At 45.6% G+C, this 57,671-nt stretch carries 42 protein-coding genes (2 of these 42 only partly in view); 15 read left to right on the plus strand and 27 right to left on the minus strand.

Translation table 11 applies throughout. The annotated features are described in order from the left end of the window. Positions 1-291, minus strand: partial view of a transketolase family protein gene (locus WAE59_RS17225; protein ID WP_337857202.1) — the start only. Its footprint begins 669 nt before the window's first position; 291 of the gene's 960 nt are visible here — the first part of the coding sequence; the start codon lies at positions 289-291; its stop codon lies beyond the left edge, outside the window. A gap of 53 nt (positions 292-344) precedes the next feature. Next, positions 345-1,190: a transketolase gene (locus WAE59_RS17230; RefSeq protein ID WP_337857203.1), complete on the minus strand. Its 846-nt coding sequence runs from the start codon at positions 1,188-1,190 to the stop codon at positions 345-347. A 356-nt stretch (positions 1,191-1,546) separates the two neighbouring features. Here WAE59_RS17230 and WAE59_RS17235 point away from each other — a divergent pair, with 356 nt between their 5' ends. The 5 genes from WAE59_RS17235 to WAE59_RS17255 are packed head-to-tail and all read left to right on the plus strand — an operon-like array spanning position 1,547 to position 9,823. After that, entirely contained in the window at positions 1,547-4,753 is a 3,207-nt protein-coding gene (locus tag WAE59_RS17235) for a SusC/RagA family TonB-linked outer membrane protein (protein WP_337857204.1), read from the plus strand. A 17-nt stretch (positions 4,754-4,770) separates the two neighbouring features. Next, positions 4,771-6,381 carry a RagB/SusD family nutrient uptake outer membrane protein gene (locus WAE59_RS17240; protein ID WP_337857205.1) on the plus strand — a complete coding sequence of 537 codons (1,611 nt, stop codon included), beginning with the start codon at positions 4,771-4,773 and terminating at the stop codon, positions 6,379-6,381. A gap of 41 nt (positions 6,382-6,422) precedes the next feature. Continuing rightward, complete coding sequence (locus tag WAE59_RS17245; RefSeq protein ID WP_337857206.1) at positions 6,423-7,613, plus strand: cell shape determination protein CcmA; 1,191 nt, start codon at positions 6,423-6,425, stop codon at positions 7,611-7,613. An 11-nt stretch (positions 7,614-7,624) separates the two neighbouring features. Next, entirely contained in the window at positions 7,625-8,839 is a 1,215-nt protein-coding gene (locus WAE59_RS17250) for a glycoside hydrolase family 26 protein (protein ID WP_337857207.1), read from the plus strand. Then, the gene (locus WAE59_RS17255) at positions 8,840-9,823 is read left to right on the plus strand and encodes a glycoside hydrolase family 5 protein (RefSeq protein WP_337857208.1); all 984 of its coding nucleotides are present in this window, start codon (positions 8,840-8,842) and stop codon (positions 9,821-9,823) included. Here WAE59_RS17255 and WAE59_RS17260 read toward each other — a convergent pair. Then, positions 9,816-10,691, minus strand: coding sequence for an AraC family transcriptional regulator (locus WAE59_RS17260; RefSeq protein ID WP_337857209.1), 876 nt, complete (start codon positions 10,689-10,691; stop codon positions 9,816-9,818). The two genes, WAE59_RS17255 and WAE59_RS17260, sit on opposite strands and share 8 nt — an antisense overlap. A gap of 215 nt (positions 10,692-10,906) precedes the next feature. Here WAE59_RS17260 and WAE59_RS17265 point away from each other — a divergent pair, with 215 nt between their 5' ends. From WAE59_RS17265 to WAE59_RS17285, 5 genes are all read left to right on the plus strand, one after another. Then, on the plus strand, positions 10,907-12,043 hold the full coding sequence (locus WAE59_RS17265; RefSeq protein WP_337857210.1) for a glycoside hydrolase family 26 protein: 1,137 nt from the start codon (positions 10,907-10,909) through the stop codon (positions 12,041-12,043). 14 nt (positions 12,044-12,057) lie between these two features. Beyond that, on the plus strand, positions 12,058-13,902 hold the full coding sequence (locus tag WAE59_RS17270) for a sodium:solute symporter family protein (RefSeq protein WP_337857211.1): 1,845 nt from the start codon (positions 12,058-12,060) through the stop codon (positions 13,900-13,902). A gap of 18 nt (positions 13,903-13,920) precedes the next feature. Further along, positions 13,921-15,099, plus strand: a complete 1,179-nt coding sequence (locus WAE59_RS17275) for a glycoside hydrolase family 130 protein (protein ID WP_337857212.1) — start codon at positions 13,921-13,923, stop codon at positions 15,097-15,099. A 3-nt stretch (positions 15,100-15,102) separates the two neighbouring features. Next, positions 15,103-16,308 (plus strand): AGE family epimerase/isomerase, encoded by a 1,206-nt coding sequence (locus WAE59_RS17280; protein WP_337857213.1) that lies wholly within the window; start codon positions 15,103-15,105, stop codon positions 16,306-16,308. Between the two features lie 67 nt (positions 16,309-16,375). After that, positions 16,376-18,256: a heparinase II/III domain-containing protein gene (locus tag WAE59_RS17285; RefSeq protein ID WP_337857214.1), complete on the plus strand. Its 1,881-nt coding sequence runs from the start codon at positions 16,376-16,378 to the stop codon at positions 18,254-18,256. A 16-nt stretch (positions 18,257-18,272) separates the two neighbouring features. Here the strand turns inward: WAE59_RS17285 and WAE59_RS17290 are convergent, their stop codons facing one another. From WAE59_RS17290 to WAE59_RS17310, 5 genes are all read right to left on the minus strand, one after another. Next, positions 18,273-18,635 carry a response regulator transcription factor gene (locus tag WAE59_RS17290; RefSeq protein WP_337857215.1) on the minus strand — a complete coding sequence of 121 codons (363 nt, stop codon included), beginning with the start codon at positions 18,633-18,635 and terminating at the stop codon, positions 18,273-18,275. A 93-nt stretch (positions 18,636-18,728) separates the two neighbouring features. Further along, complete coding sequence (locus WAE59_RS17295) at positions 18,729-19,364, minus strand: MgtC/SapB family protein (RefSeq protein ID WP_337857216.1); 636 nt, start codon at positions 19,362-19,364, stop codon at positions 18,729-18,731. Positions 19,365-19,443: 79 nt separating this feature from the next. Then, positions 19,444-20,421, minus strand: a complete 978-nt coding sequence (locus tag WAE59_RS17300; protein WP_337857217.1) for a transglutaminase family protein — start codon at positions 20,419-20,421, stop codon at positions 19,444-19,446. Between the two features lie 11 nt (positions 20,422-20,432). After that, positions 20,433-21,365 (minus strand): alpha-E domain-containing protein, encoded by a 933-nt coding sequence (locus tag WAE59_RS17305; protein WP_337857218.1) that lies wholly within the window; start codon positions 21,363-21,365, stop codon positions 20,433-20,435. A 33-nt stretch (positions 21,366-21,398) separates the two neighbouring features. Further along, the gene (locus WAE59_RS17310) at positions 21,399-22,850 is read right to left on the minus strand and encodes a circularly permuted type 2 ATP-grasp protein (protein WP_337857219.1); all 1,452 of its coding nucleotides are present in this window, start codon (positions 22,848-22,850) and stop codon (positions 21,399-21,401) included. A 248-nt stretch (positions 22,851-23,098) separates the two neighbouring features. On the opposite strand from WAE59_RS17310, the gene WAE59_RS17315 reads away from it, so the two are divergent. Together WAE59_RS17315 and WAE59_RS17320 are read left to right on the plus strand one after the other, a co-directional pair. After that, the gene (locus WAE59_RS17315; protein ID WP_337857220.1) at positions 23,099-24,382 is read left to right on the plus strand and encodes a sugar MFS transporter; all 1,284 of its coding nucleotides are present in this window, start codon (positions 23,099-23,101) and stop codon (positions 24,380-24,382) included. Positions 24,383-24,543: 161 nt separating this feature from the next. Then, entirely contained in the window at positions 24,544-26,073 is a 1,530-nt protein-coding gene (locus WAE59_RS17320) for a response regulator (RefSeq protein WP_337857221.1), read from the plus strand. On the opposite strand, the gene bcp is transcribed toward WAE59_RS17320, so the two are convergent. From bcp to WAE59_RS17340, 4 genes are read right to left on the minus strand one after another with little or no spacing between them, the layout of a single operon-like run. Beyond that, positions 26,039-26,503, minus strand: a complete 465-nt coding sequence (bcp, locus tag WAE59_RS17325; protein WP_337857222.1) for a thioredoxin-dependent thiol peroxidase — start codon at positions 26,501-26,503, stop codon at positions 26,039-26,041. The two genes, WAE59_RS17320 and bcp, sit on opposite strands and share 35 nt — an antisense overlap. Before the next feature lie 5 nt (positions 26,504-26,508). Further along, a complete protein-coding gene (locus WAE59_RS17330) occupies positions 26,509-28,233 on the minus strand; it encodes a M23 family metallopeptidase (protein ID WP_337857223.1) in 1,725 nt (574 codons plus the stop codon). Positions 28,234-28,238: 5 nt separating this feature from the next. After that, positions 28,239-28,850: a fumarylacetoacetate hydrolase family protein gene (locus WAE59_RS17335; protein ID WP_337857224.1), complete on the minus strand. Its 612-nt coding sequence runs from the start codon at positions 28,848-28,850 to the stop codon at positions 28,239-28,241. Between the two features lie 36 nt (positions 28,851-28,886). Beyond that, complete coding sequence (locus tag WAE59_RS17340) at positions 28,887-29,408, minus strand: T9SS type A sorting domain-containing protein (RefSeq protein WP_337857225.1); 522 nt, start codon at positions 29,406-29,408, stop codon at positions 28,887-28,889. Positions 29,409-29,550: 142 nt separating this feature from the next. Here WAE59_RS17340 and WAE59_RS17345 point away from each other — a divergent pair, with 142 nt between their 5' ends. Continuing rightward, positions 29,551-31,503 carry a KUP/HAK/KT family potassium transporter gene (locus WAE59_RS17345; RefSeq protein WP_337857226.1) on the plus strand — a complete coding sequence of 651 codons (1,953 nt, stop codon included), beginning with the start codon at positions 29,551-29,553 and terminating at the stop codon, positions 31,501-31,503. Positions 31,504-31,577: 74 nt separating this feature from the next. On the opposite strand, the gene WAE59_RS17350 is transcribed toward WAE59_RS17345, so the two are convergent. From WAE59_RS17350 to hutH, 7 genes are all read right to left on the minus strand, one after another. Further along, entirely contained in the window at positions 31,578-33,392 is a 1,815-nt protein-coding gene (locus WAE59_RS17350) for a RagB/SusD family nutrient uptake outer membrane protein (protein WP_337857227.1), read from the minus strand. A gap of 4 nt (positions 33,393-33,396) precedes the next feature. Beyond that, positions 33,397-36,711: a TonB-dependent receptor gene (locus WAE59_RS17355; protein ID WP_337857228.1), complete on the minus strand. Its 3,315-nt coding sequence runs from the start codon at positions 36,709-36,711 to the stop codon at positions 33,397-33,399. A gap of 277 nt (positions 36,712-36,988) precedes the next feature. Continuing rightward, positions 36,989-38,098, minus strand: coding sequence for a FecR family protein (locus WAE59_RS17360; protein ID WP_337857229.1), 1,110 nt, complete (start codon positions 38,096-38,098; stop codon positions 36,989-36,991). 80 nt (positions 38,099-38,178) lie between these two features. Further along, positions 38,179-38,757 (minus strand): RNA polymerase sigma factor, encoded by a 579-nt coding sequence (locus WAE59_RS17365; protein WP_337857230.1) that lies wholly within the window; start codon positions 38,755-38,757, stop codon positions 38,179-38,181. Between the two features lie 119 nt (positions 38,758-38,876). Then, on the minus strand, positions 38,877-40,883 hold the full coding sequence (locus WAE59_RS17370; RefSeq protein ID WP_337857231.1) for a urocanate hydratase: 2,007 nt from the start codon (positions 40,881-40,883) through the stop codon (positions 38,877-38,879). 9 nt (positions 40,884-40,892) lie between these two features. Continuing rightward, positions 40,893-42,146 carry an imidazolonepropionase gene (gene hutI / locus WAE59_RS17375; RefSeq protein WP_337857232.1) on the minus strand — a complete coding sequence of 418 codons (1,254 nt, stop codon included), beginning with the start codon at positions 42,144-42,146 and terminating at the stop codon, positions 40,893-40,895. 3 nt (positions 42,147-42,149) lie between these two features. Then, positions 42,150-43,688: a histidine ammonia-lyase gene (gene hutH, locus WAE59_RS17380; RefSeq protein WP_337857233.1), complete on the minus strand. Its 1,539-nt coding sequence runs from the start codon at positions 43,686-43,688 to the stop codon at positions 42,150-42,152. Positions 43,689-43,764: 76 nt separating this feature from the next. On the opposite strand from hutH, the gene WAE59_RS17385 reads away from it, so the two are divergent. Further along, positions 43,765-44,649: a LysR family transcriptional regulator gene (locus tag WAE59_RS17385; RefSeq protein ID WP_337857234.1), complete on the plus strand. Its 885-nt coding sequence runs from the start codon at positions 43,765-43,767 to the stop codon at positions 44,647-44,649. On the opposite strand, the gene WAE59_RS17390 is transcribed toward WAE59_RS17385, so the two are convergent. The 8 genes from WAE59_RS17390 to yihA form a co-directional block, all read right to left on the minus strand. Continuing rightward, entirely contained in the window at positions 44,646-45,017 is a 372-nt protein-coding gene (locus WAE59_RS17390; protein ID WP_337857235.1) for an STAS/SEC14 domain-containing protein, read from the minus strand. The two genes, WAE59_RS17385 and WAE59_RS17390, sit on opposite strands and share 4 nt — an antisense overlap. Positions 45,018-45,101: 84 nt before the next feature. Then, complete coding sequence (locus tag WAE59_RS17395; protein ID WP_337857236.1) at positions 45,102-47,501, minus strand: PAS domain S-box protein; 2,400 nt, start codon at positions 47,499-47,501, stop codon at positions 45,102-45,104. A 343-nt stretch (positions 47,502-47,844) separates the two neighbouring features. Beyond that, on the minus strand, positions 47,845-49,800 hold the full coding sequence (locus WAE59_RS17400; protein ID WP_337857237.1) for a glycoside hydrolase family 97 protein: 1,956 nt from the start codon (positions 49,798-49,800) through the stop codon (positions 47,845-47,847). A gap of 170 nt (positions 49,801-49,970) precedes the next feature. Further along, complete coding sequence (locus tag WAE59_RS17405) at positions 49,971-51,575, minus strand: DUF6377 domain-containing protein (protein WP_337857238.1); 1,605 nt, start codon at positions 51,573-51,575, stop codon at positions 49,971-49,973. Positions 51,576-52,113: 538 nt separating this feature from the next. Further along, positions 52,114-54,063, minus strand: a complete 1,950-nt coding sequence (locus WAE59_RS17410) for an amino acid permease (RefSeq protein ID WP_337857239.1) — start codon at positions 54,061-54,063, stop codon at positions 52,114-52,116. Positions 54,064-54,112: 49 nt separating this feature from the next. Continuing rightward, on the minus strand, positions 54,113-55,828 hold the full coding sequence (locus tag WAE59_RS17415; protein WP_337857240.1) for a M3 family oligoendopeptidase: 1,716 nt from the start codon (positions 55,826-55,828) through the stop codon (positions 54,113-54,115). 5 nt (positions 55,829-55,833) lie between these two features. Further along, positions 55,834-56,700: a UbiA-like polyprenyltransferase gene (locus WAE59_RS17420; protein ID WP_337857241.1), complete on the minus strand. Its 867-nt coding sequence runs from the start codon at positions 56,698-56,700 to the stop codon at positions 55,834-55,836. A 3-nt stretch (positions 56,701-56,703) separates the two neighbouring features. Continuing rightward, entirely contained in the window at positions 56,704-57,339 is a 636-nt protein-coding gene (gene yihA, locus WAE59_RS17425; RefSeq protein ID WP_337857242.1) for a ribosome biogenesis GTP-binding protein YihA/YsxC, read from the minus strand. A 52-nt stretch (positions 57,340-57,391) separates the two neighbouring features. Between yihA and ubiE the strand changes: the two genes are divergently transcribed. Continuing rightward, positions 57,392-57,671 carry the beginning of a bifunctional demethylmenaquinone methyltransferase/2-methoxy-6-polyprenyl-1,4-benzoquinol methylase UbiE gene (gene ubiE / locus WAE59_RS17430; protein WP_337857243.1) on the plus strand. The gene runs 452 nt beyond the window's last position, so only the first 280 of its 732 coding nucleotides appear in the window; it begins with the start codon at positions 57,392-57,394; its stop codon lies off the right edge, out of view.

Here is a 57,671-nt window from a genome sequence, read left to right on the forward strand (position 1 = left end):
CTGACGGATTTGGTCGTAAACACGTCCAGTAGAGAAATTGGCGAAAGTTCCGGTAAAAGGAATCTTTCCTCCAATGGTTAGTCCCGCTGCGATACCGATCATGTTTGCTTCTGCAATGCCGATCTGGAAAAAACGCTCAGGGAATTCCTTAATAAAGGCCTCCATTTTCAGGGAACCTACTAAATCGGCACATAGCGCCACCACTTCCGGGTTTTTCTTTCCGGCTTCCAATAGCCCGGCTCCGAAACCGGAACGGGTATCTTTCTTTTCTGTGTATGTATATTTCTTCATTTAGTCTTCATTGTTAATAGCGGGATTCAGGCTTGCTCCGCAGGTTTTCATTTTTAATAGTCTTTTAGGGTAGTGTTCAATTGCGCAAGTGCAGTAGCCAGTTGCTCGTCATTTGGAGCCACGCCATGCCATTTGTGCGAGCCCATCATGAAATCTACACCGGCACCCATTTGGGTACTCATCAAGTTCAGGATAGGTTTGCCTTTTCCAGTTAGGGTTTTAGCATAGTGCAAAGCTTTAACGATGCTGTCCATGTCATTCCCGTCGGAGTTGATCACATGCCATCCAAAAGCTTCGAATTTAGCCTGAAGATTTTCCAGTGAAAGTACTTTTTCAGTAGGGCCATCGATCTGCTGACCATTATAATCTACCGTCGAGATCAAGTTGTCTACTTTGTTAAAAGGCGCATACATAATGGCTTCCCAGTTCTGTCCTTCCTGTAGTTCGCCATCTCCATGTAATGAAAATACAATAGAATGATCTTTGTTCAGTTTCTTGGCTTGTGCAGCACCGATCGCTACCGACATGCCCTGACCCAATGAACCAGATGCAATCCTGATACCAGGTAGTCCTTCATGCGTCGTAGGGTGTCCTTGCAACCTCGAGTTTAGTTTTCTGAAAGTAGCTAGTTCGCTCACTTCAAAATAACCTGACCTGGCCAATACACTATAAAAAACAGGAGAAATGTGCCCGTTTGACAGGAAAAACAAGTCTTCACCTTTACCATCCATGGTAAAATCAGCAGAGTGGTTCATCACCTCAAAATAGAGTGCGGTAAAAAAGTCAGCACAGCCTAATGATCCACCAGGGTGGCCGGATTGGCAGGCGTGTACCATTCTAACGATATCTCTTCTCACCTGAGCAGCAATATCTTCTAGTTCATTGATTGTATGTTTCATTAATTGGGGTTATTGATTATAATAAGACAAACTTAATATAAACTGCGCAAGCATTCACTAATAGGCGGGTAAAAAAATCAAATATGTTAATATTTGGTTACAAATGGAGTCCGGAAATGCAGTTCCTGCTGTTTGATGTCTGTTTGAAGATTCAAAATCAACCAATTTGAGGTAAAAAAGTATAGGTCTGCCTACTGCTTAAGTTTACTCTTAAATCGGTTGATTATGATGTGTTTATCAATAATTAACTTGTATCTATGTTTATTTTGGATTACCTTAAGCTAAAATAATATTATACTTAATGGTGCATCTGCCATTAAATTTGATTTAATAAAGCACAACTAAATATAAACAATATGAGCACAATTTTACGAACAGTTTTACTGTTTGTGGTGTGCGTCGGGTTCATCTCAAATACCCATGCGCAAAACACCTCATCCAAAGTAATTTCCGGAACCGTATACGATGAGAAGGGAACTACACTTCCGGGCGTAGGGATCAAAGTAAAAGGTACTGATGCTGGGGCAAGTACAGATGTGAATGGCAAATATGCTATCGGTATTCCGAAAGGAGGGACGACATTGATCTTTAGTTTTATCGGTTCTGCAACACAAGAGGTAGTTATCGGAACTAAAACAGTTGTTGATGTCACTTTAAAATCTACGTCGATTGCATTGACTGATGTGGTTGTCATCGGTTACGGTACACAAAAACGTCAGGATGTAAATGGTTCTGTGTCTTCTGTTCTGGCAAAGGATATTGCAAATGTTCCCCAGCCAAGTTTGGATCAGCTGATCCAGGGTAAGGCTGCTGGTGTAACGATCACGCAGAATTCAGGAGGTCCGGGCAGTGCGACATCGGTGCGTATCCGGGGCATTACTTCTTTTGGCGGGTCAGAGCCCTTATACGTAATTGATGGCGTTCCTATTTTTGGAGACGCTACGAATAAAAGTACAAACGGTAAATCGCCACAGTTGACACGTACGGGTGGAGGGCAGGAAGAAACCGGTGTAAGTCCCTTGTCCAGGATCAATCCAAATGATATCGAAACTATAGATATTCTAAAGGATGCGTCTGCTACAGCTATCTATGGTAGTCGTGGCGCAAATGGAGTTGTAATTGTGACCACCAAAAGAGGGAAAAATGGAAATGCCCGTATCAGTTACGATGGTTATTATGGCTTTCAGGAACAGGGTCGCTTTTTAGATATGATGGATTTAAAGCAATTTGCAAACTTACAGAATGCACTGGCAGATAAATTCGGACAACAAAGGAGAGTAGAGTTTGCCGACCCGAGTATTTTAGGGAGAGGTACCGATTGGCAGAACGCTATTTTCCGTTCTGCCGCCCAGCAGAATCACCAGCTCGCTTTCTCAGGAGGTAAAGATGGTGTGGACTATTATGTTTCTGGAGGATACCTGAAACAGGATGGTACTATTCTAGGTAGCGATTTCAAACGTTATTCCTTCCGTACTAATGTAAACGGACAAGTAAAAGACTGGTTTAAGGTTGGAAGTACTATTGGAGCAGCAAGAACGAATCAGAATATTGGATTAGGCAGTAACACGGGTATTGTTTATAATGCGCTTTCCAGTGCTCCTGATAATCCTATATATGAAGCTGATGGCTCATTTGCCGGACCTTCTCTGGATGCAGGTGGTTTGGCACAGGGTACGGTCAATCCAGTGGCGCAGGCACTTAGCCTCAGCAACACCTTGCTCAGTAACAATATCAATGGAAGCGCATATGCCGACCTCAGGTTCTTTAAAGACCTCACACTGCGGTCTGAATTGAATGGTGATTTTAACTGGTCTGAAGCACAGACTTTTAAGCCGACCTACAAATGGGGTGCTTTTTCTAATCAGACGGCTCGCCTCGACCAATATAACTCGAATAGCACATATTGGGGTTGGAAAGAATATTTCAACTACGCGCATACTTTCGGTACAAAACATAATGTAACCGGCTTAGCTGGCTATGAGGTATGGCAGGCAACATGGGGAGGTACTTCTACTAAAATAGAAAACTTCGCATCCGGCAATACGATACAGACATTGGGTTTTGGTGATCAGACTACAACTCTTGTTGATCAAAATAAAGGTAGTCAGGTTATGGAGTCTTTCCTGGCAAGGGGTATCTATACTTACAATAACAAGTATAGTGTAACCGCCAGCATTCGCTCTGATAGGTCTTCTAAATTTGCAGAGGGACATCAAGTGGGCTACTTCCCTGCTGCGGCAGTATCCTGGAGGTTGTCAGAAGAGTCGTTCATGGCACCGCTGAAATCGGTGATCGATAACATCAAAATTCGTCTGAACTACGGAGAGACTGGAAATCAAAACATTCCAAATTACCTTTATGGCTCTTCTATTAAAGCTGTTGCGACAGGTCTGGGGACCGGATTTGTTACCAACAATGTGGCTAACCTGGCACTTACCTGGGAAACAGCAATCCAAAAGGGTGCAGGGGTGGATTTCAGCATGTTCGGGGGACGTATAGATGCTACTTTTGACTATTACATAAAAAATTCTAAAAACTTCCTGTTCCAAAAGCCGCTCCCTGCTTTCCTGCTGGGAGGTGTTGCAGAGTATTCTGATGTGGCGGCCATCAAATCCCCTTATTATAATGCCGGTCAAATTGAGAACAGGGGATTCGAGTTCAGTATCAATTCCAAAAACATCGTAAATGATCATTTTAAATGGAATTCTACACTGATTTTTTCTAAATACAATAATAAAGTGGTCTCCTTAAATGGTTCTCCGGCCCTGATCGGTAGCATCAACAGTAGTTTTATCAGTTTGCCGGTTACGAAAACCACGGAGGGTGGTCCGGTAGGACAGTTCTTCGGTTATAAAGTTAAAGGAGTTATAAAAAACGCATCTGATTTGCAATATGTTGCCTCCCATCCGCAAAATGTAATCGGGGGAACATCTCCTGCAATTATCACTAACGACCCGGCCATTGCAAACTCCATTTATCTGGGCGATCTAATGTATCAAGATACCAACGGTGATGGTAAGGTAGATGCGGACGATCAGGTTGCTCTTGGCAATCCTAACCCTTCCTTTACTTATAGTATTACCAATAACTTCAATTATAAGAATTTCGAACTTTCCATCTTTCTAAACGGATCCTATGGTGGAAAAATACTAAATGCACTGAATTACCAGATCGCTGGTCTTTCCGGTCTATATACCAATCAATTGGCATCTTCCAGTAATTTTTGGAGTCCTGGCAATCCAGACTCAAATATTCCTGCACCTAAAGGCGGTATTGCAAACAATAACCTCGTGATGTCAGACCGCTTCCTGGAGAGTGCATCTTTCCTCAGGGTTCAGAATGTAAGATTGGGGTATACAGTTCCTGAAAAATGGACTAAGTATGTCAAAATGAGCCGGCTGAGTGTGTTTGCGAGCGGACAGAACCTGTATGTTTTTACAAAATATAGTGGCCTTGATCCGGAAATAGGTGCTCTGAATCAGAATCCAATCTATGCTAATATTGATATGGGGCGGTATCCAATCCCTCGCACCATCACATTCGGAATCAATGCACAGTTTTAATTATTAATAAGAGCGACATGAAACTACATATCAAACAGATCATCATAATAGGAGTCCTGGCGGGGATTTCAGTAACTGGCTGCAAGAAAGATTTTTTTAACCGCCCCCCCGAAGATCAATACACGGTAGGTGGGTACTACACCACGGCCGAGCAGGTGAAGTCAAGTACCAATGCCCTGTATGCGGCACCTTGGTTTGGTTGGAATACAAAAGTGAGCTGGGCAATAACTGAAATGGCCAGTGGCAATGGGCGAAGCGGTTCAGATGATGTAAAAGCATTTGGTAACTTCTCGGTGTCTAATGGTAATTTCGAGTTAAGTGCGGCCTGGAACTCTTTGTTTACAGTAGTTGCACAAGCCAATGCAGTGATCAATAACCTTCCCACTGTTCCGGCAACTGTTCCTGATGCGGTTAAAAATAACGCCATTGGTGAAGCAAGGGTGCTGAGAGCACTGGCATATTTTCATTTGGTCAGGGTTTTTGGTAATGTCCCAATCATCGAAAATCCGCTTGATTTTGTCGGTAGCCCCTCTACCATTCGCAGCAACCCGGTTACAGATGTCTACACCTTTATGATAAATGACCTGAAATTTGGCGAGGCCAACTGTACACCAAATGTAGCAGGTACGGGTCATGTGTCCAGTGGATCTGCAACTGCCTTAATGGCTAAAGTATACCTATACATGCAGGATTATGCGAATGCCAGGATTCAGGCGGAAAAGGTGATCAATAGCAACGAATTTGGGCTGTTCGGGGTGGATGTGGCAGGTCGCAGCTACGCAGATTTATTCAAGATCGCAAACAACAATAATAAGGAGTCCATTATTGCATTGCAATGGCTGTCCAATGGTGGTTACGGTTTTGGTAATGGAATGCAGGCTTCCCTGGCATATAGTAGTGAAATTACACAGACAGGGGACGGATATGGGGTACTGGCTCCAACCTTTGATTTAATTGATGCATATTCTTCAACTGACCAAAGAAGAAAAGCAACGATTATGCTTCCGGGTGATCACTATGCGGAAATTAATCAGGCAGGTGGTGGTTATACCTTGCCTGCAAATGCCAGTTCTCAGGGCACGCATGCACAAATCAAAAAATATGTCATAGGCTCTCCGGCTGATAATGGGGGGAAAAGTGCTTTTCAATCTACTGGAATGAATACTTATATGTTGCGTCTGGCCGATATATACCTGATTGCTGCAGAGGCTATTCTGGGTACTTCGGTTGGGAGTAGTCCGACGGGTCTTCCTTTAAATGCAAGTACAAGTAACACCACAGCTGTGGGTTACCTCAATAAGATCCGACAAAGGGCTGGTTTAAATGCAGTAAGTTCATTTACCTTTCAGGATCTCCTGAAAGAGCGCCGGTTAGAGTTTGCTATTGAAGGAGATTATTGGTTCGACCTCTGCCGTATCGATGGTTTCAATGTGACTGCACACCCGAAAGCTATTCAGATCATTAAAGCTCAGGATCGGGGAGATTCCAGCAATGACAATCCACCGGTACGCTACGGTAATGGTTATTTCACGCCTGTTGATGCGAATTTCCTGATGCCATATCCTGCAACAGAAGTGGCGAACGATCCTGCACTCGCACTCCCGCCTGTACCTTACACTTTTAAATAGAGATCAGCGCTGCTATTATATGTACATTTAAAATGAAAGAAATGAAAATATTAATTCCACAAATCAAAGCCCCAATGCTATTGCTCCTGGCGATTGTCTGGTTTGCTTCCTGTAAAAAAGATGAAGCGGAAGGCGGCAAAGCTGCGCCCACTATTAGTCGTGTGCGCACCATTAGCAAAAGCTACATCGATAATACCTTGACGACAACCATAGTTACTTACAATGCGCAGGGTGTAGCCACTACCGTGACCTATCCCAACACGACACCTCAGGTCGTGGCAATGGATTCAACCACAACTGATGGGAATCTGCAAAATATGTATGCGATCATCGGAACGAATCTGGGAAGCGTAACTACTGTTTCCTTTAATGGTGTGTCAGTCTACTTTAACAAAGCCTTGGGTTCGGATACTACTATTTTAGTTGGTATTCCTAAAACGACTCCAGCTGGTCCTTCACAGAGTAATCAGCTCACGGTTGAAACCTTGCATGGCAAAGTAAACTATACCTTCAATGTGCTGCTGCCTCCACCGACGGTAACCGCGGTTTCTAATTACAATTTTACTGCAGGTTCAGATATTATTCTTACGGGAATTGGCCTCGCTAGCGTTACTGAAGTGAGCCTGGGGACTTCTACAGGCAAGGCTACTATTCTGGCTAAGAGCGATACAGAAATGACCATTAAGATGCCTTCCTCCAGCTTGATTTCTACTACTCTGGTTTTTACTTATCCTACCGGCAAGGCTGCGCCAAAAGAGGTGTTTGTCAATCTCGATCAAACCTATAAGCTGTTTACTGATGATTATGGTACTGGCTGGGGCGGGAACTTCTGGGGTTCCGGAGAAATTTCAGCTGCTGCGGCAAAATCGGGAACTAAATCATTGAAGTTGAACTATTCGAAGGGCAATTGGAGTGCGAATGGTGTTGCCAATTGGTTTCCGGGACTGGCTTCTTCTGCAGATTATAAATACCTTTCTTTCTACATTAAGGGTGGCTCTCAGGACTATACACTTTATTTTGTTGGTGACAAACGTACAGGAGGTTATGGTAATTCTGATCAATCGGTTCCTGTAGTAGTTCCCGCAAATGTCTGGACCTATTTTAAGCTGCCTTTGTCTACGCTTAACCTTTGGGCTACCGGTGCTACCAGCAATACTTTGGGTTTCTGGATCAAGGGGCCTGATGCGCAGGATGAAAGTTTTTACATCGATGATTGGGTACTGGTCAAATAGCATTTCATTGTATGAAGTTCAATTTTAACCCAGTTGTCACGGTCCTGGTATTGATGATTTCCTGTAAAAAAGCTGCCCCGCCGCTAGGGGCTGTACCGGAAACTCCGTCGAGCGTGGAAGTAAAGTCACTTTCCCAGATCAGGGCAGGCCTTACTGATAGAAATGCGACGGATGAGACAGTGGCCTTATTTTACAATCTTCAGCAGAGTGCAAAATCACATGTTCTGTTTGGGCACCAAGATGACACCAAGAGGGGACTGGTCAATGCCAGTTCCCAATGGGCTAATGAGCAGCAATTCATTGGTATTGCCAATACACAGTCGGATGTGAAAACCGTTACAGGTGCTTATCCGGCAGTATATGGCTTCGACTTCATTCATATTGCCAATTTCTCTTCCGGGGCTTGGTATGATTATGAAAGATCAATTGCCCGCACATTGACCATTGATGCCTATAATAGAGGGAGTGTGGTCACTTATTGCTGGCATTATTGGAATCCTGTCAATAAAGGAGACTTCTATTGGTCAGCCAATCCTACGCCTGCAATTACGCAGGTGATGCCAGGTGGCGTTGCAAATGAAATATTTAAAGCTTCGCTTCAGGTTATTGCCGATTATGCAAAATCGCTTGTGGCGGCAGATGGTAAATTGGTGCCTTTAATTTTCCGGCCCTTTCATGAAATGGATGGTGGCTGGTTTTGGTGGGGTAGCGGACATGCGACTGCAGCAGAGTACATCGCGTTGTACCGATATGTGGTAACCTATCTTCGTGACGAACTCAGGGTGCGTAATTTCTTGTATGCCTGGTCGCCCGACAGAAATTTCAATACGGAGTCGCAATACCTTGCCTATTATCCCGGTGATGCTTATGTCGATCTGGTCGGTACAGATAATTACGAAGATATGAAAGCAGGGGTTTCCCCTTCAATTGCGGCAGCCAAGTTTAAGGTTGTGTCAGATTATGCCAAAAGTCATAACAAACTGGCTGCCTTGACAGAAACCGGACTCCAGAACCTGTCAAAATCCGATTGGTATACTCAGCAACTGTTGAAAACACTTAAAGACCAGGGATTGGAATTTGCTTACGCAATGGTTTGGGCCAATACCAAGGATGGTTTCTGGACCCCGTACAAAAATCACGCTTCTGAAGCAGATTTTATTAACTTTAAGAACGATGGTTTTGTGCTGTTTGCAGATCGCCAACCTGAATTCTATAAACTCAAATAAATGATGAGATATCTGATGGCGTTTTTTCTCCTGTGTTTGATCGCAGGAAAAGGTTTAGGGCAAACGAAAGCGGCTGTCAAACAGCATGGGCAACTTAAAGTAGCCGGCGGTAGGGTTGTTGACCATACTGGGGATGCACCTCAATTGCGTGGGATCAGTTTGTCCTGGAGCATCTGGGAAGGTCGTAAGTATTATAATGAGGCTGTAGTGAATTGGCTTGCAGAAGATTTTAAAATCAACTTGCTCAGGCTCTCCATGGCTATTGAGCCGGATCGGGGTTATCTGCATGATCCCGATGGTCAGATGGCTCTGGTCACTACTGTTGTAGATGCAGCGGTAAAAAAAGGCATCTATGTGATCATTGATTGGCACGATCACCATGCACAGTTGCATCCGGAACAAGCGGAGGGCTTTTTTACAAAAATGGCCCAGCGTTATAAAGGCTGCCCAAATGTGATTTATGAGGTGTTCAATGAGCCGGAACGGATCGACTGGTCTGTAGTCAAAGATTATGCTGTTCGTGTCATTGAGGCGATCAGGAAGCATGATCGTAATAACCTGATCGTCGTCGGTAGCCCTACCTGGGATCAGGATGTAGATATCGTATCTAAAGATCCGATCCAGGGATTTAATAATATTGCTTATTCCTTTCATTTCTATGCGTCAGAGCCAAGTCATCAGGAAAAACTCATGGCTAAGGCCGATGAAGCCATCAGGTCAAGGTTGCCGCTATTTGTAACCGAATGGGGGGTTGGCGAAGCAAATGGCAACGGTGAATTCAATTTGGAAAAAGCAGAAAAGTGGCTTGGCTGGATGGAGCGGAACCGATTGAGTTGGGTCAATTGGAACGTCACCGACAAAGAAGAAACTACTGCTTTACTCAAGCCAGGGGCATCAGTCGATGCTAAATGGCCGGAGGCTATACTGACGCCTGCGGGAAGCTATATCCGTCAAACGCTCAGGAAGCTGAACGGCACTAAATAAAGACCCTCGTTCCGGAAAAGTTCTCCCTGAATTCTTTCGGAGTGCAATGTTTCTTCTTCTTGAAGAGCCTGTTGAAATTAGAAATGTTGTTGAAGCCACAATTGTATGAAATTTCTGCGACGGAATGGGTAGTTTCAATCAACATACGTGTAGCGTGACCAAGTCGTATTTCATTCAGGCTGTCTATAAAAGTATTGCCTGTTCTTTTTTTGATGAAACGGCTAAAAGAGACTTCGGTCATGTTTACCAGTTTGGCCAAGTCTTTTAGGGTGATCGGTTTATCGAAATTGGCATTCATGAATTCATAGGCTTTATCGATTCGCCTGCTGTTATAATTTACGATCTGATCATTATTGAAGGTGGCGTCAGAAAGTATCCGCATGCTTTTCGAAGTGGAGAGTTCATGAAGTATACTCATTAATTCCAATACTGAATCAAATCCCTGTAACTGGTTGATGGCTAAAATTCGGGGGTAAAGCTTTTCAATGGTTTCTCTTGGAAAAAGAATGCCTCGTACCGAACGCTCGAACATTCGCCGGATAAAGGTAAGTTGATTCCTGCGTAGCATTTTGTCGTCAAAGAGATCCCTGTGCCACTGTATAGTCACCTCTGTAATCTCTTCACTCTTGCAGTGGTGTGTTGTCCATACATGAGAAAGATTCGGGCCCACCAGAACGAGTTCCATATCTCCGATCTCCTCTATGTTATCTCCTACCATTCTTCTGGCACCTTCAGCATTCAGGATCAGATTTAATTCGTATTCTTCATGGAAATGGAGCGGGAAATCAAATTCCTTTTTTACCCTGGAGAAAATGGTAAAACAATCATTTTGAGTGAGCGGAGTGATCTCCTTAATGATGTTATTCATAATAATGTTGTTCTAAAAAGAAGTGTTTAAGATAAAAGAACATTACACAATGTATGTAAAAATAAACCCTAAACCATTAATAAATAGTTGTCTTTTTCAAGATGCATGGTTTTTTTATATTAAATGGTTAAAATAGTATTACTGTATCAGCTAAATTGATGCCTACTTTAGATAATGATTGAACGAATCCCCCGAACTGTAAAACCCAAATATAAATGAGTACAAAATTAAGCCTGTTCCTTTGTTTGCTGTATATGCTGTCGCCGGCTCTGCGCGCGCAGACGGTGGATAGGAAAGCAAGTACTGAAACCAAAAATTTATATGAAAACCTTCGAAGGCTAAGTGGTCGCGCCGTGCTGTTCGGCCATCAGGATGACATGGCTTATGGTGTCGGTTGGAAATACGAGGAAGGACGAAGCGATCTTAAAGAGCTATCTGGTGAATATCCGGCTGTCTTTGGCTGGGATTTGGCAAGACTAGAACGTAATGAAAGCACTAACCTTGATGGTGTGCCTTTCGATAAAATGAGAGAATACATTCGTCAGGCCTATGCTCTTGGAGCAGTCAATACCTTTAGTTGGCACATGGACAATCCCTTAAATGGTAAGACAGCTTGGGATACCACCTCTTTGGTGACGGTAAAAGAGATGCTTCCAGGTGGACAGGTGCATAAAAAGTACCGGGATTGGCTGGATCAGTTTGCGGCATTTAATAGTGCGCTTAAAGGGAATGATGGAAAACAAATCCCGATCCTCTTCCGTCCTTTTCACGAGCATTCAGGTAGCTGGTTCTGGTGGGGGAAAAAGGAGTGTACACCTGCTGAGTACCGGGACCTTTGGAGGTTTACTATACATTATCTAAGGGATGTAAAACAATCACATAATTTACTTTATGTGTTTAATCCATCTGATTTTACCACCGAGGCAGAATACCTGGAACGCTATCCGGGCAACGATTACGTGGATGTATTGAGTTTCGATAGCTACCAATATGGTCCAATAAGCAATGGTGAAGCCTTTAGAAATGGGCTGGCACTTAAGTTGAAGATTCAGGATTCCCTGGCTAAAAGATACCATAAGATCAGCGCAATAGGAGAGATGGGCTACGTAGAAATCCCCGACCCAAATTGGTGGTCGGAAGTTGTCTGGAAAGGCATCGAAAACCATACCCCTGCCTTTTTGCTCGTATGGCGAAATGCAGGATACCGGCCTCAGGAGAAAGATAACCATTATTATGCGCCATATAAAGGTCAGAATTCTGCCGAAGACTTCTTGAAGATGTATCGGGAACGTAAGTTTCTCCTGCAAAAGGGGGTGGCCTTCTTAAACCTTTATGCTAAACCCAAACACTAGAACAAACCCATTTTATGAAATTATCGACCATTGACCTGTGCATCATCTTGGCCTACCTGCTGCTCACGGTATTTATCGGACTGTGGTACCGGAAAAAAGCAAGAGAAAATAAAGACAGCTACCTGATGGGCGGCAAGTCCCTGCCCTGGTACAAACTGGGCCTGAGTGATGCCTCAGATATGTTTGACATCAGCGGGACGATGTGGATGGTCAGTCTCTGTTTTGTGTATGGACTGAAGAGCATTTGGATCCCCTGGCTATGGCCAGTCTTTAATCAGGTGTTTATGATGATGTTCCTGAGTCGCTGGTTGCGCCGGAGTAATGCCAATACTGGGGCCGAATGGTTGATGACGCGCTTTGGCAAGGCTGGTAAAGGTGTGAAGGGTTCTCAGGTAGTGGTAATTGCTTTTGCATTGATCAGTTGCTTTGGCTTTCTCGCTTACGGTTTTGTAGGACTTGGAAAGTTTATTGAGATCTTCGTACCCTGGCATATCATAAAAGGATACATGCCTTTCGAACTGGCAGATAAATATGTGCCGCATTTCTATGGCATCATTTTTACCCTGTTCGCGATGTTTTATTCCATTATAGGTGGCTTGCACAGCATCGTACTTGGAGATATGATTAAATATGCGATCATGACTGTGGCCTGTATCGCTATTGCCATCATTGCCATTACGCACCTAAATGGGCATGTCTTGAATGTTCCACGGGGTTGGGATGACCCTTTCTTTAGTTGGAAACTGGATCTTGACTGGAGCGGAATCGCCGCTGATGCAAACAAAAAAATTGCTGACGATGGTTTTAGCCTTTTTGGTCTTTTCTTCGGAATGATGATCATGAAAGGGGTTTTTGCGTCTTTGGCTGGGCCCGCTCCAAATTACGACATGCAAAAAGTACTGAGCACACGGAGTCCGGAAGAGGCTAGTAAGATGACTGGTTTTGTCAGTATCATTTTGCTGCCAATCCGCTACTCGATGGTGATGGGACTTACAGTACTTGCATTGCTTTACTACAACCAGCTTTACCTAAAGGGGCCGGATGGAGTCACTGATTTCGAACGGATTTTACCTGCTGCGATCAATACATTTTTGCCTGTAGGTGTGCTCGGTATTGTACTTACTGGCCTGCTCGGTGCTTTCATGGGTACTTTCAGTGGTACAGTGAATGCAGCGCAGGCTTATATTGTAAATGATATTTATTTGAAATATATCAATCCCGCTGCGGATACCAGAAGGATCATTTCAATGAATTATTTGGTCGGTATCGCAGTAGTATTCATTGGTGTGGTCTTAGGTTTGTACGTAAAAGATGTCAATACGGTATTACAGTGGATTGTTTCTGGACTGTATGGGGGTTACGTTGCGGCCAATATGCTTAAGTGGTTTTGGTGGCGGTTCAATGCCAATGGCTATTTTATAGGGATGTTGTGCGGTGTAATTCCTGCCATCGCCCTGGCGATACTGAAGTCCTTACAGGTACTGTCAGGACTCGATCTGTACTATTGGCCTCTGCTCTTTGTACTTTCCCTGGCAGGTTGTATCGTTGGTACCTATTCAGCACCACCCACAGATCTCAAGGTATTGAAAGATTTTTATGTTACCGTAAGGCCCTGGGGCTTCTGGAGTCCAATAAATGAATTGGCTCTTGCAGATGATCCGGGTTTCCAGCCCAATAAAAACTTTAAGCTCAATATGTTCAATGTAGTACTCGGAGTCATTGCGCAGTTGTGCCTTACCATATTACCTATGTATATCATCATGATGCAAAAACTGCCGATGATCATTACGCTGGCAATCCTCGCAGTGATCATTGTCATCCTGAAAAAAACCTGGTGGAATAAATTAAACGAATATTAGACATATCAGCATAGTAGAATGAATAATTTTGAGAAAAGATACCAATTCCTCAACGAGGCATATGGTCAGCTTATCAATAGGAAGAATGAGAAAGAGGAGAGCCTGAATGGGATCTATAACCGCTATAGGTACCCGGTACTTACGGCGGCGCATATTCCGCTAAACTGGAAATACGACTTCAATCCAGAGACTAATCCGAACCTGTTGGAGCGTATTGGGATCAATGCCACCTTTAATGCAGGTGCAATCAAATTCAATGGTAAATACGTCATGGTGGTGCGGGTAGAAGGGGCAGACCGAAAATCCTTTTTTGCAGTTGCAGAAAGTCCAAACGGCATCGATCAGTTTCAATTCTGGGATGAGCCGATCGTACTCCCGGAAACGCATGAGCCGGACACGAATGTATACGATATGCGGATCGTCGCTCACGAAGATGGCTGGATGTATGGCTTGTTTTGTACAGAGCGGAAAGATCCTGCAGCACCTGTTCATGATCAATCGATGGCTGTGGCACAGTGTGGTATTGCCCGTACGAAGGATCTTGTCAAATGGGAGCGGCTGGCCGATTTGAAAACGCCTTCTCCTCAACAGCGGAACGTAGTGCTTCATCCGGAATTCATTGATGGTAAATATGCCTTCTTTACACGCCCTCAGGACGGTTTCATTGAAAGCGGTAAAGGTGGGGGTATTGGTTTTGGTCTGAGTACTTCCATTGAAAATGCGTCTGTTGAACAAGAAATCATCGTCGACAATAAAAACTACCATACGGTTTATGAAGCCAAGAACGGAATGGGCCCCGAACCCATTAAAACTGAGCATGGCTGGCTATTCCTGGCTCATGGTGTCCGTAACACGGCGGCGGGATTGCGCTATGTACTTTATATGTTTATGACCGCCCTGGATGATCTAACCAAAGTGATCTACAAGCCTGCTGGCTATTTCATTGCGCCGGAAGGGGATGAGCGTATTGGAGATGTTTCCAATGTTTTGTTTAGCAATGGCTGGATTCTGGATGATGATGGAACCATATTTATTTACTATGCTTCTTCGGATACGAGGATGCATGTGGCTACTAGTACGCTTGCCTTGCTGACCGACTATGTGATGCACACACCTGCAGACGGTTTGCGCTCTGCGGCATCTGTACAAACAATCATTCGGAATATAGAAAAGAATCAGGTCGTGTCTAAGGGTTAAATGATGGAAAGACGATTGTCTGTATATTCAGCGGCTGTAGAAAAGGAGCTACAGCGTATTTTGCACTACTGGTCTACGGAAGCCGTTGATCGTCGACAAGGTGGTTTTTTAGGTAGGATCAGCAATTTCAACGTAGCAGTTGCAGATGCACCTAAAGGAGCGGTGCTGAATGCCCGGATTCTTTGGACTTTTGCAGCGGCTTGTCGCTTGAAAGGAGATCCCTTCATGTTGGATCAGGCCGGGCGCGCTTATGACTATTTCGTTAACCATTTTATCGACGCCGATTACGGGGGTGTTTATTGGACGGTAGATGCATCGGGACAGCCTCTGGATACTAAAAAGCAAGTTTACGCTGTAGCTTTTGCCATTTACGGGCTGTCCGAATATTTCATGGTCTCTGGCGATGAGACAGCAAAAGTACAGGCGATCGACATGTTTCGGGACTTGCTCAAATACAGTTACGATGAAAAAGATGGAGGTTTTTTGGAGGCGCTGGATCGCGAATGGAATGTCCTGGAGGATCTTCGCCTGAGCGATAAGGATGCCAATGAGAAAAAGACCATGAATACCCACTTGCATATACTGGAGGCTTTTAGTAACCTATACCGTATTTGGCCGGAGGAGGAGTTGAAACAACATATTTGCATGCTGTTGCAGAATTTTACCGGACATATCATCGATGCAGCCAGTAGCCATATGGTTTTATTTTTTGATGAGCACTGGAACAGGAAGTCTCAGGTCATCTCTTACGGGCATGATATCGAGGCTTCCTGGCTTCTTTTGGAGGCAGCGGAAGTGATCGGTGATGAAGTCTGGATTCAGAGGCTCAGGGATTCGGCCCTGGAAATGGCGAGGGCAGCATTGCGGGGACTGGATGAAAACGGCGGTATGTATTACGAACTGAATATCCGTACCGGGCATCTGGACCGGGAAAAGCAGTGGTGGGTACAGGCAGAGGCGATGGTTGGCTTTTTTAATGCCTGGCAATTGAATTCTGATGAACGTTTTCTGGAGGCTTCACTGTCTTGCTGGAAATTTGTGGATCAACGGCTTCTGGACAAAGTACAGGGGGAGTGGTTCTGGGGCATTGATGAAAATGATTCGGTTATGGTAAATGAAGATAAAGTGGGTTTATGGAAATGTCCTTATCACAATAGTCGGGCTTGTATTGAACTGATCAAAAGAATTTCACTGCAGGCCCATGAATAAATTCCCCTGATTGAACCAGTGCAAAGTGATCAGCCCTAAGTAGGAAATTATTTCTATTTTAGGTCGAATGAAAGTAATGAGAATAATGCTGTTGTGTCTGCTGATGCTGAGTGGTCATTCCGCTCAGTCAAAGTCAGATATTTCTTATGGTACTAGCGACACCATCACAGCAGATTGGATCAAAAGTAAGTTAAGGAAAGACGGACCCAGGTTGATCCTTACTCCTGAATCTCTTGCTGCGATCCGTACCGCAGTTAAAAAAGATGAAATACTTAAAGCCTATTATGAGTTGCTTTACGGCAATGCAGAGTCGCTGATCAATGTACCGCTATTGGAGCGAAAACTCGAAGGTCGGCGTTTGTTGACTGTCTCTCGCGAAGCCGTTGCCCGTATTGGCACACTTTCCATCGTCTATGCGATATCAAAAGAATCTCGCTTTTTAAATCGGCTTAATGCTGAACTACTCGGTATCTGTCATTTTTCTGACTGGAATCCCAGTCATTTTCTCGACGTGGGAGAGATGGCTTATGGAGTAGCGATTGGGCTTGAATGGAGCCTCGGCGACCTTCCTCAAAGTACACAAGCGGTCGTAAAAAAGGCATTGATCGAAAAAGCGTTAAAGCAAAGTCAGAAAGAAAGTCCGAAAGGATGGATTTCCGGTACCAATAACTGGAATCAGGTATGCCACGGTGGGATGGTCGCAGCAGCAGTGGCCATTGCTGATCAGGAGCCTGATCTGGCCGCACAGATTATCTCCAGAGCAGTAAGGAATATCCCACGAGCTTTAACGGCTTATGCGCCAAATGGTGCTTATCCTGAAGGCGCTTCTTACTGGGCTTACGGCACCAGTTACACGCTGATCACCATTTCTGCATTGGAAAGTGCTTTTGATACCGACTTTGGTATCGCGGCCGCTCCCGGCTTTATACAAAGTGCAGTTTTTGTTAAGAAACTTGCTGGGCCTTCTGGTTTGTATTACAACTATTTCGATTCCGGAAGCGGAGGGAATAACAGTCTGGAAAACCAGGAGCTTTTGTCCTGGTTCGCCAAAAAAACGAACAACTCCGCTTATTTCAGCAACAAAGAATTTAAAGCGCTGTTGGATCGCCCTGCGCAGAAAGGAAAGTTAGTTAGCAAACTCAATGGTGCTGCTATGGTATGGTTGATGAAAGCAAAGAACCTGAATTATGTGCCTCTGCCAAAAAATTATAAAGGAGATGGTTTGAACCCAATAGCAATTTTTGGGCCTGATGATGCATCCGGCTTTTTCCTTGGGGCTAAGGGTGGCGCGGCGAACCTGAGCCATGGGAATATGGATGCCGGTTCTTTTATATTTGAACTGAATGGTGTCAGGTGGTCAGTCGATCTTGGGATGCAGAATTATTTTGAACTGGAAAGTATACTGGGGTCAGATGGTCTTTGGAATGCGGCACAATCCAGCCCGCGCTGGAGCCTTCTCAGTAAAAACAACTTTGGACACAGCACATTGCGGGTAAACGAGGACCTGCACGTCGTTGACGGCTTTGCGCCTATGACCGGTTTCAGCGATAAAGCGCAACATCCAGAAGTCAGTTTCGATCTCAGTGCTGTTTTTAAAGGGCAATTGCGGGCGGCCAGCAGGACTTTTCGCAGGGTAGGTAAGCAGGAACTCCAGGTCACAGATCAGCTTCGGTTTTTTGATCAGCACAATTCGCTAACTTGGATGATGATGACCCAGGCGGAGGCTGAAATTATTAAAGGTGGCTTTTTGCTGAAGCAGAACGGTAAGCTGCTGAAAGTTCAGTTGAAGCAACCTCAGAATGCCGAATTCAAAGTGGTACCTCTTAACCCGCCACCATTGGAATACGATATGAACGTGCCTGGATTGAAGCGCCTGGAGATCAAATTTTCTCCTGAGGCATTTGGGAAGCCTGCTGGTAAGATTGTCGTATCACTTTCTGGTGGTTAAGCTCGGTTGAAACACACTAATTGTGTACATAATGTTCTACGCGATTGGCAAAGTCATCCAGGTCAAAGGGTTTGTTGATGAATTCATCGGCTGTACATTTCGACTTCACCTTATTCAGGTGATTGTTGGCCGACATCAGCATAACTGGTATGTCATGGGTTTTGATGCTGCTTTTTAATTCCTGGCAGATTTCTACTCCATTTCCATCCGGGAGCATCACATCAAGTACCACCATGTCGGGGATACGCTCCTGCATTTGTTTCCAGAAAGCCCTTACAGTAGGGGCGATCACGACTTCATACTCCTCTTCAGTGAGCATGAAGTCTATAATGTCGCGTATGGCGGCATTGTCCTCAACTACATAGATACACTTTTTCATAGCTTATGATTTTTAGTGTACTAGAATAACCAGCTTGATCAGCAGATGTTTAGCTTAGTTATCCACTTCTATCAAGTTATCCACTTTTCGGTTTTATTTAAAACTGATGATCTCCGGCATATTTGCCAGTGTTTCGTTTAGCTTGAGCAGGAATTTCTTCTTGCCGGAAACCTGCCAGATTACCGTCAAGGTATCATGGTCCTTGCTTACTTGTAGCCGTTCAATTCCGAGGTCTTCAGAATTCAAACGTTCTTCGAGTGACTGGATATGCTTGAAGTCTGCATCTCTGAAAGTTACACTTAGCATCTTTTGTCGTTGCAGTTTTCCGATGAAGCGTTCTACGCGGCTCATCATCAGTAGGATGCCCAGTGTGATTAGGGTAAAGACAAAGGCCAGGGCGTGGTAACCGATACCGGTGGTCATGCCGATAGCGGCAGAAGTCCAGATCACAGCGGCAGTGGTGAGGCCGCGTACCGAAAACTGGTCTTTGAAGATAACCCCGGCACCGATAAAGCCAATACCGGTAATGATGTTCGCGGAAATACGGTCGTCGGCACCTACACCATGACGTGATACAATGGTGAAGATTGTTGATCCCAGAGTGATCAGCACAATGGTGCGAAAACCTGCCGACTTATTCTTGTATTCTCTTTCAAAACCGATGATTCCGCCGCATAGCACAGCCATTAACATGCTGATCAGGTCGCTGGTCTCAATTGTAAAGTCCATAATGATTAGATTGATCTTAGTGCCTAAACTACAGTTAATCCGGTGGATTTGTTTATTAAATTGCGGTTTTGGAGAGAGCCTATTGCTGTTGTTGCTGAATCTGTTGGAGCAATTCCTGGTGACGCCTGTAACTATTGCCGTTGCCCGTTGTACTGGTCGCCACTGCTTCCTGAGGCATGATGGGAGCCAGCTCGCTGCTTTCGGTGTTCCCATTGTCGTAACCTACGATGACCTGTACGATGAGTTTGTGGTCCGAACTACCTTTGTATACACCCTTTACGGGAGAACAGTCGTTGAAGCTGCGCCCGAAGGCCAGTCGTACATAGGTTTCGCTGGCAATGCAGTCGTTGGTAGGATCTAACCCCAGCCATCCATAACCGGGAATATAGGCCTCTACCCAGGCATGAGTGGCACCTTCGCCGCGGACACCATTCTTGTTAGGGCAAATGTATCCGCTGACATATCTGGCTGGGATGTTCGCCATGCGCAGCATTTGGCAAAGGATGTGTGCGAAATCCTGACATACCCCGGCTTTCAATTTCCAGATTTCATCTAATTTGGTCTGTACAGTAGTGACACCCTGAATGTACTGGAACCGTTCAAATACATAACTGCAATAATTCAGCGCAGTGGTGTATGGGCTGCTGTGCGCCTCCTTGCGTTCCCCTGTCACCAGTTTCAATTCCTGAAGGCCATCAAAAGCTTCCCATTTGAGGTAGTCGATATAGGGTACGATATAACGCAATGCCTGCAGTTCCTCCCATTGGAGTTCACTGAACATTGTGGCTGCAGGAAGCTCTTTCGCAGTGGTGATCACCCTGAGTTCGGAGCAGATCTCCAATTCGGTGTGCGGCTCTGTATAGGTAAAAAAGCCTATCTGATTGCCATAGTAATCGCTAAAGGTATCTACGTGTGGATTTCCGGAGATCTTCAGTTTATGTTGTTTGACCTGTTGGTAGTCATCTTGTTTTGGATAGAGGATGATGTGGTTTACACTGTCCCTGACCGGACTTTCGTAACTGTATCTGGTGATGTGTTTGATCTTAAATTCTGGCATGTGGTTCGTGATTATGCTAAGGAGAAGCAGGTTTGGTTAAAGGCATTTCCGATGCCGTACAGTTCCGACTTGATCTCGGCAAGGTAGAAGTGCAGGTCGTCCTGATGCATTCCTTTGATTGAACTGTATTTTACTTTGCTCTGCAGTCTGCCAAGCAGAAAAGAGAGGTTGCCTGGGTTGATATGATCGTCCGCCTTCAGTCTTTCCAGGTATTTCACCAGCTGATTGAGAGAATAGATAACGGAGCGGGGAAATTCGTTGTGCAATACTACGAGCTCCAGTACTTTTTCTGCTTCAAAGCCCTGTCGATAGGTTTTGAGGTAGAGTTCGTAACCTCCAATGGAAAGGAGCAGGTGTTTCCAGTAGGAGGTGCTGGTTACAAGATCGGGATTATGGTCCACAGAGCCAAACTTGATGTCAAGGATGTTGACCGACTGGATGCTGCGTTCGAGGTATTTGCCAATACGCATAAAACTGCTACCTTCATTTCTGGCCATGGTGATCTCAGTAGTGCCGTAAAACAGCATTCCCTGCTTGATCAGGATGTCAAGCACAGAGATGGGGTCATCTTTACGCAGCATATTGTTTAACCGGGGGTCTTTTACGGTATGGTAGTATTCGTTGAGGCATTGCCATACGTCCTTAGTGATGTGGTCCTGTACACTGCGTGCATTTTCCCTGACCTGGGTAATGATGTTGATGACGGAGTTTGGGTTTTCTTTATCCGTCACCATAAATTGCAGCGCCTTCCTGCTATTGAATTCCAGGTCTTCAAAGCCGTCCGTATCCAATCCGCAAAAAATCTGGACTACGGGACTCCAGGAAAATTCCGACGTGGAATCTTGTGCTGAAGCGTAGTTTATTTTGAGCATGCGCAGCATGCCGTCTGTTCGTTCGATGTACCTGCCTATCCAGTACAGGCTTTCTGCAACCCTGCTTAACATATTGGTATGGTGATTTGATGTGTTTGAAATGTTTTATTTGGACAATACCCAGGTGTCTTTGCTGCCACCTCCCTGTGAACTGTTGACAACGAGGGAGCCTTCTTTAAGGGCGACCCTGGTGAGGCCTCCTGGGATGATCTCTATGCCATTGGGGCCGCAAAGTGCAAAAGGCCTGAAATCTACGCGCCGCGGTTGTAGCAGTCCCTGCATATAACAGGGGGCGGACGACAAGCTGATTGTAGGTTGGGCAATAAAAGCCCGGGGTTCTTTCAGGATTTCCTGCTTATAGGCTTCTATTTCTTCAGGGCTCGCAGCATGTCCCATGAGCATGCCGTAGCCGCCACTGCCATTGGTTTGTTTCACAACCATGCGGTTGATGTTGTCGAACACATAGGCCATCTCTTCCGGATTGCCCAGTTGGTAGGTGGGGACGTTTTTAAGTATAGGCTCTTCGTTCAGGTAATATTTGATCATGTCGGGTACATATACATACACCGCTTTATCGTCAGCCACACCGTTTCCTACGGCATTCACAATGGTGACATTCCCCTTCCGGTAGGCACTCATGAGTCCGGCTACGCCGAGCAGGCTGCCCGCATTGAAGGCGAGGGGATCAAGGTATTCGTCATCTACCCTTCGGTAGATCACATCTACCTGCTGCAGGCCGGCAGTAGTTTTCATGTATACCTTGTGGTCCTCCACAATCAGATCTGGTCCCTCCACGAGTTCAATTCCCATCAGCCTGGCCAGGGTAGTATGTTCAAAATAAGCAGAATTGAAACTGCCCGGACTCAATAACACTATAGTGGGGTTGGCAATTTGGCGTGGTGAAAGGGAGAGTAGGTTGTTGTAGAGTACATTTGGGTATTCTGTCACGCTCCTGACCTTACATTTGGGCAGCAGGTCTGGAAAAAGCCGCTTGGTGATCTCCCGGTTTTCGAGCATGTAGCTTACACCTGATGGTGTACGTACATTGTCTTCCAGGATATAATAGGTGCCGTCGTTGTCACGGATGAGGTCGATTCCGGCAATGTGGATGTAAATGTCATGTGGCACTTTCACATTTACCATCTCCCGCAGGAAATGCGGACAGGAATAGATCACGTCGATGGGTACGATGCCGTCTTTGATAATGAACTGGTTGCTGTATACATCTTTCAGGAAGAGATTGAGTGCCCTGACCCGCTGCCTTATTCCTGTTTCAATAAATTCCCATTCATCGGAAGTGATGATGCGTGGTACAATGTCGAAAGGGAAAATTTTCTCTACGCCTTCGCCGCTGTTATAAACGGTAAAGGTGATGCCCTGGCTCATGAAAAGTAACTTGGATAACTCTTCTTTTTTGTTTAGCTCCTCTGTAGATTCCAGTTCAAGGTATTCCATTACTTTTTTATATTCATTTCTTACGGTTTGTGTGTCATCAAACATCTCGTCCCATGTGTTTTTTGGAGAATTGTAAGATTCTGTGTATCTGTTTTTAATCATTTTGAATTTTTTGCGTTAAAATTTGATTAAATGGAATGAATATTTAGACAATTAACTGAATTTTTGTGTTATTTCAAACAAATTATTTGTTATTTGTGCTGATTTACTTCAATTGTTAATTGTTTTGTTTTTTTAAAATATATGAGCAACCAGATCCAGGCAAACGTTTGCGCAGTGTTTTTGGATTTGGCCTGTTTTGTTTTTTCTACTTTTAGCTGTGATCAATTTTTTTGATAAACCATAAAACCATGACCAACCAAACCAAATCTTCTGCTGTTTCTCCTATCGTTGTGATAGGTGCCCTGTTTTTCATCTTTGGCTTTGTAACCTGGGCCAACAGTACCCTCATCCCATTTTTGAAACTGGCTTGTGGTCTGAAAACAGATTTTGAGGCTTTCCTTGTGACCTTCGCATCCTATATTGCCTATTTTTTTCTTGCATTGCCCTCTTCATGGATCCTCCGTAAAATGGGGTTCAGAAACGGGATCATTTTTGGCCTGCTCATCCTGGCCTTCGGGTCACTGGTGTTCATCCCCGCGGCCAATACCAGGAGTTTTGGTTTATTCCTCACAGGAATTTTTATACAAGGTGCTGCGCTTTCTTTGTTGCAAACAGCTTCCAACCCTTACATTAGCATCATTGGACCTATAGAAAGTGCTGCAAAACGGATGAGCATCATGGGAGTTTGTAATAAATTTGCTGGCATCATTGTGCCGGTAATCATGGGTACACTGTTCCTGGAAAATGCATCTGGCATAGAAGCAAAGATCCACGATCCAGCAACTACTTTCGCAGAAAAGGAAGCTTTACTGGCCGAAGTTCTGGGCCGTGTGTATACCCCATATATTGTGTTGGCCCTGCTGTTCACGGCTTTTGCTTTGTTCATTAAATTTTCTAACCTTCCTGAGGTAGATCTGGATAAGGAGGAACCACTGGAGGGAGAAGAACTGAAAAGCGGCAAAACTTCCATTTTTCAGTTTCCTCATTTGTTTCTGGGGGCTTTCTGCATTTTTGTGTACGTGGCGGCAGAGGTCATGGCCGGAGACATCATTGGCGTATATGGAAAAGCACTTGGCATCAGTGCAGACATTAGTAAATACTTCACTACGCTTACCCTGACCAGTATGCTCGTGGGTTATTTCATCGGGATCGCTACCATTCCAAAATACATGAGCCAGCAAACGGCCCTCAAAATCTGTGCAATCCTTGGTGTGGTCTTCATTTGTGCTGCTTATGTAACTGATGGCTATACCTCAGTGATCTTTGTAGGTCTTTTGGGCCTGGCCAATTCACTCATGTGGCCGGCCATCTTCCCCTTGGGAATCAAAGGGCTGGGTAAGTTTACCAAAACGGGATCTGCTATTATGGTCATGGGAATCGCCGGAGGCGCAATCTGGCCTTTGATCTATGGTTACCTGAAAGATTATGCGGGCATGCATTTCCAGCTGGCTTTCTTCCTGAGTGTGCTGCCTTGTTACCTTTATATTTGGTTCTTCTCTGTCTATGGCCACAAGATTAAATCAAAGGCCTAGTCTTGTGCTGTTACGTCATTTCTGAACAAAGCTGTAGTGCATCAGTCTGTAACTGAATGAAATGAATAACTCTGTTCTTGTCTAAAGTGTAATCTAAATCTTATTTTTAATTCTGCCAGCTCAATTCTTGAGCATTACTGGATTAAAAAGGGATGGTGTTTATGACAACAGCTTTTGGGAGGAAGTTGAGCGATATATCAATTTCCCGCAAACTATATTTCACAATTGGGTTCACTGCTTTGCTGGTACTCATTGAATTGTGCACATTGTGGTTTTCAATCACAACCCTTTCTGCTGTACGCTCTTATGTAGGGGGGGAGGGGCTATGGTCTAAGGCCCAAAAAGATGCCATGATGCATTTGCGGGAATACGCCCATACCCATGAGGAGCAAAATTATATCGCTTTTAAGAGCTTTCTTTCTGTTCCCATGGGAGATAAGGCCGCGAGGATGGAGCTGCAAAAACCTAAGCCGGATTTTGAACTGGCAAGGAAGCATCTGGAACAGGGACGAAATCATCCCGACGATATTGAGGGCATGATGAAATTATTGATCCGCTTTCATGAAGTGCACTACCTGAAAAAAGCTTTTACGGCCTGGGCCAATGCAGAACCTGCACTTGAAGAACTCGTGCTTATCGGAGAGCAGCTGGACCGGCTGATCAAGTCGAATGCCGGAGATGAACAGATTGCAGTGCTGCTGAAAGATATCGAAGGTATCAACCATCGCCTGACGAAGCTGGAAGATGATTTTTCTTTTACTCTTGGAGAGGGTGCCCGCTGGCTGGAAAGTTTGGTCTTAAAATTGGTGCTGGCCTTATCGCTTACAATAGGAACGGCCACTATCATATTGTCTGTATCCATTAACCGAAACCTCCAAAAAGGGGTAAATGCGATCATTTCAGGTGCGGAGAAAATCAGATCTGGATTAGTCACCACCCGGGTGCCGGTCTATTCTAAAGATGAGATCGGGATGATTGCTGTGGCGTTCAATGAAATGACGGCCACTGTAGAGGAGAATATCCAGGCACAGCATGGTTTTCTGATCAGTATGAGCCATGAAATGCGTACACCAATGAACGCTATCCTGGGTTTTGCCAGGCACCTGAAGGAAACGGAGCCGGACCTGGAACGCGGCGAATCATTAAACATGGTGATCGAGGCGGGTGAACGCCTGCTGGATACGTTGAACGGGGCACTGAAAAAGATTGAGAAGGTACAGGAAGGGGGAAAGATGCTGCAGGAGGTACATTTGTCTTGTCCGCTCTCCCCATCCTATGAATTGAAAGGGGAAGGTGTTAAAGTACTGGTAGTGGAAGATAACCAGGTGAACCAGTTGCTGGCGAAGAAGATCCTGGAAAAACATTCCTTTGAAACGGAGATGGCCGAGAACGGTAAGATTGCGCTGGACAAATTAAAGAAAACTAATTTCGATATCGTACTGATGGACCTGCAGATGCCCGAAATGGATGGCTATGAAGCCAGTCGCCGCATCAGGGCCCTGGATTCTGAAAAGTCAGGGATCCCTATTATTGCCATGACCGCACATACAGTGGATGGTGACCGTGAACGATGCATGGCAATAGGAATGAACGAATACATCTCCAAGCCCTATAAATCGACAGAGCTGTATGAAAAGATGCAGCAGTTGCTAGGTACTAAGGTCCAAGCAAATCAAGTACCTGTGCGGTAGCGTTTTTTGTATCTACTTTTGTGATGATGTGGGCAATATTACCTGCCTCATCAATGATAAAAGTGGTACGGTTGGTTCCCATGTATTTCTTGCCATACATGTTCTTTTCCCCCCAAACGCCATAGGCTTCCACAATCTGTTTATCCGGATCGGCGAGCAAGGTGAAGGGAAGACTGTGTTTGTTGGCAAATTTCTGATGCGATTTTTCGTCATCCACACTAACACCAAGAACAGTGATTCCTTTGGCGGTCAACCCTTGGTAGTTGTCTCTGAAATCGCAGGCTTCTGCGGTGCAACCTGGGGTGTCGTCCTTTGGATAAAAATACAATACCACTTTTTTGCCTGCAAGCTGACCCAGGGTAATGGTGTCACCATGTTGGTCTTTTGCGCTAAATTCCGGGGCTTTTTGCCCCTCTTTTAATTCAGTCATGATCGTTATTTATAAAAGGTGATGGAATATTTTCTGGTATTTTCTTTCATGTCACTGAGCAGAAGTTCAAAGCTGTGCTTACCAGGGCCGGTGCTTTCATCGAAACTGTGCCACAAAGAGGCTGTCTTGGTGTCAAATTCCATGAGCACCCACTTGCCATCGATATATCCATTGAAGCTCTTGATGCCAGACATGTTGTCGCGGATCTTAAAGGACATTTTGCTGAGGCCGTTCATGTTTTTGCCATTGGAAATATTCACAGGGGTAATTACTGGTGCAATGGTGTCTATGGCGATGAGGTAACTGCCAAAGGTCCGGGGTTTTGCCTTTACATAGCCATTTTCATAATAGCCGCCCTGTGAGCCCCTCCCAGAATTGACGATAAGTGCCTTGTCCTGATATTTGCTCAGGCTGCTGTCGGCCTTGATCCAGATTTCAAAGCCCGTATGCAATGGAGTCAGGTTGTTGTGGATTTGGTGGATGGCTGAATAAGCATTGCCAGCCGGCCTTGTCAACTTCTTATATTGAAAATTGAGGTCATTGTACAAGGTGCCTTTGGGTAGGATCACCTTTAAGTCAGGGGTATTGAATTCGTTGACATTGCTAAAGGCGTATAGGCTGCTTCCGGCCGGAGCTTCGGGTGGGTCAATCACGGCTTTGGAATCGGCCTGAACTTTGAAAGCGAGCGTGCTTTTATTCCCCTTACCATCTGTGACGGTATATTGAAGTTGGTGTAACTTTCCATCGGTAAAAGTGATTCGTCCATTGTTCACCAGGTTGCTGTAGATCTGCAATGGGTTTCCAGGGTCTACAAAGCTTTTCTGAATGCTGCGCTTGGTGTTGAGGTAAGTAGGGTAGTCGATGTGCGAATTGATGGCCTTGCTGTTTTCAAAGCTGAACCGTTCCAGTGCGGAAGTGAAAATGCGCTGACCGTCCAGTTCCAGTTCTATGGAATACACCCCGTTGAGTCCAGAAGCTCCATTGTGCCTATCGGTAGCTACAATACCGAAACCGACCTCACCGCTGAGGTTGATGGTACTCACGCTGTTGAGGCGATAATTTCCGGATGCACCGCTGACCTGGAAATACTGTTTTGGGATCGATTCATTGAAAGGCTTTTTGTTGAGGCGGTACACATACATGGAATAGATCACGGGAGGAATATTGTCTGGGATCTCCAGGCCAAACAGTTGTGGATTGATGGTCGCTTCGGTCTTGGTATCCCTGATCTCGAAATGGAGATGCGGCCCGCCTGAACTGCCCGTATTTCCCGTATAGGCAATGACATCCCCTTTGCGTACGGGGATCAACAGTGCATTAGGAAATTCATCTATCTCATAAGATTTCTTCTGATACTGAACAGACTTCACCTGCTGGCCAATCTTGCCATTAAACCTTTGCAGGTGGCCGTACACAGAAGTGTAGCCGTTCGGATGGTTAATGTATAAGGCAAGTCCGAAACCGCTGTTCTGTACACGCAGGCGGGAAATATAGCCATCTGCAATGGCATAAACTGGGTAGCCTTCGCGCTGGTTCGTGCGGTAATCCATTCCGGAATGAAAATGATTGGCACGGAGCTCGCCAAACGAGCCTGCCAGTGCCGGTGGTACAATGTCCAGGGGAGGCCTGAAATCGACCAGCGGATATTTATTGTTGCTGAAGACCTGCTGCGCCTGAACGTCCAGGCAAAGGATGCTCAGGATGATCAGCATGAAGTGTTTACTGTTCATCTGTATTATTTGATGTCGAAATTAAGAAATGGTTTGCCTTGCATAAACGCCTCCAGCTTGTCTCCTTGTTTAACCTTTCCCACACCCTCCGGTGTACCGGTAAAGATAAGGTCGCCTTTTTTGAGTGTGATGTAGCGGGATACGAAAGAGATGATGTAGTCAAATGAAAAGAGCATATGGCTGGTATTGCCCAGTTGCCGGCGTTCCTGATTGATTTTCAGTTCAAATTCCAGGTCCTGCAGGTCAGCGATCTCCGATTTCGGGATGAAATTGCTAATGGCGGCAGAATTGTCGAAGGCTTTGGCCAGTTCCCAGGGCAGTCCTTTTTCCTTATGCAGGGACTGGATGTCCCGGGCGGTGAAATCTATGCCCAGGCCGATCTCCTCGTAGTATTTGGGGGCAAACTTTTCTGCGATGTGTTTACCTTCCTTGCAGATTTTAAGCACTACTTCAAGTTCATAGTGGATGTCTGAAGAGAAATCAGGGATATAAAATGGTTTATTATCTTTCAGTACTGCAGTATCGGGTTTCAGGAATATGACCGGATTTCCCGGAACAGGATTGTTCAGTTCTTTGGCATGTGCAGCGTAGTTGCGTCCTATTGCGATGATCTTCATGCAAACAAAAATAGGAAAGAATACGGGAAAGGCGAATTATAAAACGGAGATGCGTTTCACTACGGTCTCAGCACCTGCAGCAATCTTCAGAAAGTAAATACCTGTGTTTAGCCTGTTAGGGATCGTATAGCTTTTGGTTTGCTCTCCAGATGGAATGCGTTCATTGGAGAGCGTGACGACCTCATTCCCCAGCAAATCCATAATCTTTACGGAAAGATTAGACTCTTTGTCCATCCTCAGGAGCAGGCTCACCTGGTCGTCCACTGGGTTTGGATAAACTTTCAGTACAGTCAATACTTTTTCTGCTTTTGCAGGTGTACTGTTTGCAACAGTTTTTGCAGATACCAGATCGCTATATTGAATGACACCAAGGTTGTATCTGGGTTTATATGTAGGAATATTGACTTTGATCTGTGGTGTTTTGTTGATCCTTTTAGATCTGATGCTGTTGATGGAACTATCCGGCTTTTGAGCAAAAACCATCTCACTGCTCAGTATGCTCAGGCATATGAGGCAAAAGATGTTCATTAAAAGCGCTGTTCGTAGTTTTGTGCTCATGTTTGGATACTGCCAAAAATATAAATAATAAAACAAAAAAATCAAGGAATTTGTTCATTAAATAAATATTTAACAATATTTAACAGGTTCTTACGTTTGCAAGTTCTTATTGCCGTAATTTTATCGCCAAAAATAGAGAGAAGTGACGAGTCATAAAAAATTAAACGCCCTCAGCGCTGGAGGTTTATTGGTTAGCCTGGGCATTGTTTACGGGGATATTGGTACCTCACCATTGTATACCCTTAAGGCGATTTTCAATTCCGCGGTAGGTGGCGGACAAGAGATTGATGTGAATTTGGTACTCGGTGCTTTGTCTTGTATCATCTGGACACTCACCTTACAGACCACCATCAAATATGTTGTGATTACGCTCAGGGCAGATAACAAAGGGGAGGGGGGCATATTTTCCCTGTACTCGCTGGTCAGGAAGAATGCCAAATGGCTGGTCATCCCCGCAGTGATAGGAGGATGTGCCCTGCTCGCAGATGGCATCATTACGCCCAGTATCACAGTAACTTCTGCGATTGAGGGGCTTCAGCTAAAATTCCCAAATGTAGAGGTGATTCCCATCGTCATCGCCATCATCACTGTATTGTTTATCATCCAGCAGTTTGGAACCGATCTGGTCGGCAAGTTATTCGGACCGGTCATGCTGCTGTGGTTTACCACCCTGGGGGTGTTGGGATTTCTATTTGTCATCCGCGACCTCAGTATCCTACGTGCACTGAACCCTTATTATGCCTACAACCTGCTCGTAAATAACCCGATGGCTTTGCTGATTCTTGGCGGTGTATTTTTATGTACTACGGGGGCAGAAGCTTTGTATTCAGATATGGGGCACTGCGGCAGGAAGAACATCAGGGTCAGCTGGATATTTGTAAAAATCATGCTCATTTTCAGTTACCTTGGTCAGGGCGTCTGGGTCTTGGAACATGGCAATTACGACAAATCACTGAATCCTTTTTTTGAGATTGTGCCGCCTCAATATCTGCTCTTCATGGTCGCATTGGCTACCTGTGCCGCAGTAATTGCCAGTCAGGCGATGATCACCGGTTCTTTTACCCTGATCTCTGAGGCGGTAAGACTCAATCTCTGGCCAAAGGTACGGATCAACTATCCGAGCAACCAGAAAGGACAGATTTATGTCCCTTCTATCAACTGGATCTTATGGGCTGGTTGTGTTTGCATTGTTTTTATTTTCCGGAGCTCCGGGGCAATGGAGGGTGCTTATGGCCTGGCCATCAACCTCACCTTTCTCGCAACGAGCATATTGATTGCGGCTTACATGAAACGCAAGAAAATCCCGATTTATGCAATTGTGATATTCCTGATTATCTATGGTTTGCTGGAACTAACCTTCCTGGTAGGTAACATGGCAAAATTCTTCCATGGGGGTTGGGTAACGGTAATGATCGGTTCCGCATTGTTTACGGTCATGTGGAGCTGGTACGTGGCCAGGAAGATCAAAAACCGCTTTGTGAAGTATGTGGAGATAGAAGATTATTATCCCATCATCAGCGAGCTAAGCAATGACATTTCTGTACCAAAATACTCATCGCAACTGGTGTACCTGACGAGTGCTAACTTCAAGACGGAGATCGAATCGAAGATCATTTATTCCATCATTCAGAAGGAGCCAAAGCGGGCAGATATTTATTGGCTCGTGCATGTGGATGTAGTAGATGAGCCTTATACCCGCGATTACAAAGTTGAATTCCTGATCCCAGGAAAACTCATCCGGATCGATTTTAAGCTTGGATTCCGGGTAGAGCAACGGGTGAACCTGCTTTACCGTAAGGTGATTGAGGAACTGGTAAAAAATGGAGAGGTAGATATTACCAGTCAGTACACCTCGTTAAACAAGCATAAGATTGCGGGTGATTTCCGCTTCGTGCTGCTGGAAAAACATTTGTCAAAATTCTCTAAACTCAGTTTTTATGAAAGGACGATCATGGATTATTATTTCATCCTGAAACGCCTGAGTCTTTCTGAAGAGCGGAGCTTTGGTCTGGATTCCAGTTATGTGGATGTGGAAAAGGTGCCGCTGATCTTTGTAACGCCGGATGATATCGAGCTGAACAGGTTACCGGTTTAAACGATGGTTTATCCTATTCATAAAAGAGGAGCGACAAACCTGTCGCTCCTCTTTTATAGGGATGATCTTCGGCTTTACCAGCCCGTGTTTTGCACCACTAATGGTACTTTCTGTACTTCTCCATTTGGGATAGGCCAGAGATAATGTTTCTTTTCGAATACCCTTGATTCTTGCTGAACAATGTTGTAGAATCCGGTAGCGGCATTCTTACCGATGTCCAATCCAAGGATGGATCTCTCAGTGCTTTCGGCAATCTTCCATCTTCTGGTATCAAAATAACGGTGAGATTCAAAAGCGAGCTCTACCCTTCTTTCTCTTCTGATGGCATCACGCAGATCAGCAGGTACAGGCAACATACCTGCACCGGTTCCATATTGAGGAATACCTGCGCGCTCCCTGATTAGGTTCAGGTAGATCAAAACATCCGGATCAGCAGGATTGGCTTCGTATGCCGCCTCCGCGTAGTCCAGATAGATCTCTGCCAGGCGGATCATGATCGCTGTTCTTCCACCATCACCACTTAAGCCGCGGTTTTTGCGTTGGGTATAACCTGTAGAAGAATAATCATTGTTGCTGATACTTCCACGTCCCGCATTTCCATTGAATTCGAAACTAGTAATGAGTGTGGTGTTCGGATTGATCCACTTGCGGTTGGTGTAAGTGATGCCTACGTAAAAACGCGCTTCCCTATCCACATACATATTTTGTACTGATCTTACAGCATTGTCGTCAGGCGCCTGGAAATTGGTGAAACCTGTCCTCGTAAAACCTGAAGTGGCGTCATCTGTCGGTTTGCCATTCGCCATGAAGTAGGCTTCTACCAATTGCTGTGAAGCAGAAAGGAAAGAACCTCCTTTGTCACTGCCGGAGCCGTTGCTATGGTTCGGGGTCATGTTGTACTGAAGGTTAGTCACATCTGCATTGGGCTTAGCCAGGATTACTTCTGAGTTCCAGTCTGTCAGCATGACGTCTCTACAAGCAACGAAGGCGTTATTAAACACAGAAGGTGCTGTAGGGTGTGCTTTCTTAAATAGTGTGAAGTTGGGATACGTGGTGATGAAAGACTTCGCAGCTGTAGCGGCACGTGACCATTTTGCGGCACTATAAGTCTGGCTGATCAATTGTTTGCCGTCCTTGTTCACCAAAGTTGCATAATCCGTATTTCCGTTGAACAATGGGCTGGCTGCGGTAAGCAGTACCTGTACTTTATAAGCATGAACTACTGCTTTATTGATTCTGCCATAATCTTCATTGGCAGAAGGCAGGGCAGGAAGACCTGCCGAAGCAGCATCGAGTTCGCTGACGATGTATTCTACGCATTCATCAAAAGAACTTCTGGGGATACTAATGGCTTCAATTGGTGCATCAGCAGCAATAGGGTTGTTGCCCAGCAGAACTATTGGTCCGTATTGACGCAGCAGGTAATAGTAATAGATGGCACGCAGGGCCCTGGCTTCATTTTTATACCTGTTGATGTAGTCGGTTCCACTGATGTTACAGTCGGTACATTTGTCTACATTGGCAATGAAATTACTGGAAGCCTGTATACCTCTATAGTACAATTGCCAGATGGTATTGACCTGACCGGTTGTCGCATCCCAGTTTCCACTGTTTAAATTGTTGGAAAAACTGCTGGGCAGGGTATAGTCAGCTTCATCAGAAGCTCCTGTCCATGGACCAGCGGTATATCCATTGGCAGGAAAGCGCTGTTGCATTTCATCGGGCATGGTCGAGTAGACGTTGGCCAGCAGTCTGTCAACAGTAGATTTTGTCGCAAAAGATTCATCAAAAGTCAACCTGTCATCCGGTACCTGGTCCAGGAACTTTTTACATCCATAATTGCCGAGGATGAATAAGGCGGCTATGGTGAATATATATATCTTCTTCATATGATTAAAAATTAGCGGTTAAACCGAGTGAATAAGTAGACACCAAAGGATATTTTGTTCCATTGTTGGAAGCAAGTTCAGGATCCCATATTTTGAAATCGCTGATGGTAAATACATTGTATCCGGTAAAATATACCCTCAGTTTGTTGACACCGATTGCCCTGATTCCTTTGTTAAGTGTATAACCCAAATCTAGGTTCTTCAGACGCAGGAAGCTGATATCACGCTGCCACCAGGTACTGGACTGGAAATTGTTGTTGTTAACACCGTAAGAAAGGCGTGGATAGAAAGCATCCTGACGTGGGTTTTCAACTGTCCAGCGGTCTGTCGCAATAGAATGTAAGTTTCCAAGACCACCTGATGCGGTGAAAGGCTGCAACGCGTCTCCACTCAACATGATGTCTGCGTTATGCTGACCCTGGAAAAATGCACCCAGATCAAAACCTTTATACCTGGCTGAAAAACCAAATCCATACATGGCTGAAGGAACGTCACCACGTCCAATGATTGTACGGTCAAAAGCATCAATGATGCCATCATTATTGAGGTCTTTATATTTGATATCCCCTGGAAGCAATGTGCCGAACTGCTTTGCGCTAGCATTGATTTCTGCCTGGCTCTCGAATAGTTTTTCAGCAATATAACCGGTACGTGCAAGGATGTTGCTACCTCTTAACTCCTGATAGGCATATTTGGTAGGTGCCTGATCATTTTCAATGATCTGATCTTTGTTGTAGGTATAGTTGGCCCTGAAGGTAATGTCCAGATCCTTGCTGAACCTGGCGTTGTATTCAAGGGATCCATCGATACCTTTATTTTTGGTCTCCCCAAGGTTACCGGAAGGATTGGATACCAAGCCGATATAGTTGGGCACCACACCCCTGCCAAGGAAGATCCCGGTTCTATGCTCTTTAAATAAATCTACGATCAGGGAGAGGTTGTTGTTGAATGATTTCAATTCAAAACCCAGATCCTGTTTGCGGGTTTCTGACCAGGTCACATCTACTCCATAAGCGGTAACGTTTAATCCATTGATACCGGTACGGCTCAGACCAAAAGAATAACCGTTGGCATCTCCTACTTTTGTAAGGTAATAGAAACGTTCGCCTTCCGATCCTGCATAACCTGATGAACTACCTCCTGAACCTACAATACCGTCAGAATACCTGAACTTCACCAGTTGGAATGCATCTTTCAGGCTTTCGAAGAATTTCTCGTTAGATAAAATCCATCCCACACCAAATGCAGGGAACAATCCGAAGCGTTTGTCGGGTGCAAAGTTCTCAGAACCGTTGTAACCTAAGTTGACCTCTGCAAAATAGCGGTTGTCGTAAGAATAACTTGCACGGCCGGCTACGCCCATCATCCGGTAAGGGATAGACAAGGTAAAGTTACCCGCAAAAGGGGTGAGGTTGTCATTCTGGTTGTAGAGTACCAGACCTGATACGGAGTGTTTACCAAAATCCCTTTTATAATTCATAGCAAGTTCGGCATACAATTTTTTATCACCTCCATTGGCAAATGCATAGCCCAGGAAGTTTTGTCCCTGCAAGGTCTGTCCGTATTTGTAAGATCCGTCTGCATTGTAAGGGTCATTCGGATTGATGTAATAAGTACTTTCCCTCTTGTTCCTGTTCACACTATTGCTGTTGGCTACGTCAAAGGAGAACATTCCTGTAACAGATAAGCCTGGCGTCAGGACTTTTAGGTCTTGTGTCAAACGCAGGTTTGAAAACAAGGTATTGTTGTAATACGTACGGTAACCCCTTCTGGTGATATCGGCATAAGGATTTCTCTGGTCCGACTGCGCACTGATCCCTGGAATATAACCGTTAGGGTACATGATTGGAAATGAAGTAGGGTTGATCTGAAAAGCCTGGTTAAACACACCCTGTGCATTGTCCACACCGGGGTTGTTGCCCTGACCAAGTACTCCCCTAATGCCCAGGTTTACTTTTGTGCTGGAAGTTACATCCCAGTCAAGGTTTGTACTTACCGTATATCTTGAATATTTCTGAGTGGCATTATAAGATTGTGAATCATCGGTCTTAAATAAACCGGTTTCATCATAATAACCGAGTGATACGTAATAGCGTGCATTATTTACACCACCGGAAAGATTGGTGGTAACGGTACGGTTCTGGCCAAATTTCCTGAAAATGGCATCCAGCCAATCTACATTCGGATAAAGGATAGGATCTTCTCCTGAAGCTGTTTTTGCGATTGTTGCGGCACTGTATCTTGGGGTATAGGTTCCAGTATTTGCTGTCCTTACAAATTCTGTAAGACCTGCTTCATTCGCCAGGTTCATATAGTCAACTCCGTCAATCAGCTCTGGCTTCTTTGTAAAGGTGGTCAGACCCTGGAAATAGTCAACACCAATTTGCGGCTTGCCTATTTTACCTTGTTTGGTCACTACGAGGATTACACCGTTTGCACCACGGATACCGTACACTGCTGTGGCCGCAGCATCCTTAAGGATGGTGAAAGATTCAATATCATATGGACTTAACCCGTTGATCGGCCTGTTGGGTACCCCATCTACTACGATCAGTGGGTTACGGTCGCCACCGATATTGGTAATTCCACGGATCCAGATGTCTGCCTGATCAGAACCCGGCTCCCCATTTCTGTTCACGGCGATCAATCCAGGTAGGCGGCCAGCAAGCATGGAGCTGATGTTGGCTACCGGCTGCTTCAGGTCCGAAGCTTTTACAGAAGATTGTGCGCCGACAAGACTTTCTTTCTTTTGTGTACCAAATGCCACTACCGCAATTTCCACTTCATTCAGTGCGGTTCCTGAAGGTTTGAGCTGGATGCTCAGTGTACCTTGTGTACCTACTGGGACTTCAAGAGTTTCATAACCGATGTAGCTGACCACGAGAATGGCTTTTTCATCCGGAACCCTGATGCTGAATGTTCCATCTACTTCAGAGGATACAGCAGCAGAGCCACCCTTGACCTTCACACCTGCGCCCGGAAGGGGCAGGCCAGATTCGTCTTTGATGATCCCGCGGATCAGAATATCTGCAGGTCTGGCTTCTGTGGTTCTGGCAGCCAATTCTTTTTCCCTCACCACAATGGTGTTGTTTTCTATAGAATAGCTGAGTGGCTGCCCATAAAAACATTTGTCCAGTACACGAACCAGTGATTCTTCTTTTACATTTAGGCTAATCGTTTTAGCTCGCTTGATAACGTCATATCTGTAGACAAAATCATATCCTGTTTGCTTTTTGATTTCTTTGAACACTTCAGTGAGCGATACACCCTTCCTGTTCAGGGAAATGCTTTGCCCATTTGCAGCGATGGACGACTGCATAAAGACAGATGTTAATAAAATGATAGTAAGGTTTATCCTCATAAGCCATTTTGTTAGGTTTGGTTGTCTGAGAACATTAACCCAGCTCTTTGCAAACAGCTGATTTTTAGCATGACAGGTCACGTCATACTCTTTTCTAGAGTAAATTTTATACATTTGTTTGGGTTTATTGATAAGATTATTGTTTTGACTCAATATTGGAATTATAGGACCCTAATCCGGAATAGGAGCGCGCCAACGCTCCTGTTTCTTTTTTAGCTATCCCATTTAAGTAAGGTTATGGCATAACTAATATCCTCCTTCCTTCAATTTTAAAGTGGACTCCTTTAGTCATTTCCAAAACACGGAGTACCTCGTGGATACTTTTTGTCCTGGAAATGGAACCTCCAAACTGCAGGTCTGCAATTTGCCCTTCATAGCTTAAATCTACGTTGTACCACCTGCTGATCTGGTTCATAATGGAACCCAGCGACGCGCCTTCGAATACAAAATCTCCATTTTTCCAGGCCATAGCCTGGTATAGGTCGGCAGCCTGAACATCAATCTGATCTGCCCGGGCAGAAGATTGTTCGCCAGGATGCAAAGTCTTCTCTTCAGTTTTTGTGCGGATTTTTACACTGCCTTCAATCAGTGTTGTCTTTATAGCAGTTTCATAAGCGTCGATATTAAAATGTGTGCCGAGTACTTTAACCTCCTGTACACCGGTCTGAACGATGAATGGTTTTTCCGCATCTTTGCTGATCTCAAAATATCCTTCACCTTTGAGCGATACCCGTCGTTCTTTCAGCGCGGCAAAACTTGTGGGATAAGTGAGAGAGGAAGCGGCATTGAGCCAGACTTTACTGCCATCAGGGAGCTGCAACTGATACTGTCCGCCTTTTGGTGTTTCAAAAGTATTGGAGGAAGCCGGACCACTGCTCTGCTCTACCGCAGTATATACTATAGTCCCATCTGCTGTTTTGGTTATGCTGATCCCCGATTGTTGGGCCAGCTCGCCATTTTTAGCTTCTGTAAGGGTAATTCTGGTTCCATCAGCCAGCGTGAGGTACGCTTTATTGCCCCCTGGTTTTATGCCGCTTTTGATCGCGGCCTGTTCAAGGCTCATTGGGCTTTGGTTGAGGTATAAGTATAGACTGACCGACAGCAGAACCAGTAAGGAAGCCGCTATGGACAATCTGGGCCATAGTCTCCGCTTTATTGGCTGCTGCGTTTCCTGCAGTTTTAGGAATACTGCTTCGAGGTCTTTTGAGCGTTCTTCAATGTCAAGTTCGTAGGGCTCCGGCTCTTTGTAGTTTAAGTACCAGCTTTCCAGCAAAGCAAGTTCTGCTTCACTTGCTTTTCCGCTTTTAAAATTTTCTGTCAGCTGGGTTATTTCGTCTTTTTTCATGGATATCAATAGTAAGACAAGCTGAATGTCAGGATGGGGTATTCAGATGTCAAAAAAAACTTGTTTTTTTTTAAAAGGCTTTAAAAATTGGAGATCAGGATGAAAATTGCGAGCACATCCAGTTTAATCCTTAAAACCCGGAGTGTATTGGTCATTTGTTTCTTCACTGTTTGTTCTGAAGTTCCCAGCCGTTCAGCAATTTCGCGGTGCGTGAGGTGTTCACTTCTGCTCAATTCAAAAACTTCACGCATTCTTGGGGGAAGAGCAGCCACTTCTTGCTCTATAAGTAACCTTAATTGGTTTTCCCTGACCAAATGGTCTGCGATTACAGGTTCTGTATTGACGAAGTTCTGGATTGAGGCCATGTATTTATCCTGTACATTTCTACGCAGCATCTGGTTCAGGATGTGATTGCGGAGCGTGGTGTAGAGGTAACCCGAGAGATTGCTGCTCAATTCCAGTGCAGCACGTTTGGCCCATAGCCCCGTGAAAATTTCCTGGATACAGTCCTGGGCTTCCTCCCGGTTGCGGGTCTTGTTCCAGGCATGGTTATGCAAGGTGAATTTATACCGGTGGTAGATTTCCGTATAGGCATTTCTATCATCCAGCTTCATCAGTTGAACAAGTTCGGCGTCAGACATTAAGCTGTACTCCATCATGCTTTTAGGTCCAGTTATAGGTTTTGTTGCTCAATATTAAATATATTTTTCCAGATTTCTGGAAATTGCTTGAGTTAGAATATCTTTTGGACCTTATTCTGTTGAATGATCGGAGTTTTTTACATTTTTAGGAGATTTTGCAATAGTTTATCATCTGCAGGTTGGGCTAAAGTGATTTTAAGCCCCGGACTGCGCTCCATTTCCCTGCGAATGGCAAAATTTGCTTCCTGATTTTGTGCCCAGCTGCGTCTGGCGATCCCGTTGTTAACATCAAAGAACAGCATGTTCTTTAATTTTCTTGTTGCGGCCTCGCTGCCGTCCAGAACCAGGCCAAAGCCCCCATTGATCACTTCGCCCCAGCCTACACCACCGCCATTGTGGATGGAAACCCAGGTGGCACCCCGGAAACTGTCGCCGATAACATTGTGTATGGCCATGTCTGCTGTGAAGCGGCTGCCGTCATAGATGTTGCTGGTTTCACGGAAAGGGGAATCCGTGCCGCTCACATCGTGGTGGTCGCGTCCAAGTACTATCGGGGCCGACAAATGTCCATTGGCTACTGCCTCATTAAACCGGCGGGCAATTTTCGACCTGCCTTCCGCATCTGCATAGAGAATCCTCGCCTGGGAGCCCACTACTAGTTTGTTCCTGCCAGCTTCGTTGATCCAGGTAATGTTGTCCTGTAGCTGTTGCTGGATTTCAGCAGGGGCTATAGCCTTCATTTCCTCCATGACCTCCATGGCTATCCTGTCTGTTTTGATCAGGTCTTCCGGATCTGCGGAAGTACATACCCAGCGAAAAGGCCCGAAGCCGTAGTCGAAACACATGGGACCCAAAATATCTTGTACATAAGAAGGGTATTTAAAATCGCTGCCATTTTCAGCCATGACCTTGGCACCGGCCCTTGCACATTCCAAAAGGAAAGCGTTGCCATAGTCGAAGAAGTAAGTGCCTTTTTCGGTATGTCGGTTGATCGATGCTGCGTGTCTAATCAGTGAAGCTTTTACTGCTGCTTTAAAAGATGCAGGATCCTGGGCGATCATTTCATTGGCTGCTTCATAAGACAGACCGGCAGGGTAATAGCCACCAGACCAGGGGTTGTGCAGTGAGGTCTGATCTGAGCCTATCGTTACAAAGATGCCCTGCTCGTCAAAATGTTCCCAGACTTCCACCACATTTCCGATAAAGGCCAGTGACACGGTTTCTCCTTTATCCTGTGCTTTTTTTACCCGCCGGGTTAGGTCATCCATGTTGTCGAGTAGTTCATCTACCCAGCCCTGCTGATGTCTTTTTCTGGCTGCAACGGGATTGATCTCTGCACATACTGTAATGCAGCCACTGATGTTCCCTGCTTTGGGCTGTGCCCCGCTCATACCTCCGAGTCCGGCAGAGAGGAAAATCTTTCCGCCAGAACTTTCATGCGGTCCCAGTTGCTTTCTGAAAGCGTTCATCAGGGTGATGGTTGTGCCGTGTACAATGCCCTGTGGGCCAATATACATATAAGAACCAGCCGTCATCTGTCCATATTGGGTAACCCCTAACGCAGTATATTTTTCGAGTTCATCCGGACTGGAGTAATTCGGGACCATCATGCCATTGGTCACGACCACTCTTGGCGCCTCAGATGAAGAAGGGAATAGACCCTGTGGGTGTCCGCTATACATGTTCAGGGTTTGCTCGTCTGTCATGGTCGCCAGGTATTGCATCGTCAGCAGGTACTGTGCCCAGTTTTGGAATACCCCACCGTTGCCACCATAAGTGATCAGTTCATGTGGATGCTGTGCAATCGCGGGATCGAGGTTGTTCTGAATCATCAGCATGATGCAGGCTGCCTGCTTGCTGTTACAGGGATATGCCGAAAGCGGACGGGCATACATCTCATATTCCGGCCTGAACCGGTACATGTAGATCCGCCCGTAAGATTGCAGCTCTTCCAGAAATTCCGGAGCGAGTACGGCATGCCATTCCTGGGGGAAATACCTAAGGGCATTCCGCAATGCCAGTTTCTTTTCTCCCAGGTTTAAAATGTCTTTGCGCACCGGGGCATGGCTCACTGAGGTGTCGTATGTTTTTTTTTCGGGCAGTTGAGCCGGTATGCCTTGTAACAGGCTTGCTTTGAAGTCCATGGTGTTGATTTAAAGGGATGAATAGGCTAGTTTTCCATTTTTCCAGACCTGAGCAGGTTTCAGTTTTCCCTGCTGATACAGGATCTCCCGGTAGTCGGCAATTGGGAACAAGTTGAAATCGGCTAAAAGTCCGGGTTCCAGCTTTCCACGATCATCCAGTCCGATGGCTTTTGCTGCCCTAAAGGTAATGGCAGCGAATACCTCTGCATTGGAGAGTTTTTCAAAGGTACCCAGGATTGCCGCCTGTGTTAGCAGATCGCCCATTGGGGCAGAGCCAGGGTTCCAGTCACTGGCAATGGCCAGGCTGGTTCCCGCATCCAGCAACCTTCTTGCCGGAGCAAAGGCGCAGCCGAGGCCAATGGAGGCGCCTGGCAGCGCTATGGGAATGGTATTGCTTTTAGCCAGGAGCTCGATTTCTTTGTCGCCGCTGGCCTCGAGATGGTCGGCACTAAGGGCATCGAACGCCACAGCAATTTGACTGCCCTCGCAACTGAACTGATCGGCATGTACGGTCAGTGCAAAGCCACAGCTTTTTGCTGCATGGAAATAAGGGCCGATCTCTTCCGAAGAAAAGGCACCCTTTTCGATAAAAGCATCGATGCGGGTGCTCAATCGCTCTTTGACGAGCAAAGGAAAGAGTTGGGTTGCCATGTCGCTAAGGTATTCCTGCCTGCTGCCCGTATAATCTCTGGGGAGCATATGTGCGGCCAAACAGGTCGCGACCAGGTCTGCCCCTGTCTGTTCATCCGCCAGGCGGATCGCACGCAGCATCTTCAGTTCTTCCGCGAGGTTTAGACCATAGCCACTTTTAACTTCGATAGTGCCTACCCCTTCGGAGAGGTGGCGGTTGGCCCGCCGAATGGTCAATGCTGCCAGTTCTTCCAGGCTGGCTTTCCTGGTGTGCTGTACAGTATCCCAGATGCCACCCCCGGCCTCCGCAATTTCCAGATAGCTCCTTCCGGAATTGCGCATGGCATAATCATTGGCCCTGCTGCCAGCAAAGCAAATGTGGGTATGCGCATCTACAAAACAGGGGCTGCAGACATAGTCGCCCTCCGGAACAATCCGTATGGCTTCCAATGCATCTGCTTCAGCTTCCAGCGATTCGTAACTCCCAATGCGATAAATCCATTCTTCCATCAGCAGGATTCCTCCCTGAGGGATGATCTCCAGTTCGCTATCCTTTAGTGCAGAACGATCGGGCAGCCCTGATAAAGTTAGGATCTGCGTGATCGGACCGATCAGTGTATAAGTAGCTCCCATATCTTAAGCGTTAAAGTTTGGATCAGTTTCTTTAGCGATACGGTAGAGCTGACCTTGTTTGACCATTTCTATAGCAGTTTCCATCATCTCGTTCATCAGCTGGTCCTCTTCAATATGTGGCAGATGTTCCCTTACATAGGCTTGAACCGCATTGATGATCGTTCCCGAGCGTAGTGGCGCGTGATAGTCCAGAGCCTGTGCAGCGCAGAACAATTCTATACCCAGAATTTTCTCTACATTGTCTATCACCTGAAGTGCTTTGCGGCCACTGATAGAACCCATGCTCACATGGTCTTCCTGTCCAAGTGAGGTGGGGATGCTGTCTGCACTTGCGGGGAAGCAAAGTCCTTTGTTCTCGCTGGCCAATGCTGCTGAAGTATATTGCAAAATCATGAAGCCCGAGTTGAGTCCGGTTTCCCGCATAAGCAGCTTGGGTATATTTGGAGCACTGCCTTCCAGCGAAAGATAAATCCTCCTGTCCGAGATATTGCCGATCTCCGATGCCGCAAGGCAGGCATAATCGAGAGGCATAGCGATGGGCTGGCCATGGAAATTGCCGCCGCTAATGGTAAGGTCTTCGCTAAAAATTACGGGATTGTCCGTTACGGAATTGAGTTCTATTTCCAGGATCTCCCGGAGGTGCTGCCAGGCATTCCTGGAGGCGCCGTGTACCTGGGGTATACATCGAAGCGAGTAGGGGTCCTGCACACGGCTGCAGTTTAGGTGCGAAGCCACGATTTCAGAACCTGCGAGAAGGGTTCTGATGTTGGCCGCCACCTGAAGGTTCCCTGCATACGGTCTCAGCAAGTGTAGGCCTTCATCAAAAGGCTTCGCTGAACCAGATAAACCTTCCAGCATCATCGCAGCTACAATGTCGGCGCTGGCCAGCAGATTGCCGAAACGTTCCACAACTTTCACCGCATGGGCTGCCATGAACTGGGTACCGTTGATCAGCGCAAGGCCTTCCTTGGCACCAAGAGAAAGAGGGGCTAATCCATGTTTGGTAAGCAATTCAGCCGTAGGGACGATCTTCCCTTCATGGTGCAGTTTTCCAAGGCCAATTAAGGGTAGGAATAGATGCGATAATGGTGCAAGGTCGCCAGAGGCACCTACAGAACCCTGTTTCGGGACAACCGGAATGGCATTATGCTCCAGGTGCCAGATCATACGGTCCAGCGTAGCTTCCTGTATGCCCGAATATCCCTGTGCCAGTGCCTGAAGTTTCAGCACCAGCATCAGCCTTGAAATGCTTTCCTCGATCGCTTCACCGATCCCCACTGCATGACTTTTCAGGATGTTCTCCTGGAGTTTCCGTGTGTCTGCAGCAGAAATCATGGTGGTGCAAAGCGGGCCAAATCCAGTATTTATGCCATAAACTGCCTTATCTGATGCGGCGATCTTTTCTACGATCGCACTGCTTTTATTGATTTTAATGCGGGTCGCAGCACTTAGGATTCCTTTTACCGCACCTGTACTGATTTGTAAGGCTAGGTCGGTTGTCAGCTGTTCTTCACCGTAGTGGAAAATCGGATTAACATTCATGCTTCAAATGATTTACACAAATGTAATCCTTACATTTGATACCTATAAATACCAATTGTATCATCATTCAATAACTATGGGTTATCAGATAGAACTTAGGCACCTTCAGTATTTCCAGGTTTTGGCAGAGGAACTGAAATTCAGAAAAGCGGCAGAACGCTTGTTCATCTCCCAACCTGGGCTGAGCAGACAGATCAAACAAATGGAGGAGATTTATCAGGTGAGCCTCTTTGACAGGAGCAAAAAAAAGGTGGAATTGACTGAAGCTGGCCGCTACCTGAAACAGGAAGTGGATTTTATATTTTCTCAGCTGGAGCAGATCAGGCAGCAACTGGACAACATCGGTCAGGGCCGTGAAACGGAACTGAGGATCGGTTTTTTAGGTTCTGCTGCACAAAAGGCAGTTCCCGATCTGGTCGTCAAGCTGGCCAGGGAGCATCCCGGCATCCGGACCATCCTTGAGCAAATGCCGAATATGCGGCAACTTGAACTGCTGGAAAAGGGACAATTGGACCTGGGTTTTGTACGCTTGCAGCAATTGCCCGAAGGCATTTCCCGACATGTCATTCAACAGGATACTTTTTCTCTGGTGTTGCCTCTGAACCATGAACTCGATGAGGCTAATTTTGTCAGCATCCGGGAGCTGAATGCCGAACCTTTTATTTTCTTTTCCAGCGACGACAGTCCCTTTTATCATGAACTGATCATGAGCATCTGCGAAGATCATGGCTTCCGGCCAAAAGTATTTCATAAATCAGTGGATGCCCTGACCATTTTTAAACTGGTAGAGGAGGGTCTGGGCTTGGCTATTGTTCCAACCTCATTGCAGCATGGCTATAACCTGAATGTGAAATTCATTGCACTCCGACATATCAGACAGCGGACGGAGCTTTCGGTAATCTGGAAATCATCAAACAGGAACCCGGCACTAAAGCAGGTGATCGAGCTGGTTTCAGGCTAGACCTCTTTTTTACTAACCCAGTTTTTTGCTTTTTTTAGTTCTGCGATCCCAAAGCCACGGGCTTCCCCTGGTGCTACGTAACTAAAAAAGTCTGTAAAATTAGCGACTGCTTTCTGGTCGGTGACGATGGCCATTTTTTTCCATTTGGTAAAATGCCTGATGCCAGCGATCATATCCTGAAACCAAGCACCCGGAGTGAAGTTTTCCACTCCCGTCTCCAGTACGAGCAAATAGTGGATCTCTCCATATTGCTCAGTTAGCCTGCTCAGCCCCGGAAGCAGAACACTTTTCAGATCTTGTTCGTCCACTTCAGCAGTGGCGCGCACGCCCAATACATAATCGGGCAGGTTTGGTATAAGTGACAACATATATTCCTAACAAAACCCGGTCTGGCTTTGTTTGGTATTTGCCAACTGAGGCTGGAAGGCGGCTTTATTCTGGTTTTCATAAATCTAGAGTTCCAGTAATGGAAGTTTGAAATAGAAAGTCGTGCCGGTACCGAATTCGCTTTCTGCCCATATCTTCCCCTGATGCCGCTTGATGATTTCAGCACAAAGATACAGCCCCACCCCAAATCCGGAAATCGTATACATGTGGCTTCCTTCAACCCGGTAATAGCGGTCAAAGATGCGCTCCAGGTCATCTGTTTTAATGCCCATTCCCCGGTCGGTCACGCTAATTATAGCTGTTCCATTGTGCCTGATGCAGGCGACGTTGATGGTGCTGGCCTGCGGAGAATATTTGACTGCATTGCTGATCAGGTTATGGATCACTTGTCCGATTTTATCGCGGTCGGCATAAACTGGAGTATGCTCCACAGGTTCAAATGTGATGGTATGGCTGGTCATCGTCGTCTGCGCTTCTTCTTTTGCTTCCTGAACCAGTCCGGCCAGATCAAAGTGCTGCAGATCGATGTGGATCTTTCCTGACTCCAGTCTTGATACATTTAAAAAGCCATTGATCATATTGGTCATTTTGCCAATCTGTGTGTTCGCCTTTTCCAGGGCAGAGAGGATGAAGTCATCTTCCTGTTTCCGGAGCTTGAGCGTGAGGAACTGGATGTAACCTTTCATGGATGTCAGTGGAGTTTTAAGCTCGTGGCTGACCATTCCTATGAAGTCATTCTTGCGAATCTCGTCCTGCTTCTTCTCCGTAATTTCGTGAAGTACGCCTGTAAAGTAGTCCTTGCCATCACTGTGCTGCATCTCCCCGATACCGCGGACCCAGCGGATTTTGCCATCGTAATAGCCAATGATCGGGTATTCCAGATCAAAGCGTGTGCCCTTACTGAAGGCCGATTCGACAAGGTCTATAACTTGCTGCCTGTAGTCCGGATGGATCTGGTTAATGGCAGTCTCATAAGAAACTTCTTCATGGCCATGGTAGCCAAAGAACTGCTTAAGTTTGGGCGAGGCTACAAAAATACGGTCAGCCGCATTGATGTAGAATGTTCCAAGGCCGGCTGCTTCAATGGCCATGCGCAGGTTTTCCTCCGCCCGTTTGATTTCTCTGGCGGCCAGATACTGTTCAGTGATGTCCATCACTACCCCTGTAAAGGCAGAAAAGGTTCCGGAGGGATCTGCCTTCAGGTTGCCTATGGCGCGGAGCCAGCGGAACCTGTTGTCATGGAGGCCTATGACTGGATAAGTGACATCATAGTGGCCATTATTATAAATAGCATTTTCCAGTTTCTCGGAAACATAGGAACGGTATTCATCTGTGATCTGTGCCAGTGCCTGCTCTATCGTAAAGCCTTCATCAGGATAATAGCCAAATAGTTCTTTTGAACGCGCATCCGTAATGAAATCGCGTGTCACGGAATGGATGAACCAGGTTCCGAAATTGGCGGCATTAATGGCCAGGCGAAGTGCGGTTTGACCTTCTTCTATTTTATGCTGGGCCTCGATCAATTGTTCATTGAGTTGTGCCAGCTCTTCATTCGTTGAGGCGAGTTCCTCATTGGAGGCGGCCTGCTCTTCATTGGTGGCTGTCATTTCCTCGTTTATTGCCTGCAATTCTTCCGAACTGCGTGCTAGCGATTCTTCCCATTCCTTGCGCTCAGTTACATCACGTGTGATGCCTGCCACGGCTTCTACTTCACCATTGTCATCAAATACAGGATTCAGGATATAGTCATAGATTCTTTTGCCTAAAATGGCATGCGGAAAAGCAACCTCCCCCCGGATCGGCTGTTTTGTGGCCTTGATCAGATCTATCTCCCGCTCATGCATTTCAGCATGCCAGGGCTCATAACCATTTTCCAGCAAGTTTCGCCCAATGGCAGTTTCCCAGGTTTTGCCCCACATGGTCAGCAAGGCACTATTTGCATAGGTGAAACGGTAGTTGAGGTCGAAGACATAGATGAGGTCCGGTGTACCTGAGGTAATGGTTTCGTACACACGTTTCTGTTGTTCTGAATGCTCTTTTGCCTCACGCAAGGCCTGTTCAGCCTGCTTTCGGTCAGTGATGTCGCTGGCTGTGCCAACCCATTCAATAATCTCGCCCTGATCATCCAGGATTGGAACCGCACGGGAGAAAGTCCAGCCCGGCGTACCGTCGGCCCGCCAAACCTGATGTTCCAGCTCAAAAATTTTCTTTTCCCGAATGGCCTTCTCTATTGTTTCATTTACTTTCTCCAGATCGTCAGGATGAACGTTCACGGACTTCCAGTCAGTAGTGGGATGCGGTGCGTTTTTTAAAAAACCACGGCCATCAAGTTCACGCATCACCTGCCAGTCTGCACTCAGGCTATAAATGACATCTGAAGAGGCGCTGACCAGCGCCCTCAAGCGTGCATCACTGGCAGCTGCACTTTGCTCATTAGATCTGGAATTATGATTTCGCTCAGTCATAGCAGTAGGTAAAACAATTTTTGTTTCAAAAAACGGGAGAAGATAATGAATTGTTTCCGCAGCTGAAACTTATTTTCTTACAGAGGCTGAAGTTTGCGTGATATACCTGTGAATTTAGGAACGATGAGCTGGATGGGCTAGGGATGTGTTCGGGATGCGTTCGGGTCCGCGAGATCCCTGAGACGTACCACCTTGATCTTATGGACATCCTTGAAACGTCGCCGGATGTCTGAAGGATGTCCATAAGATCAAGGTGGTACGAAGTAAGGATGTTTCAGTTTCTAACGCAAGTCGAGCGATACCTCTGGTCATCACTCGGCTTGCATTCGTTTTTTATATAAATCTATTTTAATACTGCGGCCCATCCACCGTTGCGAACCATTTTGATGGTAATCTGGTCACCGGCTTTCACCTGGACAGATTTTTTTCTATAGTCCATTGCTTGTTTGCCTGCGTTGATGCCGTCCTCAAAGTACGTCATGGTATAGCTTTTGCCTTTTTCCAGGAAGTCAAAGTTAAGTGTTAAACTTCTTTCATTTTCTTTGCCATTTGTGATGCCTCCGATAAACCATTTGTCGCCTTTTCGTTTTGCTACTACTGCCAGTTCGCCTACAGTCGCTGCCAGTGCTTTCGTTTCATCCCAGGTAGTAGGTACGCTGGTGATGAATTCTGTGCAGTCCGGGCTTCGGTAATAAAGTGTCGGATTATCTGCCAGCATCTGCACCCCGCTTTCAAAGACCACATACAAAGCAAGTTGATAAGCCCTGGTGCCGATACCACTCGCGTTTGGCCTTGTTGCCCGGTTTACATCCGGTTGCATGTTGATCATAGCTCCGGGTGTGAAGTCCATAGGGCCCACGGCATTGCGCATGAAGGGGAGGTAAATGCTGTTGTCAGGTGAACAACCACCCATTTGTTCCAGTCCCCTTACGCCTTCATAAGAAAGCAGGTTTGGGTATTTATATTCTAGTCCGGCGGGCTTGAAGGAACCATGGAAGTCGACGAATATATGGTGTTTGGCCGCCTCTTTTACTACATTCTCATAGTAGTTGACCATCCATTGGTCGCTGCGGTCCATAAAATCGATCTTGACACCCTTGATCCCCCATTCATTAAAAGTCTTGAAGAGGTCCATGTTGTTGTGTACGGTCAGCCAGGTCAACCAAAGGATAATATCTACATTTTTGGTCTTGCCATATCGGATCAGTTCTTTGACATCTACTTTCGGATTTGGGGTGTAAGGATCGGTAGTGCTTTTAGCCCAGCCTTCGTCCATCACGATGTATTTGATGCCGAATTTTGAGGCGAAATCGATGTAATATTTGTAGGTGTCCAGGTTGTATCCGGATACAAAATTCACATCAGGTCCGTATGGTGTAGCGTCATTCCACCATTCCCAACTGGCCTGTCCGGGTTTGATCCAGCTCGGGTCAGTGATTTCACTTTTGGCCGAGAGTTTTAAGGTCATGGTATTCTCCATGAGTTGGCGATCGTTTGAAGTGATTACAAAATAGCGCCATGGAAAGTTTCTGGTACCTTTGGTTTTGGCGATGTAGTCTGCTGACTTGATGATCTTTTGGCTCCTGTCGCCATCCGGTCCAAATTCAAGTGGCGCTTTCGGGAAAGTGCCCTCCAGTCCGTTGTTTCCGCTGCCTTTAATAAAAAGTGCAGGGTAATCAGACAGATCCGATTCGCTGACCAGTATTTTGTATTGTTTTTTGGTATCGATTAAGAGCGGAAGGTTGGCCATTTTGTCGGTCGCTTTCCAACTGTTGGATTCGATGTGCTGGTATGCCTCTTCGTATGCAGTTTTAAAGCCGTTGTTCTGCTGTACATGCAGCAGGTATTTGTCGGGGAAATTCAGCGCAAACTCCTCGTTCAGGATTTCTACATCGCCCTTTTTACTGGTGATGAAGCGGTAGGCCAGGCCATCATCAAAAGCGCGGAATTCCACAGCGAAATTCCCTTTGAAATTCAAAATCAGCCCGTTGTAGTTGTTTTTTACGCTAGCGAATTTCAGTGAAACATAAGGCTTGATCAACTCTGCCCCTTTTGTTTTTTTGGAGGAGATCAGCTTTGGGTTTCTTCCAAGGATTTCATCTTTCAGGGTAAGGGAGAGAGAACTCTGGTTGATTAGCTCCTCTTTTTTCCCTGAAATGGAATAGGAGATCTTTTCGCCCAAGCGAATGGCAACTTGTATTTCTCCGTTTGGAGAAGCCAGGTCAATTGGTTTTGACTGTGCAAGGAGTTGTGCTGAGAGCCCTGCCAGCAGGATCAGACAAGCAGTAGTTTTGGTCATCAAATTCATATATGTGGTTTTCGTGTGTTGTTCATTACCTCTTTTACAAATTTGTGGATCACATTTTGTATTTCCGGTACGTACTAAGTGCCGATATGGAAAAATCAAAACGCTATGGAGATTAAGTGGTTGATTAGTAGTTTTTTGATTTCCGTTTTTACTGAAAAAATCTAGGAAATATCGACGAATTTGATGTTCATAATCTCCTGATCAAAGGCATTTCCTTGTACAATGGCTTTTGATTTGATCCGGTTTCTGTACGTGTATACGGTGCTCACTGTAGTCTCTAAGATATTGGCGATGGTTTGGGTGTCTTTAATGCCCAATCTCATCAGAGCAAAGATCCGGAGGTTGGTGTTGAGGATTTCCCGGTTTTTGGGCCAGATCTGGTCTTCAGGTTTCAGTAATGCGTTAAAGGCATAGATGAAATTTGGAAAGAGTTTCAGGAATATGGTATCAAAGGTGTAAAAGAGGTTTTCTCTTTCCTTTTTGATGTCGATTTCTTTTGTCAGTTGCATCAGACCCTCATAATTTTCTGTCTTGAGCCGATGCTCGGTGTTCCGTTTCACCTTTTCCAGAATGGAGATATAACCCGAGATCAGGTGGAAAAAGTGGCCTAAATATTCTTCCTTAATGTATGCGTCTTCCAGCAGGCGTTTGTTCATCTCATCAAGGTGTCGGTATTTTTCCCGGACTGCTGCCTCCCTTATCTTTACTTTTTTCAAACGCTTGTAAACGATATAGGAAATGATGGCTATGCCGATCAGGGCAAGCGTGACTATGCTGATCAGTATCACCAGCGTATCGATTTTTTCATTCTCAGATCTGATCAGCTTTTCGGCCGCAAGCCGTGTCAATGTGGTAGCGATCGTCTTTTTCTGGATTTCGTTTCCAAAGAATGCAGCCTGGGCCATTGCTTCGGTCAGTAGAAGTTCGGCATCACCGAGTTCCCCTCTGTCCAGAAAACTGTTGCCCAGTCTAAAAATGGCTAGCGTCTGTTTGGTAGCAGTCCTAATGTCAGCGATGGCTGCTGTGAGCAATAGCCTGTCCTTTTCCGCATCAGGTACCAGATAACTCAGGTCATGCGCCACCATGGCCCGTTGATGGATGCTCAGGTCCTTTCTATTGAGCAGCTGTTTCAACACATCTGCGGCTTTTTTTTTCTGGTTAGTGATGCTGTACAATTGCCCGGTATATTTATACCTTTCATAGCTTCCTGCTTTACTCAGCAGCACTACCGAGTCGAGTGTTTTAATGAATGTGCTGCGGCTTGCCGGAGAGTAGAACCTGTGGGTATTGTAATTGGCCAAGTCGTGGAATGCCCGGGCTTTGAACTCATAGAACCGCAATCTGGTAGTGTCGGGAAGCATTCTGGAATTTACTTGGGCGATGCAGTCGAAAGCTTCTTTGTGCATTCCCCATGACAACTGCAGGGAGCCTAACCTTATTTTACTTTCGTATTCTTTTAAGGGCTCCCTCAGCAAATTGCTCAGTTTGACGAGTTCATTGGTATAGACATGGGCAGAATCGAAACTGTAATCTTTGTAGGCATCGATCAACTTCACAAGGACCGTATACCGAAAGGAGATATCCTTTTGGGGAACAGCGGCAAGAGATTGCTTGAGCCTTTTTAACTCAGCTTCTTTGATCTGGTCGTATTGTGCTTTTTTGAGAATCTCAGATTTGAGTACGGCCAGGAGACTGTCGGAAGACTGTCTGCTGTGTGCAGGTTCTAATAAAAGTATGGACAATAAAAACGTCAATATTATTCTCACGGGGCAAGCCTTTTTATACATTGAACCTAACTGGTGCTTCAGCATATAGGCTGTAAATAACAATCATAGTCTAAAAAATATGTAACTTAATATGTGATTTACAGGCTGGGTGAATTTGGGAAAATCGCAGATGCAATATGAAGATATTTTTTTTAATCCCACCTATCACTTTCGTTTTTTTTGAACTGTAATTGAACAGTACTCTAAAGGCTTTAACATGCATGCAGTGGTGCTGCGTTTCATTCAACTGAAGAAAAATTACAGGGAAACAATAAAGGCTCCGGGGAGGAGCCTTTTCATTGCGGTTGTCCAACCAGCAATTTTTATAGGGATAATTAGGAGGGCAATTAAACAGGTCGAAACCTGTTAGGGCTTTAATAGAATCTAATGTAGAGAATAATTCTCATAATGTAGAATATTTCTGAAAAAAAATAAAAAAAGTGCTGAAATGGCTAAAAGTTGGGTATTTAATTACTCAATATCGCAAAAAGAGCAATGCCTATGGGACATCGCTCTTTGAAATTTTGGTCTTTTTGGATTATTTGTCCAATAAGCCCAACTTGCTGTGTTTGAATCCATAGAGGAAATATACTACCAGACCGATAACTAGCCAAATCCCGAATCCGATCCAGTTGGAAATACCCAGTTCACACATCATATACAGACAACTGATGAGACCCATGACAGGGATGAGCGATAGGTTTTTGATAATACAATAGTAAGTAATTAGTAAGCAGATGAAGAGGAAAATCCACATCGGGATCTTGTGTTTGAAAAGATTCCATCCCGATTCGTATTTCTTTTCAGCTGAAACTGCGGAGCTGTCGATGAATTGCTGGTATTGTGTTGCCGAAAGCTTATTGAGGTAAGCTTCTGCATCGATTGTAGAATTGACAATCCCTTGTTTTGCCTTCTCTGCGCGGATTTCTTGTTTGATGGTGTTGAGTTCTATGCTGTCCAGAGCAGTAATGAAACTGACCGGCTCATGCGTTCTGGCCTTATTAAATACAAAAGCGGTACTTTCTTCTTTGTACAAAGTGAAGGCAAGGATGAGTGCGCCGATCAATACAAATGGAATAATGAATTTCGAGTTGACATAAGGGATCCTGAATTTGCCCCTTTGGACATCGGGCCGGTTCTGGAGTACGAGTACGCCGGCGCAGACCAGTACAAAGGCAAATAGCGTGCCGATGGAGCAAAGGTCTGTAACGATAGTCAGGTTCATGAACAACGATGGGATGGCAACAACAAATCCTACGACTACCGTGGCAAAGGATGGCGTTTTGTATTTGGGGTGGATCCTGGAAAAGGATTTTGGGAGGAGCCCGTCTCTGCTCATACTCATCCAGATTCTCGGTTGGCCCATCTGGAATACCAGCAGCACGCTCGCCATGGCAAACACAGCGCTCACGGCTATGATTCCGCTCATGAGCTTGAGGTCGATTTGGTCAAATACAAAAGCTAAAGGATCACCTACGGCCAATAATTTGTAGTTGACGATCCCTGTGAGGACCAAGGCGATGGCAACGTAAAGAATGGTACAGATGATGATGGCCCACATCATTCCCCTTGGCAAATCTCTTTGGGGATTTTTGCATTCTTCAGCCGTAGTGGAAATGGCATCGAAGCCGATATAGGCAAAGAATACCGCTGAGACTCCTTTTAGAACGCCTGATACACCATTCGGCGCAAAAGGGTTCCAGTTACCGGTATCTACATAAAAAACACCTACAGACAGTACAAGCAGGATTACTGCGAGTTTCACGATCACCATCGCATTGCTGGCATTCCGGGATTCTTTCATTCCACGGTAGACCAGCCAGGTGATGAAAATAATGATGCCAAGTGCTGGAAGGTCCGCTACGAGGTGGAAACTGCCGATCCGGGGTGCGGTGATCCAGGCATTGTTGGCAATGCGTGTGGCATCATCCAGATCTGCAAAGTTCTTTCCGGCCTTGACTAGTGCTTCTGCATGATTGTGACCATTGTAAGCAGTCAGGTAGTCCATAGTCGTCCATTCGGGAAGGTGAATCCCGTTGATATTGAGGGCAGGTATCTGTATGGAAGAGAGCAGGCCTGTAAAATAATCGGACCAGGAAATCGCAACGGTGATGTTCCCGATGGCATATTCCATAATGAGCGACCAGCCGATGATCCAGGCAACCAATTCGCCAAAGGCAACATAAGAATAGGTATAAGCGCTTCCGGAAACGGGCACCATAGAGGCGAATTCGGCATAGGCAAATGCGGCAAAACTACAGGCTATGGCGGTGAAAATGAAAAGGAAGATAACCGCTGGCCCGCCATCTGCGCTGGCTTTACCAATGGTACTGAAAATACCCGCACCAATGATGGCTGCAATCCCGAATGCAGTAAGGTCCCTTACGCCAAGAGTCTTGTGTAATGAAGTGCCGTGCTCACCGTATCCCTTGGATGCGTCTTCCAGGATTCGGGCGATGGACTTTTTTCTGAAAAGTTTTTCAAACATACTTGTTTGGCTTAGTTTTGTTGCTCAAAATAAGGAATTCGTGCTAGACTTAGCCTAATTTTTGCAATTCATCGGCTACAAAGCTGGCTAATTCCTCCACGTATGACAAACTGAAGTCGAATTTGATGCCGGCAGTTTCATAAATTTCGTTTATTGGCTTGCTGTAGCCTAAAGAAAGTGCAGAAAGGTACTGTTGCATCGCTTTTTCCGGGTTTTCTTTGTAGTTCTTCCATATGGCAATGGCACCAAGCTGCGCAATTGCATACTCAATATAGTAAAAGGGCACTTCGAAGAGGTGTAGCTGTTTCTGCCATGCGTTTCCAAATTCTGTTTCCAGTCCGCTCCAATCAGCAAAGGCCGCACCGAAACGGGAATAGATCTGTTTGAAGGCTTCTTCTCTATCGGTCGACGTATGCAAAGGATTGGTATAGATCCAGTGCTGAAACTGGTCGATGACGGCTACCCAGGGCAGTGTTTTCAAAACATCCAGCAATTGTTCTCTTTTTGCCCTGATCAGGTCTTCTTCCTTGTCGAAATAGATCTGCCAGTTGTCCATGGATATCAGTTCCATACTCATGGAAGCGAGCTCTGCCACTTCCGAAGGGCAGTGTTTGAAGTCGTTGAGCTCCAGTTGGGCCGTGAGGAACGTGTGGACTGCATGTCCGCCCTCATGGACCATTGTAGTCAGGTCCCGCAGGGAGTTGGCCGAGTTCATGAAAATGAAGGGCGCGCCTGTCTCTGCCAGGGGATAGTTGTAGCCACCCGGTGCTTTGCCTTTCCTGCTTTCCACATCAAAGAGGTCGTTGGCCTTCATAACAGATAGCATTTGTCCGAGTTTGGGATTGATCGCGTTGAAGCAATCGATGCTTTTGTCGATCAGTTCCTTTCCATCGCGGAAAGGCTTCAGCGCAGGTTTTCCGGTAGTACTTACCTCCATGTCCCATGGCTTCAGGGTTTCGAGGCCAAGTGCTGTTGCTCTTTTTTCTGCCTGCGCTTTCAAAATCGGTACGATCTGTTTTTCAATGGCTTCTGCAAAATGGTAGCAGTCTTTAGGGGTATAGTCGAACCGGCCCAGGGCCTGGAACATGTAGTCGCGGTAGTTTTCGAAACCTGCATTGAGGGCAACCTGGTGGCGCATGGCAATGAGGTCGTCGAACAGGGTATTCAATTCGTCTTTATCGAGAAGACGTCTTTGCTGTATGGTCTCCCAGGCTTGTTGCCTGATTTCCCTGTTGGGGTCTTTAATGAAATTGGAAGCTTGTTCCAGTGTGTATTCCTGTCCATTGATACTGACGCTCATGGCACCTGTGATAGACTGGTATTTTTGTTGTGTTACCTGCAGTTTCGTCAACAGTTCCACATTTTCTTCCCTGTAAATTTCTATAGCTTTCCTGATGGCCCTGATGAAAACGAAATATTTCTCCTGGTCAAGCTCATCAATATAGGGACTGTCGTTGAATTTCTGGTTGAGTTGGTTGGCAATAGGAGAGATCTTAGGTTCAATCTCTGTAGCAAAATACTGAAAGTCTTTCACCAGTTCTTCGTTGGCCGTATCGCAGCTCATTTTGATGTAGCGCCAGGCAAAATCTTCTTCCAGTGCAGCTTCCAGTTCGCTTTTGTCTTTCAGCCACTGCTCGAGGTCATGTACATGAGCTATGGGGCGCTCCAGCAGTTCTTTCAAAATGGGTTCGAGCTTATCCCATTTCATTTCGAGATTTTGCGGAATATAGAGTCTTTTCTTTTTGGGAATGGTCAGGTCGATCATGGAGATTAAAAGTTGAAATTAGTTCTTAAAAAAGCGTCGATTAAAAAGCAAGCTGCGAATACGACTGAAGCGTATCCGTTTGTAGTGGCAAAAGCCCGGTTGACTTTACTAATGTCGGTAGGCTTTACTAATAGGTGCTGGTAAGTAAGCATCACACAAAAGAAGATGACCCCTGCATAGTAAAAATAGCTGAATGAGCTGAAAAATATGGGCAGGATCACACAAAGTGCCGAACCGATGTGCAGAACAACGGACAGACGGAGTGCATTTTTGATGCCCAATGCTGCCGGAATGGAATGGAGTTTTTCACCTCTGTCGAAATCTTCATCCTGCAGGGCATAAATGATGTCAAAACCGCTCACCCAGAACAGTACCGCAAAGGCATACAACACCGGAACGATATGAAACACTCCAGTGACGGCAATGTATGCGCCGATAGGCGCAAGGGAAAGGCCCAGGCCCAGAACCAGGTGGCACAGTGCCGTGAACCTTTTGGTATAGCTGTAAAATAGTACAACAAATAGGGCAACAGGCGAGAGGTAGAAGCAGAGTGGGTTGATGAAAAAGGTGGTAATGACAAAAAGTATGCAATTGGCGATGACAAAAATGAGCGCCTCGTTTGCTGATACCTTCCCTGAAGGAATGTCGCGCATGACCGTACGCGGGTTTTTAGCATCAATATCCCGGTCCAGGTAGCGGTTGAATGCCATTGCCGAGTTTCTGGCGAAAACCATACAGAGCAGCACCAGTACCAGCAGCAGCCAGTTGAAGGGATGCGCTGTGGTGGTGACACCAAGGAAAAATCCGATCATGGCAAAGGGCAGGGCAAAAATAGAATGTGCAAACAGCACCAATGAAAAATACTTCTTCATAGTTTAAGGTTGATAGTCTTCTTTTGAAGTGAGGATAGGCATCACGAAATCATGATTGACCTGTTCGATGAACTCCAATACCTTTTCTCTTCCCTGGCTTTTTTCTGCAGAAGTAACAAAGTAAGGTGGGATTTCTTCGAACCAGCCGCCGAGTGCTTTTTTGAAAGCCGCGACATTTTGGTCGGTCTTAACGGTGGACTGTTTATCTGCTTTGGTAAATACCAGGGCAAAGGGAATTTGGATCTCGCCCATCCAGCAGCAAAACTCCAGGTCGATCTTTTGAGGCTCTAAACGGCTATCGATCAATACGAAAACACATTGCAGGCTTTCGCGCTTGGTAATGTAGTTCCTGATGAATTTTTCCCATTTTTCCCTGCTGCTTTTGGAGACTTTCGCATAGCCGTAGCCCGGCAGATCGACAATGTACCATTTTTCATTAATGAGAAAATGATTGATCAATTGCGTTTTTCCAGGTCTTTGGGAGGTTTTTGCCAGTCCATGCTGGTTGACCAGCATGTTGATCAGGGAAGATTTTCCTACGTTCGAACGTCCGATGAAAGCATATTCCGGCATGTTCGCCACAGGAAGTGCAGAAACCTTGGTGTTGCTGCAAATAAATGTTGCTGATTTTATAATCATTTGACAAAGGTAGAAAATTAGTTTTCAACAATACTTATCTTTGCGCCATACCATGAACGAAAACATCACACCATACCAATCTCCTACTGCGAGCAAAAAGGAACAAGTGGCCAGCATGTTCAATAATATCTCTGGCACCTATGATTTTTTAAATCATTTCATGTCGCTGGGAATAGACATCATCTGGCGTAAAAAGGCGATCAGGGAGCTCAAATCCATACAGCCAAGGATCATGCTGGATGTCGCTACAGGTACTGGCGACTTCGCTTTTGAAGCGATTAAGATCCTTCAGCCCGAAAAGATCATTGGCGTAGACATTTCGGAAGGGATGT

The organism is Pedobacter sp. GR22-6 (assembly GCF_037402555.1).
Taxonomy (GTDB): domain Bacteria; phylum Bacteroidota; class Bacteroidia; order Sphingobacteriales; family Sphingobacteriaceae; genus Pedobacter.

What these genes read in the sequence shown, in the direction of transcription:
- hutI (WP_337857232.1), bottom strand. Translation starts at nt 42,146, where the DNA reads ATGGGAGCTACTTATACACTGATCGGTCCGATCACGCAGATCCTAACT.
- WAE59_RS17350 (WP_337857227.1), bottom strand. Translation starts at nt 33,392, where the DNA reads ATGAAGAAGATATATATATTCACCATAGCCGCCTTATTCATCCTCGGC.
- WAE59_RS17340 (WP_337857225.1), bottom strand. Translation starts at nt 29,408, where the DNA reads ATGAGCACAAAACTACGAACAGCGCTTTTAATGAACATCTTTTGCCTC.
- WAE59_RS17280 (WP_337857213.1), top strand. Translation starts at nt 15,103, where the DNA reads ATGGAAAGACGATTGTCTGTATATTCAGCGGCTGTAGAAAAGGAGCTA.
- WAE59_RS17320 (WP_337857221.1), top strand. Translation starts at nt 24,544, where the DNA reads ATGACAACAGCTTTTGGGAGGAAGTTGAGCGATATATCAATTTCCCGC.
- WAE59_RS17310 (WP_337857219.1), bottom strand. Translation starts at nt 22,850, where the DNA reads ATGATTAAAAACAGATACACAGAATCTTACAATTCTCCAAAAAACACA.
- WAE59_RS17270 (WP_337857211.1), top strand. Translation starts at nt 12,058, where the DNA reads ATGAAATTATCGACCATTGACCTGTGCATCATCTTGGCCTACCTGCTG.
- WAE59_RS17370 (WP_337857231.1), bottom strand. Translation starts at nt 40,883, where the DNA reads ATGGACTTCAAAGCAAGCCTGTTACAAGGCATACCGGCTCAACTGCCC.
- WAE59_RS17390 (WP_337857235.1), bottom strand. Translation starts at nt 45,017, where the DNA reads ATGTTGTCACTTATACCAAACCTGCCCGATTATGTATTGGGCGTGCGC.
- WAE59_RS17290 (WP_337857215.1), bottom strand. Translation starts at nt 18,635, where the DNA reads ATGAAAAAGTGTATCTATGTAGTTGAGGACAATGCCGCCATACGCGAC.
- WAE59_RS17255 (WP_337857208.1), top strand. Translation starts at nt 8,840, where the DNA reads ATGATGAGATATCTGATGGCGTTTTTTCTCCTGTGTTTGATCGCAGGA.
- WAE59_RS17400 (WP_337857237.1), bottom strand. Translation starts at nt 49,800, where the DNA reads ATGACCAAAACTACTGCTTGTCTGATCCTGCTGGCAGGGCTCTCAGCA.
- WAE59_RS17275 (WP_337857212.1), top strand. Translation starts at nt 13,921, where the DNA reads ATGAATAATTTTGAGAAAAGATACCAATTCCTCAACGAGGCATATGGT.
- bcp (WP_337857222.1), bottom strand. Translation starts at nt 26,503, where the DNA reads ATGACTGAATTAAAAGAGGGGCAAAAAGCCCCGGAATTTAGCGCAAAA.
- WAE59_RS17245 (WP_337857206.1), top strand. Translation starts at nt 6,423, where the DNA reads ATGAAAATATTAATTCCACAAATCAAAGCCCCAATGCTATTGCTCCTG.
- WAE59_RS17315 (WP_337857220.1), top strand. Translation starts at nt 23,099, where the DNA reads ATGACCAACCAAACCAAATCTTCTGCTGTTTCTCCTATCGTTGTGATA.
- WAE59_RS17385 (WP_337857234.1), top strand. Translation starts at nt 43,765, where the DNA reads ATGGGTTATCAGATAGAACTTAGGCACCTTCAGTATTTCCAGGTTTTG.
- WAE59_RS17235 (WP_337857204.1), top strand. Translation starts at nt 1,547, where the DNA reads ATGAGCACAATTTTACGAACAGTTTTACTGTTTGTGGTGTGCGTCGGG.
- yihA (WP_337857242.1), bottom strand. Translation starts at nt 57,339, where the DNA reads ATGATTATAAAATCAGCAACATTTATTTGCAGCAACACCAAGGTTTCT.
- WAE59_RS17265 (WP_337857210.1), top strand. Translation starts at nt 10,907, where the DNA reads ATGAGTACAAAATTAAGCCTGTTCCTTTGTTTGCTGTATATGCTGTCG.
- WAE59_RS17335 (WP_337857224.1), bottom strand. Translation starts at nt 28,850, where the DNA reads ATGAAGATCATCGCAATAGGACGCAACTACGCTGCACATGCCAAAGAA.
- hutH (WP_337857233.1), bottom strand. Translation starts at nt 43,688, where the DNA reads ATGAATGTTAATCCGATTTTCCACTACGGTGAAGAACAGCTGACAACC.
- WAE59_RS17295 (WP_337857216.1), bottom strand. Translation starts at nt 19,364, where the DNA reads ATGGACTTTACAATTGAGACCAGCGACCTGATCAGCATGTTAATGGCT.
- WAE59_RS17330 (WP_337857223.1), bottom strand. Translation starts at nt 28,233, where the DNA reads ATGAACAGTAAACACTTCATGCTGATCATCCTGAGCATCCTTTGCCTG.
- WAE59_RS17410 (WP_337857239.1), bottom strand. Translation starts at nt 54,063, where the DNA reads ATGTTTGAAAAACTTTTCAGAAAAAAGTCCATCGCCCGAATCCTGGAA.
- WAE59_RS17415 (WP_337857240.1), bottom strand. Translation starts at nt 55,828, where the DNA reads ATGATCGACCTGACCATTCCCAAAAAGAAAAGACTCTATATTCCGCAA.
- WAE59_RS17230 (WP_337857203.1), bottom strand. Translation starts at nt 1,190, where the DNA reads ATGAAACATACAATCAATGAACTAGAAGATATTGCTGCTCAGGTGAGA.
- WAE59_RS17305 (WP_337857218.1), bottom strand. Translation starts at nt 21,365, where the DNA reads ATGTTAAGCAGGGTTGCAGAAAGCCTGTACTGGATAGGCAGGTACATC.
- WAE59_RS17240 (WP_337857205.1), top strand. Translation starts at nt 4,771, where the DNA reads ATGAAACTACATATCAAACAGATCATCATAATAGGAGTCCTGGCGGGG.
- WAE59_RS17355 (WP_337857228.1), bottom strand. Translation starts at nt 36,711, where the DNA reads ATGCAGTCGTCCATCGCTGCAAATGGGCAAAGCATTTCCCTGAACAGG.
- WAE59_RS17285 (WP_337857214.1), top strand. Translation starts at nt 16,376, where the DNA reads ATGAAAGTAATGAGAATAATGCTGTTGTGTCTGCTGATGCTGAGTGGT.
- WAE59_RS17260 (WP_337857209.1), bottom strand. Translation starts at nt 10,691, where the DNA reads ATGAATAACATCATTAAGGAGATCACTCCGCTCACTCAAAATGATTGT.
- WAE59_RS17360 (WP_337857229.1), bottom strand. Translation starts at nt 38,098, where the DNA reads ATGAAAAAAGACGAAATAACCCAGCTGACAGAAAATTTTAAAAGCGGA.
- WAE59_RS17300 (WP_337857217.1), bottom strand. Translation starts at nt 20,421, where the DNA reads ATGCCAGAATTTAAGATCAAACACATCACCAGATACAGTTACGAAAGT.
- WAE59_RS17365 (WP_337857230.1), bottom strand. Translation starts at nt 38,757, where the DNA reads ATGATGGAGTACAGCTTAATGTCTGACGCCGAACTTGTTCAACTGATG.
- WAE59_RS17395 (WP_337857236.1), bottom strand. Translation starts at nt 47,501, where the DNA reads ATGACTGAGCGAAATCATAATTCCAGATCTAATGAGCAAAGTGCAGCT.
- WAE59_RS17250 (WP_337857207.1), top strand. Translation starts at nt 7,625, where the DNA reads ATGAAGTTCAATTTTAACCCAGTTGTCACGGTCCTGGTATTGATGATT.
- WAE59_RS17420 (WP_337857241.1), bottom strand. Translation starts at nt 56,700, where the DNA reads ATGAAGAAGTATTTTTCATTGGTGCTGTTTGCACATTCTATTTTTGCC.